General features: G+C 72.5%; 52 protein-coding genes (1 of these 52 only partly in view). 24 read left to right on the forward strand and 28 right to left on the reverse strand.

From position 1 onward, the window contains the following. The first annotated feature begins 117 nt into the window (after window positions 1-117). From ABZY13_RS24985 to ABZY13_RS24995, 3 genes are all read left to right on the forward strand, one after another. Window positions 118-1,527, forward strand: a complete 1,410-nt coding sequence (locus ABZY13_RS24985; RefSeq protein WP_356634411.1) for a class II fumarate hydratase — start codon at window positions 118-120, stop codon at window positions 1,525-1,527. Window positions 1,528-1,620: 93 nt separating this feature from the next. Then, a complete protein-coding gene (locus tag ABZY13_RS24990) occupies window positions 1,621-2,316 on the forward strand; it encodes a DUF402 domain-containing protein (protein WP_356634413.1) in 696 nt (231 codons plus the stop codon). Between the two features lie 295 nt (window positions 2,317-2,611). Continuing rightward, on the forward strand, window positions 2,612-4,690 hold the full coding sequence (locus ABZY13_RS24995; protein WP_356634415.1) for an ATP-binding SpoIIE family protein phosphatase: 2,079 nt from the start codon (window positions 2,612-2,614) through the stop codon (window positions 4,688-4,690). A 128-nt stretch (window positions 4,691-4,818) separates the two neighbouring features. Here the strand turns inward: ABZY13_RS24995 and ABZY13_RS25000 are convergent, their stop codons facing one another. Further along, window positions 4,819-7,134, reverse strand: coding sequence for a transglycosylase domain-containing protein (locus ABZY13_RS25000; RefSeq protein ID WP_356634417.1), 2,316 nt, complete (start codon window positions 7,132-7,134; stop codon window positions 4,819-4,821). A 301-nt stretch (window positions 7,135-7,435) separates the two neighbouring features. Here ABZY13_RS25000 and ABZY13_RS25005 point away from each other — a divergent pair, with 301 nt between their 5' ends. From ABZY13_RS25005 to ABZY13_RS25030, 6 genes are all read left to right on the forward strand, one after another. Beyond that, on the forward strand, window positions 7,436-8,386 hold the full coding sequence (locus ABZY13_RS25005; RefSeq protein WP_356634419.1) for an SPFH domain-containing protein: 951 nt from the start codon (window positions 7,436-7,438) through the stop codon (window positions 8,384-8,386). Continuing rightward, window positions 8,383-8,640 (forward strand): hypothetical protein, encoded by a 258-nt coding sequence (locus ABZY13_RS25010; RefSeq protein ID WP_356634421.1) that lies wholly within the window; start codon window positions 8,383-8,385, stop codon window positions 8,638-8,640. The genes ABZY13_RS25005 and ABZY13_RS25010 overlap by 4 nt, the downstream gene beginning before the upstream one ends. Window positions 8,641-8,732: 92 nt before the next feature. Further along, window positions 8,733-9,257, forward strand: a complete 525-nt coding sequence (locus ABZY13_RS25015) for a PadR family transcriptional regulator (protein ID WP_356634423.1) — start codon at window positions 8,733-8,735, stop codon at window positions 9,255-9,257. Continuing rightward, window positions 9,254-9,940, forward strand: coding sequence for an ABC transporter ATP-binding protein (locus tag ABZY13_RS25020; protein ID WP_356634425.1), 687 nt, complete (start codon window positions 9,254-9,256; stop codon window positions 9,938-9,940). The genes ABZY13_RS25015 and ABZY13_RS25020 overlap by 4 nt, the downstream gene beginning before the upstream one ends. Further along, window positions 9,937-12,264, forward strand: a complete 2,328-nt coding sequence (locus tag ABZY13_RS25025) for an FtsX-like permease family protein (RefSeq protein WP_356634427.1) — start codon at window positions 9,937-9,939, stop codon at window positions 12,262-12,264. Before ABZY13_RS25020 ends, ABZY13_RS25025 begins: the two co-directional genes overlap by 4 nt. A gap of 83 nt (window positions 12,265-12,347) precedes the next feature. Continuing rightward, window positions 12,348-12,896 (forward strand): carboxymuconolactone decarboxylase family protein, encoded by a 549-nt coding sequence (locus tag ABZY13_RS25030; protein WP_356634429.1) that lies wholly within the window; start codon window positions 12,348-12,350, stop codon window positions 12,894-12,896. Here ABZY13_RS25030 and ABZY13_RS25035 read toward each other — a convergent pair whose 3' ends face one another. The 6 genes from ABZY13_RS25035 to ABZY13_RS25060 all read right to left on the reverse strand — a co-directional run bounded on the left by ABZY13_RS25035 (window position 12,897) and on the right by ABZY13_RS25060 (window position 20,282). Further along, the gene (locus ABZY13_RS25035; RefSeq protein WP_356634431.1) at window positions 12,897-14,174 is read right to left on the reverse strand and encodes an AI-2E family transporter; all 1,278 of its coding nucleotides are present in this window, start codon (window positions 14,172-14,174) and stop codon (window positions 12,897-12,899) included. Between the two features lie 160 nt (window positions 14,175-14,334). After that, window positions 14,335-15,039 carry a transglycosylase SLT domain-containing protein gene (locus ABZY13_RS25040; RefSeq protein WP_356634433.1) on the reverse strand — a complete coding sequence of 235 codons (705 nt, stop codon included), beginning with the start codon at window positions 15,037-15,039 and terminating at the stop codon, window positions 14,335-14,337. A 391-nt stretch (window positions 15,040-15,430) separates the two neighbouring features. Then, a complete protein-coding gene (locus ABZY13_RS25045) occupies window positions 15,431-16,756 on the reverse strand; it encodes a PhoH family protein (RefSeq protein WP_356634435.1) in 1,326 nt (441 codons plus the stop codon). 388 nt (window positions 16,757-17,144) lie between these two features. Then, entirely contained in the window at window positions 17,145-17,918 is a 774-nt protein-coding gene (locus tag ABZY13_RS25050) for an isoprenyl transferase (protein WP_356634437.1), read from the reverse strand. A 643-nt stretch (window positions 17,919-18,561) separates the two neighbouring features. Next, window positions 18,562-19,338, reverse strand: coding sequence for a methyltransferase domain-containing protein (locus ABZY13_RS25055; protein WP_356634439.1), 777 nt, complete (start codon window positions 19,336-19,338; stop codon window positions 18,562-18,564). Between the two features lie 68 nt (window positions 19,339-19,406). Continuing rightward, on the reverse strand, window positions 19,407-20,282 hold the full coding sequence (locus ABZY13_RS25060; RefSeq protein WP_356634441.1) for an LLM class flavin-dependent oxidoreductase: 876 nt from the start codon (window positions 20,280-20,282) through the stop codon (window positions 19,407-19,409). A gap of 72 nt (window positions 20,283-20,354) precedes the next feature. On the opposite strand from ABZY13_RS25060, the gene ABZY13_RS25065 reads away from it, so the two are divergent. Continuing rightward, a complete protein-coding gene (locus ABZY13_RS25065) occupies window positions 20,355-20,765 on the forward strand; it encodes a DUF192 domain-containing protein (protein WP_356634443.1) in 411 nt (136 codons plus the stop codon). A 14-nt stretch (window positions 20,766-20,779) separates the two neighbouring features. Here ABZY13_RS25065 and ABZY13_RS25070 read toward each other — a convergent pair whose 3' ends face one another. The 14 genes from ABZY13_RS25070 to ABZY13_RS25135 all read right to left on the reverse strand — a co-directional run bounded on the left by ABZY13_RS25070 (window position 20,780) and on the right by ABZY13_RS25135 (window position 32,001). Beyond that, entirely contained in the window at window positions 20,780-21,421 is a 642-nt protein-coding gene (locus tag ABZY13_RS25070) for an OmpA family protein (protein WP_356634445.1), read from the reverse strand. Window positions 21,422-21,426: 5 nt separating this feature from the next. Continuing rightward, window positions 21,427-22,011 carry a hypothetical protein gene (locus ABZY13_RS25075; RefSeq protein ID WP_356634447.1) on the reverse strand — a complete coding sequence of 195 codons (585 nt, stop codon included), beginning with the start codon at window positions 22,009-22,011 and terminating at the stop codon, window positions 21,427-21,429. Between the two features lie 33 nt (window positions 22,012-22,044). Then, the gene (locus tag ABZY13_RS25080) at window positions 22,045-22,584 is read right to left on the reverse strand and encodes a pilus assembly protein TadG-related protein (protein ID WP_356634449.1); all 540 of its coding nucleotides are present in this window, start codon (window positions 22,582-22,584) and stop codon (window positions 22,045-22,047) included. Window positions 22,585-22,640: 56 nt separating this feature from the next. Then, window positions 22,641-22,838: a hypothetical protein gene (locus tag ABZY13_RS25085; RefSeq protein WP_356634451.1), complete on the reverse strand. Its 198-nt coding sequence runs from the start codon at window positions 22,836-22,838 to the stop codon at window positions 22,641-22,643. 132 nt (window positions 22,839-22,970) lie between these two features. After that, window positions 22,971-23,654: a response regulator transcription factor gene (locus ABZY13_RS25090; protein WP_356634453.1), complete on the reverse strand. Its 684-nt coding sequence runs from the start codon at window positions 23,652-23,654 to the stop codon at window positions 22,971-22,973. Next, window positions 23,651-24,943 (reverse strand): histidine kinase, encoded by a 1,293-nt coding sequence (locus ABZY13_RS25095; RefSeq protein ID WP_356634455.1) that lies wholly within the window; start codon window positions 24,941-24,943, stop codon window positions 23,651-23,653. The genes ABZY13_RS25090 and ABZY13_RS25095 overlap by 4 nt, the downstream gene beginning before the upstream one ends. A gap of 17 nt (window positions 24,944-24,960) precedes the next feature. Further along, window positions 24,961-25,851 carry a DUF5936 domain-containing protein gene (locus tag ABZY13_RS25100; protein ID WP_356634457.1) on the reverse strand — a complete coding sequence of 297 codons (891 nt, stop codon included), beginning with the start codon at window positions 25,849-25,851 and terminating at the stop codon, window positions 24,961-24,963. A 37-nt stretch (window positions 25,852-25,888) separates the two neighbouring features. Then, window positions 25,889-26,833, reverse strand: a complete 945-nt coding sequence (locus ABZY13_RS25105; RefSeq protein WP_356634459.1) for a type II secretion system F family protein — start codon at window positions 26,831-26,833, stop codon at window positions 25,889-25,891. Window positions 26,834-26,843: 10 nt separating this feature from the next. Then, entirely contained in the window at window positions 26,844-28,181 is a 1,338-nt protein-coding gene (locus ABZY13_RS25110; protein ID WP_356634461.1) for a CpaF family protein, read from the reverse strand. A 90-nt stretch (window positions 28,182-28,271) separates the two neighbouring features. After that, window positions 28,272-28,646, reverse strand: a complete 375-nt coding sequence (locus tag ABZY13_RS25115; protein WP_356634463.1) for a TadE/TadG family type IV pilus assembly protein — start codon at window positions 28,644-28,646, stop codon at window positions 28,272-28,274. 1 nt (window position 28,647) lies between these two features. Continuing rightward, a complete protein-coding gene (locus ABZY13_RS25120; protein ID WP_356634465.1) occupies window positions 28,648-29,034 on the reverse strand; it encodes a TadE family protein in 387 nt (128 codons plus the stop codon). A 115-nt stretch (window positions 29,035-29,149) separates the two neighbouring features. Further along, window positions 29,150-30,406 (reverse strand): AAA family ATPase, encoded by a 1,257-nt coding sequence (locus tag ABZY13_RS25125; RefSeq protein WP_356634467.1) that lies wholly within the window; start codon window positions 30,404-30,406, stop codon window positions 29,150-29,152. Between the two features lie 7 nt (window positions 30,407-30,413). After that, window positions 30,414-31,121 (reverse strand): Flp pilus assembly protein CpaB, encoded by a 708-nt coding sequence (cpaB, locus tag ABZY13_RS25130; protein WP_356634469.1) that lies wholly within the window; start codon window positions 31,119-31,121, stop codon window positions 30,414-30,416. A 70-nt stretch (window positions 31,122-31,191) separates the two neighbouring features. Further along, window positions 31,192-32,001: a hypothetical protein gene (locus ABZY13_RS25135; RefSeq protein ID WP_356634553.1), complete on the reverse strand. Its 810-nt coding sequence runs from the start codon at window positions 31,999-32,001 to the stop codon at window positions 31,192-31,194. Window positions 32,002-32,345: 344 nt separating this feature from the next. Between ABZY13_RS25135 and ABZY13_RS25140 the strand changes: the two genes are divergently transcribed. The 3 genes from ABZY13_RS25140 to ABZY13_RS25150 all read left to right on the forward strand — a co-directional run bounded on the left by ABZY13_RS25140 (window position 32,346) and on the right by ABZY13_RS25150 (window position 36,162). Continuing rightward, a complete protein-coding gene (locus ABZY13_RS25140) occupies window positions 32,346-34,058 on the forward strand; it encodes a glycoside hydrolase family 18 protein (RefSeq protein WP_356634555.1) in 1,713 nt (570 codons plus the stop codon). 161 nt (window positions 34,059-34,219) lie between these two features. Beyond that, the gene (locus ABZY13_RS25145; RefSeq protein ID WP_356634471.1) at window positions 34,220-34,729 is read left to right on the forward strand and encodes a SigE family RNA polymerase sigma factor; all 510 of its coding nucleotides are present in this window, start codon (window positions 34,220-34,222) and stop codon (window positions 34,727-34,729) included. An 86-nt stretch (window positions 34,730-34,815) separates the two neighbouring features. After that, window positions 34,816-36,162, forward strand: coding sequence for a hypothetical protein (locus ABZY13_RS25150; protein ID WP_356634473.1), 1,347 nt, complete (start codon window positions 34,816-34,818; stop codon window positions 36,160-36,162). Between the two features lie 13 nt (window positions 36,163-36,175). Here ABZY13_RS25150 and ABZY13_RS25155 read toward each other — a convergent pair whose 3' ends face one another. Then, window positions 36,176-37,462 carry an Nramp family divalent metal transporter gene (locus tag ABZY13_RS25155; RefSeq protein WP_356634475.1) on the reverse strand — a complete coding sequence of 429 codons (1,287 nt, stop codon included), beginning with the start codon at window positions 37,460-37,462 and terminating at the stop codon, window positions 36,176-36,178. A gap of 187 nt (window positions 37,463-37,649) precedes the next feature. Here ABZY13_RS25155 and ABZY13_RS25160 point away from each other — a divergent pair, with 187 nt between their 5' ends. Further along, window positions 37,650-39,002, forward strand: a complete 1,353-nt coding sequence (locus tag ABZY13_RS25160; RefSeq protein WP_356634477.1) for a M14 family metallopeptidase — start codon at window positions 37,650-37,652, stop codon at window positions 39,000-39,002. A 1-nt stretch (window position 39,003) separates the two neighbouring features. Here the strand turns inward: ABZY13_RS25160 and ABZY13_RS25165 are convergent, their stop codons facing one another. The 4 genes from ABZY13_RS25165 to ABZY13_RS25180 form a co-directional block, all read right to left on the reverse strand. Then, a complete protein-coding gene (locus tag ABZY13_RS25165) occupies window positions 39,004-39,564 on the reverse strand; it encodes a hypothetical protein (protein WP_356634479.1) in 561 nt (186 codons plus the stop codon). Window positions 39,565-39,681: 117 nt separating this feature from the next. After that, the gene (locus ABZY13_RS25170; RefSeq protein WP_356634481.1) at window positions 39,682-40,092 is read right to left on the reverse strand and encodes a RidA family protein; all 411 of its coding nucleotides are present in this window, start codon (window positions 40,090-40,092) and stop codon (window positions 39,682-39,684) included. Next, on the reverse strand, window positions 40,089-40,895 hold the full coding sequence (locus ABZY13_RS25175; RefSeq protein WP_356634483.1) for an IclR family transcriptional regulator: 807 nt from the start codon (window positions 40,893-40,895) through the stop codon (window positions 40,089-40,091). The genes ABZY13_RS25170 and ABZY13_RS25175 overlap by 4 nt, the downstream gene beginning before the upstream one ends. After that, window positions 40,892-42,031 (reverse strand): sugar kinase, encoded by a 1,140-nt coding sequence (locus ABZY13_RS25180; protein ID WP_356634485.1) that lies wholly within the window; start codon window positions 42,029-42,031, stop codon window positions 40,892-40,894. Before ABZY13_RS25180 ends, ABZY13_RS25175 begins: the two co-directional genes overlap by 4 nt. Window positions 42,032-42,179: 148 nt before the next feature. Between ABZY13_RS25180 and ABZY13_RS25185 the strand changes: the two genes are divergently transcribed. Both ABZY13_RS25185 and ABZY13_RS25190 read left to right on the forward strand, forming a co-directional pair. After that, on the forward strand, window positions 42,180-43,460 hold the full coding sequence (locus tag ABZY13_RS25185) for an amino acid deaminase (RefSeq protein ID WP_356634487.1): 1,281 nt from the start codon (window positions 42,180-42,182) through the stop codon (window positions 43,458-43,460). Between the two features lie 8 nt (window positions 43,461-43,468). Beyond that, a complete protein-coding gene (locus ABZY13_RS25190; RefSeq protein ID WP_356634489.1) occupies window positions 43,469-45,082 on the forward strand; it encodes a D-aminoacylase in 1,614 nt (537 codons plus the stop codon). 376 nt (window positions 45,083-45,458) lie between these two features. Here the strand turns inward: ABZY13_RS25190 and ABZY13_RS25195 are convergent, their stop codons facing one another. Beyond that, complete coding sequence (locus ABZY13_RS25195; RefSeq protein ID WP_356634491.1) at window positions 45,459-46,106, reverse strand: hypothetical protein; 648 nt, start codon at window positions 46,104-46,106, stop codon at window positions 45,459-45,461. A gap of 127 nt (window positions 46,107-46,233) precedes the next feature. Here ABZY13_RS25195 and ABZY13_RS25200 point away from each other — a divergent pair, with 127 nt between their 5' ends. The 6 genes from ABZY13_RS25200 to ABZY13_RS25225 all read left to right on the forward strand — a co-directional run bounded on the left by ABZY13_RS25200 (window position 46,234) and on the right by ABZY13_RS25225 (window position 52,573). Beyond that, entirely contained in the window at window positions 46,234-47,445 is a 1,212-nt protein-coding gene (locus ABZY13_RS25200; protein WP_356634493.1) for a pyridoxal phosphate-dependent aminotransferase, read from the forward strand. 87 nt (window positions 47,446-47,532) lie between these two features. Continuing rightward, window positions 47,533-47,961 carry a hypothetical protein gene (locus tag ABZY13_RS25205; RefSeq protein ID WP_356634495.1) on the forward strand — a complete coding sequence of 143 codons (429 nt, stop codon included), beginning with the start codon at window positions 47,533-47,535 and terminating at the stop codon, window positions 47,959-47,961. 157 nt (window positions 47,962-48,118) lie between these two features. Further along, a complete protein-coding gene (locus tag ABZY13_RS25210; protein WP_356634497.1) occupies window positions 48,119-49,192 on the forward strand; it encodes a substrate-binding domain-containing protein in 1,074 nt (357 codons plus the stop codon). A gap of 12 nt (window positions 49,193-49,204) precedes the next feature. Further along, window positions 49,205-50,410: a toxic anion resistance protein gene (locus ABZY13_RS25215; protein WP_356634499.1), complete on the forward strand. Its 1,206-nt coding sequence runs from the start codon at window positions 49,205-49,207 to the stop codon at window positions 50,408-50,410. Continuing rightward, window positions 50,407-51,966, forward strand: coding sequence for a substrate-binding and VWA domain-containing protein (locus ABZY13_RS25220; RefSeq protein WP_356634501.1), 1,560 nt, complete (start codon window positions 50,407-50,409; stop codon window positions 51,964-51,966). The genes ABZY13_RS25215 and ABZY13_RS25220 overlap by 4 nt, the downstream gene beginning before the upstream one ends. Then, a complete protein-coding gene (locus ABZY13_RS25225) occupies window positions 51,953-52,573 on the forward strand; it encodes a hypothetical protein (RefSeq protein WP_356634503.1) in 621 nt (206 codons plus the stop codon). The genes ABZY13_RS25220 and ABZY13_RS25225 overlap by 14 nt, the downstream gene beginning before the upstream one ends. 84 nt (window positions 52,574-52,657) lie before the next feature. Here ABZY13_RS25225 and ABZY13_RS25230 read toward each other — a convergent pair whose 3' ends face one another. Further along, window positions 52,658-54,484 (reverse strand): phosphoenolpyruvate carboxykinase (GTP), encoded by a 1,827-nt coding sequence (locus ABZY13_RS25230; RefSeq protein ID WP_356634505.1) that lies wholly within the window; start codon window positions 54,482-54,484, stop codon window positions 52,658-52,660. Window positions 54,485-54,819: 335 nt separating this feature from the next. Between ABZY13_RS25230 and ABZY13_RS25235 the strand changes: the two genes are divergently transcribed. Both ABZY13_RS25235 and ABZY13_RS25240 read left to right on the forward strand, forming a co-directional pair. After that, window positions 54,820-55,533 (forward strand): hemolysin III family protein, encoded by a 714-nt coding sequence (locus ABZY13_RS25235; protein ID WP_356634507.1) that lies wholly within the window; start codon window positions 54,820-54,822, stop codon window positions 55,531-55,533. Window positions 55,534-55,625: 92 nt separating this feature from the next. Then, window positions 55,626-55,989 carry the start of a Mut7-C RNAse domain-containing protein gene (locus ABZY13_RS25240; RefSeq protein ID WP_356634509.1) on the forward strand. It continues 365 nt past the right edge of the window, so only the first 364 of its 729 coding nucleotides appear in the window; the start codon lies at window positions 55,626-55,628; its stop codon lies off the right edge, out of view.

Consider the following 55,989-nt stretch of genomic DNA (forward strand, 5'->3'; position numbering starts at 1 on the left):
TGCGGGCGTACCCCTCCAGGTACTCCTCGGGCACGTCGCGCCCCGCCATGTGCGCCCCCCGTCGTGCGACCCGCGTGACCGTCACGGCGGCCTTTCTCCTTTCGGAGGTACGACGACATGACCACGACCGCAGGCGCCGGCGACCCGAAGTACCGCATCGAGCACGACTCCATGGGCGAGGTCCGCGTCCCCGCCGACGCCAAGTGGCGGGCGCAGACACAGCGGGCCGTGGAGAACTTCCCCGTCTCCGGGCAGCGCCTGGAACGGGCGCACATCGAGGCGCTCGCGCGGATCAAGGGCGCGGCGGCGAAGGTGAACGCCCGGCTGGGCGTGCTCGACGCGGAGGTCGCCGGGGCGATCGAGGCCGCCGCCGGCGAGGTCGCCGAGGGCCGCTGGGACGCGCACTTCCCGGTCGACGTGTTCCAGACCGGCTCGGGCACCTCGTCCAACATGAACGCCAACGAGGTCATCGCCACCCTCGCGAGCGAGCGGCTGGGCCGTCCCGTGCACCCCAACGACCACGTGAACGCCTCCCAGTCGTCCAACGACGTCTTCCCGTCCTCGATCCACATCGCCGCCACCGCCGCCGTCACGCGCGATCTGATCCCCGCCCTCGGCCACCTCGCCGCCTCCCTGTCCCGCAAGTCGGAGGAGTTCGCCGACGTGGTGAAGTCCGGGCGGACGCACCTGATGGACGCGACCCCCGTGACGCTCGGCCAGGAGTTCGGCGGATACGCCGCCCAGGTGCGCTACGGCGTCGAGCGGCTGGAGGCATCCCTGCCCCGGCTGGCCGAACTCCCCCTCGGCGGCACGGCCGTCGGCACCGGCATCAACACACCGCCCGGCTTCTCGGCCGCCGTCATCGAGGAGGTGGCCCGCGCCACCGGGCTGCCGCTGACGGAGGCGCGCGACCACTTCGAGGCGCAGGGCGCGCGGGACGGCATCGTGGAGACCAGCGGGCAGCTGCGCACGATCGCGGTCGGCCTGACGAAGATCGCCAACGACCTGCGCTGGATGGCGTCCGGGCCGCGCACCGGGCTCGCCGAGATCACCCTGCCCGACCTCCAGCCCGGTTCCTCGATCATGCCCGGCAAGGTCAACCCGGTCGTCCCCGAGGCCGTCCTCATGGTGTGCGCGCAGGTCGTCGGCAACGACGCGACGGTCGCCACGGCGGGCGCGGCCGGCAACTTCGAGCTGAACGTGATGCTGCCGGTCATCGCCAAGAACGTGCTGGAGTCGGTCCGGCTGCTCGCCAACGTCTCCCGGCTGCTCGCCGACCGGACCGTCGACGGGATCACCGCGAACCGCGAACGCGCCCGCGAGTACGCCGAGTCCTCGCCGTCCGTGGTCACCCCGCTCAACAAGTACATCGGCTACGAGGAGGCCGCCAAGGTCGCCAAGAAGTCGCTGGCGGAGCGCAAGACGATCCGCCAGGTCGTGCTGGAGGGCGGTTACGTCGAGCGCGGCGACCTCACGGTCGAGCAGCTCGACGAGGCGCTGGATGTCCTGCGCATGACGCATCCGTAACGGCGCGTTCCGGGTGTCGACGGCCGCGTGAACGGTTGCCCGAACCCCGGCGGAGGCCGCCGCGCGCGTGCCGGGGACACCTAATATCTGTCCATGGCAGACGACGCGGCGGTGCGAGATGCGGAAGCGGGCGGCACGACCACGGCCTTCTGGGCGCCCGGGACCCGGATCCTGTGGCGGTACCGGGAGAACGGCGGCACCCGTTTCCACATCGCGCGCCCCGTCACCGTGGTGCGCGACGACCCCGAACTGCTCGCCGTGTGGCTGGCGCCCGGCACCGAGTGCGTGAAGCCGGCCCTCGCCGACGGCACCCCCGTGCACGAGGAGCCGCTGCGCACCCGCTACACCAAGCCGCGGACCGTGCGGCGCGGCCGTTGGTTCGGCACGGGCGTGCTGAAGCTGGCGCGGCCCGGGGAGCCCTGGTCGGTGTGGCTGTTCTGGGAGCCGGGCTGGCGGTTCAAGAACTGGTACGTGAACCTGGAGGAGCCGTTGCGGCGCTGGGCCGGCGGCGTGGACTCCGAGGACCACTTTTTGGACATCTCCGTGCACCCGGACCGCAGCTGGCACTGGCGGGACGAGGACGAGTTCGCGCAGGCCCAGCGGGACGGGCTGGTGGACCCGGCGCTCGCCGAGCGGGTGCGGGCCGCGGGCGGCTCGGCGGTCGAGGCGATCCGCGCCTGGGGGCCGCCGTTCTCGGATGGCTGGCAGAACTGGCGACCGGATCCCTCCTGGGCCGTACCCTCACTGCCGGAGGACTGGGATCGTACGCCCGCGCGCATGTCCTCATGAGACCCTTGATGCGCCCCCGGGCGAGAAACGTAGGATCGTCCTCCGCAAGGGCGCACGGAGGCAACTACCGGAGCGCGCACAGCGCTTGACCACATGTCACCGAGGGGCGGCAGGACGTGAGCGAGGGGTACGAGGGCAACACCCGCGCGGACCGCGGCCGGTCCGCCGGTGGACCAGCAGCAGCCTCTGACCACGCGGGGATTCCGTTCCTGGGGCACGTATTCCGGGTATCGGAATTCCTGCGGGACGAACTGCGCGCGCGGCGCGCAGCCCCGGACGGACGGATTCGACACGCGTGACGGAGCAGCCGACCTACGAACGCCCCCAGCCGGGCGCCGACCCCGCCGAAAGCCGCGGGGCGCTCGTGCGCACCCCGGCCACGGCGGCCTCGCCCGCCCCCGCTTTACCGGCCGTCGCCGCCCAGACCCGCGGCGCCGGCGAGACCACCTCGGGCACGTCCGTGACGCCGGGCGGCGGCAGCGGGCCCGAGCACTCCCAGCCGGCCGTCGCCGAGCCGGACACTCACCGCCCGCGTCCGACGGCGGAGGTCATACCGGTGCAGCACGGTGCCGAGGAGACGCGTTCCGGCCAGATTCCCGGCGGCCCCGGGCCGGGCGGCCAGGAGCGCCGTACCGGTCAGGCGGTGCCGCCGGGCCGGCCCACGCCCATGCGCAGGGACGGCGACCGGCTGCGCTTCGTCGGCGCCGCCACCCGCCGGATCGCCCGCGGCATAGACCTGGACGAGATCGTGATGGGGCTGTGCCGGGCCACCGTGCCGACCTTCTCCGACTCAATCCTCGTCTATCTGCGCGATCCGCTGCCGGTGGGCGACGAGCGGCCCACCGGCCCCGTCGTGCTGCGGCTGCGCCGCACCGACCGGATCCCCGAGGAGCGCGACGGCGAGGGCGGCCTCCTGCCCGTGCTCCAGCCGGAGCCCACCGAGCTGTCCGCGGTCACCGCCGAGCTGTGCGAGGTGCGGCCCGGCGGGGCGCTCGCCGAGGTGCTGCGCGGGGTGCGCCCGGTCTTCGCCGACGCGCCCGCCGCCCGCGCCGCGCTGCCCGAACTCCTCGGCGACGACGGCCAGCCGCTCATCCCGGCCGGCCAGCGCGCCATCCTCGCCCCGCTGCGGGGCCGGCGCCGGGTGATCGGAGCTGCGGTGTTCCTGCGCCGCCCGGAGCGCATCCCCTTCGAGGCCGACGACCTCCTGGTGGCCGCCCAGCTCGCCACCCACAGCGCGCTCGGCATCGACAAGGCGGTGCTCTACGGCCGTGAGGCGTACATCGCCGACGAGCTGCAGCGCACCATGCTCCCGGAGACGCTGCCCCAGCCGACCGGTGTGCGGCTCGCCTCGCGCTATCTGCCGGCCGCCGAGACCGCGCGGGTCGGCGGCGACTGGTACGACGCCATCCCGCTGCCCGGCAGCCGGGTCGCGCTCGTCGTCGGCGACGTGATGGGCCACTCCATGACCTCCGCCGCGATCATGGGCCAGCTGCGCACCACCGCGCAGACCCTGGCCGGGCTCGACCTGCCGCCGCAGGAGGTCCTGCACCACCTCGACGAGCAGGCCCAGCGGCTCGGCACCGACCGCATGGCGACCTGCCTCTACGCGGTCTACGACCCGGTCGCGCACCGCATCACCGTCGCCAACGCCGGCCACCCGCCGCCCGTGCTGCTGCACCTGGGCGGCCGGGCCGAGGTGCTGCGGGTGCCCGCGGGCGCGCCGATCGGCGTCGGCGGCGTCGACTTCGAGGCCGTCGAGCTGGACGCGCCCGCCGGCGGCACCCTGCTGCTCTACACGGACGGGCTGGTGGAGTCGCGGCTGCGGGACGTGTGGACCGGCATCGAGCAGCTGCGCGAGAAGCTCGCCGCGACCGCGCAGCTGACCGGTCCCGACCATCCGCCGCCCCTGGAAGCGCTGTGCGACGAGGTGCTGGACATGCTCGGCCCGGGCGACCGGGACGACGACATCGCGCTGCTCGCCGCCCGCTTCGACGGGATCGCGCCGAGCGACGTGGCGTACTGGTTCCTGGACCCGGAGGACGCCGCCCCCGGCAAGGCCCGCCGGCTGGCCCGGCGCGCGCTGGAGCGCTGGGGCCTGGAGGAGCTGACCGACTCGGTGGAGCTGCTGGTCAGCGAGGTCGTCACCAACGCGGTCCGCTACGCCACCCGGCCGGTGACGCTGCGGCTGCTGCGCACGGACGTGCTGCGCTGCGAGGTCGGGGACGACGTGCCGCAGCTGCCCCGGCTGCGGCAGGCGCGCGCCACGGACGAGGGCGGGCGCGGGCTGTATCTGGTGAACCGTTTGGCCCGGCGGTGGGGGGCGACGCGGCTGAGCACCGGGAAGGTGGTCTGGTTCGAGCTGAACCGGCTCTGACCGGCTCGCGCGCTGGACGGGAGAGGCGCCCGGCACGGGGATCGTGCCGGGCGCCCTCGTGTCCCGCGCGGGCCCGGGCGCCCTCGTGCTGTCCGTGCCGGCCCGGGCGCCCTCGTGTCCCGTGCCGGCTACTCCTCCTCGCCCGGCTGCACCGGCTCCAGCGGGATGTCCCCGTCGTCGTCGCCGTCGCCCTCGCCGTCGTCCGGGGGCGTCGCCGTCGCCGTGTCGGTCGGCGTCTCGCTGGGTGTCGCCGTCGCCGTGTCGGTCGGCGTCTCGGAGGGCGTCGCCGACTCCGTCTCGGTCGGCGCCTGCGAGGTGGGCGCCTGACTCGACGGCTCCTCGGACGGGGACGCGCTCGCCGTCTCGCTCGGGGTGACGGTCGGCCGGACGGCCGCGCCCTGGTCGGTCTCCAGGTCGAACGGGGTGACCTCGCCCATCGCCGCGAAGGTGTAGTCGGCCCAGATCAGCGCCGGGAAGCCGCCGCCGTTGACGCGCTCGCGGCCGCCGTTGACGGCGCCGTAGAGCGGGACGTGGTCATTGGTCTTGGGGTCCTCGCCGAACACGCCGACCGAGGTGACCAGGTCGGGGGTGTAGCCGGTGAACCAGGCGGACTTGTTCTTGTCGGAGGTGCCGGTCTTGCCCGCGACCTGCTGGCCGCCGCGGGCCGGGTTCTCGCGCACGGAGAAGCGGGCCGTGCCGTCGTCGACCACGCCGGTGAGCACCGAGGTGACGGTGTCGGCGGCCTCGCGGCTGATGACCCGCTCGCCGACCGGGTCGGGCAGTTCGACCACGGTGTCCTTGTGCTCGGCCTCGGCGAGGATCGCCGGGGTGACCTTCTTGCCGTGGTTGTCGAGCGTGGCGTAGACGGCGGCCATCTCCAGCGGGCTCGCTCCCATGGAGCCGAGGGTCTGGGCGGGCACGGCCTCCACGTCGGAGACGTCCATGCCCAGCTCGCCGGCGACCTCGATCACCTTGTCCATGCCGACGTCGATGCCCATCTGCGCGAAGACGGAGTTGATCGACTTGTTCATCGCGGTCTGCACGGTGACGTCTCCGTAGTCCACCTCGTCCTCGTTGGGCGGGGCGAAGCCGACCTTGCGCCCGCCGTCCACGACCGGACGCCGGCTGTCGCCGTCGTAGACCGTGTTGGCGGTGATCGGGGTGCCGTCCTGGGTCTCGGCGCCCTCCTCGACGGCCGCGGCGAGGATCACCGGCTTGAAGGTGGAGGCGGGCTGGAAGTCGCCGCGGGTGGCGTTGTTCGTGAAGTGCTTGACGTAGTCCACACCGCCGTACATCGCGAGGACCTTGCCGGTCTTCGGGTCGACGGAGACCGCGCCGGCCTGGACGTCCTCGTCGACCTTGCGCTCGTCCGGGTCCAGCTTGCTGGTCAGCTGCTCCTTGACGGACTGTTCGAGGAGCTTCTGCTTCTTCTTGTCGATGTTGACGGTGATGGTCCAGCCGCCGCGGTCGATCATCGCCAGGGCGTCGTCGGTGGTCTCGGCCGAGCCCTGGGCCACGAGGTGACGGGCCAGCTCCTGGTTGGCCGCCTGCACGATGTAGCCGGTCTGGCCCTCCATGCCCTTGGCGGCCTGCGGGTCCTTGGGCTTCGGGAAGGTCATGCCGGTGCGCTCGGAGGCGTCCAGCCAGCCCTCCTCGACCATGTTGTCCAGAACGTAGTTCCAGCGCTGCTGGACCAGCTTCCTGCCGGTGTCGGAGGCGGCCGCCCAGTCGTACTGGCTGGGCGCCTGCAGCAGCGCGGCCAGGTAGGCGCCCTGCTCGACGGTGAGGCGGTCGGCGTCGACACGGTAGTAGGCCTGGGCGGCGGCCTGGATGCCGTAGGCGCCGCGGCCGTAGTAGCTGGTGTTGATGTAGCCCGCGAGGATGTCGTCCTTGGACAGCCGGCGGTCCACCTTCAGGGAGATCACCAGCTCCTTGAGCTTGCGGGAGACCGTCTGCTCCTGCGTGAGGTAGTAGTTCTTCACGTACTGCTGGGTGATCGTGGAACCGCCCTGCATCCCCTTGCCGGACAGGGTGTTGACCAGTCCGCGCGCGGTGCCCTTCAGATCCACGCCGGAGTCGCTGTAGAAGGTCTTGTTCTCGGCGGCGACGAAGGTCCGCTGGACGCCCTTGGGGATCTGGCTCAGGTCGACGACCTCGCGGTTGACCTCGCCGTCACGGGTGAGGGTGGTGCCGTCGCCCAGCTTGTAGACGTTGCTCTGCTCCTGCGCGAGGGCGTTGCCCTTGGGGATGTCGATGAGCAGGTAGAGCAGGACGAAGGCGCCGATGCCCAGCAGGCACAGGCCCAGGAAGGTGCCGAGGAGCCGCTTCCAGGTGAGGAAGCGGCGTATGCCCGTCCGCCCGTTCGCTCCCAGGGAACGGCGGCTCCGGTGCGCCGCGCGGTGTCCGCCGCGCTGTCGCGCTCGTCTGTCTTCCGCACGTCCCATGAGTCCGCTCGCTCCGCTTCGTTCTCGTCCGTCACCCGTGTGTCGTGGCTCAGGTCAGCTCAGAAAGCTAACACCGCTCTCTATGACAAAGTCCGCTCGATCCGGCCTTTACGGGCGTGACAATCAGCACCCGCTCTACCGGTACCGACCGCCGAGAGGGGGCGGAGGTTGCCGCGGTGGGGTAAAGTGATATCACTTAGCTAGGTCAGTGACATCAGTCGGCAGCCTGAATCAGCCGACTCCGGTGACATCGGCCGGACGGCGGGATCAGCGCCGACCGCACAGAAACGGGGGACCACCCATGCCCGCACGCACCGCACCCGCCGCGTCCGCCCCGGACGCGCCCGACGTACCCGAGATGCCCGAGCCTCGCGTCCGCGAGTTTGCCGCGCACAGCATCGGCGGTGGGCTCGCCCTCCTGCTGGGTCTGCTCGGACTGCTCGGCGGCGTCGCCATGGTGGTCGCCGGGGCGACCGTGTCGGCGGCCGGCGCCAAGGCCGCGCTGATCATCCTGGGGATCCTGGTGGCCCTCGCGGCCTTCTTCGCCATGTGCGGGCTCAACATGGTGGCGCCGGGCGAGGCCCGCGTCGTGCAGCTGTTCGGGCGCTACCGGGGGACGATCCGGCAGGACGGGCTGCGCTGGGTGAACCCGCTCACCTCCCGCACCAAGATCTCCACCCGAGTCCGCAACCACGAGACCGCCGTGCTGAAGGTCAACGACGCCTACGGCAACCCGATCGAGCTGGCCGCGGTTGTGGTCTGGCGGGTCGAGGACACCGCGCAGGCCACCTTCGAGGTGGACGACTACATCGAGTTCGTGTCCACGCAGACCGAGGCTGCGGTGCGGCACATCGCCATCGAGTACCCCTACGACTCCCACGAGGAGGACGGGCTCTCGCTGCGCGGCAACGCCGAGGAGATCACCGAGAAGCTGGCGGTCGAGCTGCACGCGCGCGTGGAGGCGGCCGGCGTGCAGATCATCGAGTCGCGCTTCACCCACCTCGCCTACGCTCCCGAGATCGCCTCGGCGATGCTCCAGCGGCAGCAGGCCGGCGCGGTGGTGGCGGCGCGGCGGCAGATCGTGGACGGCGCGGTGGGCATGGTGGAGGCGGCGCTGGACCGGCTCACCGAGCGGGACATCGTGGAACTGGACTCGGAACGGAAGGCGGCGATGGTCTCCAACCTGATGGTGGTGCTGTGCGGGGACCGCTCGGCGCAGCCGGTCCTGAACACGGGGACGCTCTACCAGTGACGGAGTCCTCCGGGGGTACGGCCCCTGAGCGCCGGCCGCAGCAGCGCAAGCAGGTGCTGCTGCGGCTGGACCCGTCGGTGTACGAGGCGCTCGCGCGATGGGCGTCGGACGAGCTGCGGTCGGCGAACGCGCAGATCGAGTTCCTGCTGCGGCGGGCGCTGGCCGAGGCCGGGCGCCTGCCCCATGAGGCCGGCCCCCTCCCCCGGCGCGGTCGCCCCCCGGGAGGCCCCGAGCCCTCCCCTCCCCCCTCCTGACTCACCCGAGCCCACCGCTCGGACCTGCCGAAGCCGCCTCTGCGCACCCCGCGTATGCACATCGCGTATACATGGTGTGTAGAGTGCTCGGCATGTCCATCGGTCACACGCTCCTCGGCCTGCTCGAGTCCGGCCCCCGCCACGGCTACGACCTCAAGCGCGCCTTCGATCAGAAGTTCGGTCAGGACCGGCCCCTGCACTACGGCCAGGTCTATTCGACGATGTCCCGCCTCCTGAAGAACGGCCTCGTGGAGGTCGACGGCATCGAGCCCGGCGGCGGCCCCGAGCGCAAGCGGTACGCGATCACCGATGCCGGCGTCACCGACGTCGAGCGGTGGCTCGCCACGCCGGAGAAACCGGAGCCGTATCTGCAGTCGACCCTCTACACCAAGGTGGTCCTCGCGCTGCTCACCCGCCGCGACGCCGCCCAGATCCTCGACGGCCAGCGCGCGGAGCACCTGCGCCTGATGCGCGTCCTCACCGACCGCAAGCGCCAGGGCGACCTCGCGGACCAGCTGATCTGCGACCACGCCCTGTTCCATCTGGAGGCCGACCTGCGATGGCTGGAACTGACCGCCGCGCGTCTCGACAAGCTGGCCCGGGCGGTGTCGGCATGACTCCTTCCGGTTCCCTGCTCGTGGCCGAGGGGCTGCGCAAGACGTACGGCCCGACCACGGCCCTGGACGGCGCGGACTTCTCCATCCACCCCGGCGAGATCGTCGCCGTCATGGGCCCCTCGGGGTCGGGCAAGTCGACGCTGCTGCACTGCCTCGCCGGGATCGTCACGCCCGACGCCGGCTCGATCCGTTACGGCGGCCGGGAGATGGCCACGATGAACGACGCCGGGCGCAGCGCGCTGCGGCGCTCGGAGTTCGGGTTCGTCTTCCAGTTCGGCCAGTTGGTGCCGGAGCTGACCTGCGTCGAGAACGTCGCCCTCCCGCTGCGGCTGAACGGCGCCCCCCGCAGGGCCGCCGAACGCACGGCGCTGTCCTGGCTGGAGCGCCTGGAGGTCGAGGGCATCGCCGGCCAGCGGCCCGGTGAGGTCTCCGGTGGGCAGGGGCAGCGGGTCGCGGTGGCGCGGGCGCTGGTGACGGGCCCGCGGGTGCTGTTCGCGGACGAGCCGACCGGCGCGCTCGACTCCCTCAACGGCGAGCGGGTCATGGAGCTGCTCACGGACGCGGCCAGGTCGACCAACGCGGCCGTCGTGCTGGTGACCCACGAGGCCCGGGTCGCCGCCTACTCCGACCGCGAGGTCGTCGTGCGCGACGGCCGGGCTCGGGACATGGAGCGGGCGATATGAGCGTCCGTCAGTGGTCCCGCGACCTGGCGATGGGCGCCGGCTTCGCCTTCACGGGGCGAGGTGGCCGGATCCGGACGCTGCTCACCGCGATCGGCGTGGGGCTCGGGGTGGCGGTGCTGCTGCTCACCACCGCGCTGCCCGCCGCCCTGGAGTCGCGCTCCGCGCGGGGGGACGCCCGCGCGGACTGGCCGATGAGCGCCGAACCGGTCCCGGCGTCGGACCGCACGCTCCTCGTCGCCGATGTCGGCACCACGTTCGGCGAGCGGGACGTGCACGGCCGTGAGCTGGAGCCGGAGGGGCCGCACGCCCCGCTGCCGCCGGGCGTGCGGGAGTTCCCGGCGGCCGGCGAGCTGGTGGTCTCCCCGGCCCTGCACGAGCTGCTGCTGTCGCCGGAGGGCGAGCTGCTGAGCGAGCGGCTGCCGGGGCGGGTCGTCGGCGTCATCGGCGAGGCCGGTCTGGTCGGCCCCGCCGAACTCGCCTTCTACCGCGGCGGCGAGGACCTCGCCCGCTACGTGGACGACGGCCGGGTCCATCGCATCGACCGGTTCGGCGGCATCCACCAGACGTCCGAGCCGTGGGACCCCGTCCTGCTCCTGCTCGTCCTCGTCGTCATCGTGGTGCTGCTGATGCCGGTGGGCGTCTTCGTCGCCGCGGCCGTCCGGTTCGGCGGCGAAGGGCGCGACCGGCGGCTGGCCGCGCTGCGCCTGGTGGGCTCCGACAGCCGGATGACCCGCCGGGTCGCGGCCGGCGAGGCGCTCGCCGGGTCGGCTCTCGGGCTGGTCTTCGGGCTGGGGTTCTTCCTGATCGGCCGGCAGCTCGCGAGCGACCTGGTGCTGTTCGACATCAGCGTCTTCCCGGGCGACCTCGCCCCCTCCCCCGCGCTGGCCCTGCTGGTCGCCCTCGCGGTGCCGGCGGCGGCCGTGGTGGTGACGCTGCTGGCGCTGCGCGGCGTGGTGATCGAACCGCTCGGCGTGGTCCGCGCGGCACGGCCGAGCCGGCGCCGGCTGTGGTGGCGGCTGCTGCTGCCGGTGGCGGGTCTGGCGATGCTGTACCCGATGCTCGGGCAGGGCAGCGACGAGGGCGACTTCAACCAGTTCCTGGTCACCGGCGGTGTCATGCTGCTGCTGATCGGCGTGACCGCGCTGCTGCCGTGGATCGTCGAGGCGGCCGTCGCCCGGCTGGGCTCCGGCTCGGTCTCCTGGCAGCTGGCGGTGCGCCGGCTGCAGCTGAGCAGCGGCACGGCCGCCCGTACGGTCAACGGCATCGCGGTGGCGGTGGCCGGGGCGATCGCGCTGCAGATGCTGTTCAGCGGCGTGGAGAGCGACTTCACCACGGAGACGGACGTCGACTTCTCCCGCGCCCAGATGCAGGTGACCCTGCCCAGCGGCGCGGCGCTCGCCCCCGCGGTCGCCGGCTTCGAACGCACCGAGGGAGTCCGCCGCGTGCGCGCCTTCGCCGATGCGTACGTGGGCGAGCGGCCCCTGGACGCGGAGCACGGGGCGCCGCTCACGGTGGCCGACTGCGCGGCCCTGCGGGAGATCGCCGACCTGCCCTCCTGCCGCGACGGCGACGTGTTCGCCGTCCGCGGCGCGGAGTACGACACCGGCACCCCGGTCCTGGCCGAGCGCCGCACCCTCTATCTGAACCCCGGCTACCGGGACGGCCGGCGGACCCCGGAGCGCGCCTGGACCCTGCCGGCGAAGGTGAAGGAGGCCGGCACCCGCACCCACCTGACGGGCGGTGAGACCAGCGGCTTCCTGGCCACGCCGGCCGCGCTCCCCGACGCGCTGACCCCGGCGCTGCGCGGGCAGCTCTATCTGGCCCTGGACCGTTCGACCCCGCAGGTCCACGACCTCGTGCGGAACACCGCGGCGGCCGTGCATCCGCTCGCCGAGCCCATGACCTGGACCACGCAGCAGCGCGCGGACCGCTACGAGAACATCCGCACCGGCCTGTTCGTCGGCGCGGCCTGCGTGCTGGCGCTGATCGGGGCGAGCCTGCTGGTGTCGCAGCTGGAGCAGTTGCGTGAACGCCGCAGGCTGCTGTCGGCCCTGGTCGCCTTCGGCACCCGGCGCCGCACGCTGAGCCTGTCGGTGTTCTGGCAGACGGCGGTCCCGATCACCCTGGGCCTCGCGCTGGCCTGCGTGGTGGGGCTGACCCTGGGCGTCGTCCTGCTGCGGATGACGGACACGGCGGTGAGCGTGGACTGGTCGAGCGTGCTGGCGATGACGGGGTTCGGCGCGGGGGTGGCCCTGGTGGTGACCCTGCTCAGCCTGCCGCCGCTGCTGCGGCTGATGCGCCCGGAGGGGCTGCGCACGGAGTGAGGCCCGGGGTGCGGGCGGGGCGGGAGCCGTGTGCGATCGTGGTGACCGTCCAGCCCGGCCCGCCCGAAGGGGAGTGATCCGCGATGTCCCTCGACTCCCTCGCGTCCCGGCTGCCCGACTACGCACGGGACCTGCGGCGCAACCTGGACGCCGTCGTCGGCGCCTCGCGCCTGTCGCCCCAGCGGCTGTGGGGGACGCTCCTGGTCACCGCGATCGCGTCCCGCTCGGCGATCGTGCTGCGCGAGCTGGCCCCCGAGGCCCGGGCGCACCTGTCGGAGCGGGCCTGGACCGCCGCCCGCTCGGCCGCCGCGACGATGGCGGTGAACAACGTCTTCCACCGCACCCGCCATCTGCTCTCCGACCCGGCCTACGGCGACCTGCGCGCGGGACTGCGGACGAACCCGCTCGGCGACCCGGGCGTGGAGCGCACCGACTACGAGCTGTGGGCGCTGGCGGTCTCGGCCGTCAACGCCTGCGGCGCCTGTCTGGACCATCACGAGCGGATCCTGCGCGCGGCCGGCGTCGACCGGGAGACCGTCCAGGAGGCCTTCAGGATCGCGGCCGTCGTCCAGGCGGTCGCGGTGACGCTGGACGCGGAGGCGGTGCTGGCGGAGGCGGTGCGTGGCCGGTAGTCAGCCGGTGCCGTCGGTCGGCTGCGGGGGCGGCGCGGCCGGCCGGGCGGAGTAGGCGCGCAGATAGCCGACGACCGTGTTGGTCACCGCCACCAGCGGCACCGCGACGACCGCGCCGCCGATGCCCGCGACCATGCCGCCGGCCGCCACCGACAGCACCACCGCCAGCGGGTGCACCCGCACCGCCCGGCCCAGGATGAACGGCTGGAGGATGTGGCCCTCGATCTGCTGCACGGCCAGGACCACCACCAGCACCATCACGGCCGTGAACACGCCCTGCGTCACCAGCGCCACCACCACGGCGAGCGCGCCCGAGACGACCGCGCCGACCAGCGGGATGAACGCGAACAGGAAGATGAACACCGCGAGCGGCACGGCCATCGGGACGTCCAGGAAGTAGATGCCGAGGCCGATGAAGATGGCGTCGATGAGCGCCACTATCACCGTGCCGCGCACATACGCCGTCAGTGTCCGCCAGGCGCGCGGACCGGCGCCCGCCACCCCGGGCCGGGCCGCCGCCGGCACCAGCTTCAGCGTCCACTCCCAGATCCGCCGGCCGTCGTAGAGCAGGAACAGCGTGCAGAAGACGGCCAGCAGGATGCCGGTGAGCGTCTCGACGACGACCGTGACGCCTTCCAGCCCGGCGGAGGTGATCTGGTCGGTGTTGGCGCCGATCGCCTCGCGCAGGTTCTCGGCGATGTCGTTGATCTGTTTGTCCGTCACGTGGAACGGGCTGTCCAGCAGCCAGCGCCGCAGTTCGTCGATGCCGTCCTGGACCTGGTCGGAGAGGTTGTCGAGGTTCTCCATGACCTGCCAGGTCACGAACCACCCGATCAGCCCGATGACCACGAACCCGAGGATCGCCGTGAGCGCGGTCGCCGGTCCGCGCGGGACGCCGTGGCGCCGCAGCCGCGCGACCGTCGGCTGGAGCAGCGCGGTGATGAGCAGCGCTGCCGAGAAGGACAGGACGAGCAGTTGCACCGCGCTGATGATCCGCATCAGCACCCACAGGGTGCCCGCGAGCACCAGCAGCCGCCACCCGGCCTCGGCGGCCACCCGGACGCCCCACGGCACGGCCTGCGCCGGGTCGGGCCGGACGACGGCCGGGACGACGACGCCGTTCTCGGCGCGGAGCGCGTCCGGGGCGGACGGCTGCGGCGCCGGGGCGTCCTCGGCGGCCTGTTCCCGCTCCGCCCGTGCCCGCCGTTCCTGCCACCGGCGGCCCGTTTCGGCCATGCGGGCTCCGAGCCCGTCGGCCCATTTCGGCACTCGCGACATGCTCCGTCCCTTTCCCCCGTCTCGCCCCGGCACTCCCGCCGCCCCCACCGCAGGGGTCCGCGGGAGCCGTCGGGTCAGACCGTACAGGGCCGCAGCCCCTCACCGAAGACGGCGAGGGGCTGCGTGAGGTCGAGCGGGGTCCGGATCGGGACCGGTGGGCTCAGTACCAGTGGTTGGCCTGCCAGAACGACCAGGCGCCGCAGGGGCTGCCGTAGCGCTCGTTCATGTAGCTGAGGCCCCACTTGATCTGGGTGGCCGGGTTGGTCTGCCAGTCGGCGCCGGCGGAGGACATCTTGGAACCGGGCAGCGCCTGGAAGAGGCCGTAGGCGCCGGAGGAGGGGTTGACCGCCTTGTAGTTCCAGTCGGACTCGTGGTCCACGATGTTGCTGAAGCACTGCCACTGGCCGCTCGGCACCATCTGCTGGGCCATCGCCTGGATCTGCGCGATGGAGTAGGAGCTCTGGACGGCGAACGTGGTGGCTTCCCGGGCGGCGTCGCGGCTGGCGGCCTTCTCGGCCTCGGCGCGCTCCTTGGCCTCCTGCTCCGCCTTGGCCGCCTTCTCGGCGGCCTCCTTCTTCGCGATCGCGGTCTCGGCCGCGGCCTTGCGCGCGGCTTCCTCGGCGTCCTTCTTGGCGCTGACGTCCGCGGCGAGGGCCTGCACGTCGGCCTGCTGCGTCAGGGACGCGGTCTGCACCTGGGCCTGCTGGCCCGCGGGGATGTCCGCGAGGAGCGTCAGGTCGGTTGCCGCCGCCTCGGCGTCGTTGTTCTGGGCGGTGCTGCCCGAGGCAACGCCGACGACGCTTCCGACTGCGGTGACCGCGGTGGCCGAGACCACTGCGAATCCCCGGACCGAAATCCGGCTCACACGGTTTCCTTCCAGCATCGCCCGCTTCGGTGACCCTGGCGGACGCAATCGTGCCCCTGGCACTGGCCTCCCCAACTGCGGGGTCACGGGAGGCGCGGGCCCGGTGGGCAACTCCCCCGCGGGGAGCGCCGCTTGGTGCTCGGGCGGCATACGACGGCGTTATGGAGTTGGTCTGGTGCGTGTGGGGTGCCGTAGTGCTGGTGGCACACCTGTGTCGTATGCGGGGCCTGACAGGATGGAGACTCTGCCGTAACACGGTGCCGAGTGGCAATTCTGCGTTGCGTGTGAAAGCTCACATGTCGTCCGCCCCGGGGGATTTCCTGGTTCGGACACATGCGAAGGCGCCGCCCGGCTAGGCTCACTGCCTTTGCCGGACGGCGCCGACGGTATGTCAGACCTGTCCGTCCTCGAGCATTTCGGTCACCAGTGCGGCGATCTGGGACCTTTCGGACCGGGTCAGCGTGACATGCGCGAAGAGCGGATGCCCCTTCAGCTTCTCCACGACGGCGACCACGCCGTCGTAGCGCCCGACCCGCAGGTTGTCCCGCTGGGCCACGTCGTGGGTGAGCACGACCCGCGAATTGGCGCCGATCCGGGACAGAACGGTCAGCAGGACGTTCCGTTCGAGGGACTGGGCCTCGTCCACGATCACGAAGGCGTCGTGCAGCGAACGGCCGCGGATGTGGGTGAGCGGGAGCACCTCCAGCATCCCGCGCGCGGTGACCTCCTCGATGACCTCGCGGGAGGTGACCGCCGACAGCGTGTCGAAGACCGCCTGGGCCCAGGGGCTCATCTTCTCGGCCTCGGTGCCGGGCAGATAGCCCAGTTCCTGCCCGCCCACCGCGTACAGCGGCCGGAAGACCATGATCTTCTCGTGCTGACGGCGCTCCAGCACCGCCTCCAGGCCCGCGCACAGCGCCAGCGCCGACTTGCCGGTGCCGGCCCGGCCGCCCATCGAGACGATCCCGATGTCCGGGTCGAGCAGCAGGTCGAGCGCGATGCGCTGCTCGGCGCTGCGGCCCTTGACGCCGAACGCCTCGCGGTCGCCGCGCACCAGCCGGACGCTGCCCTCGGGGCTGACCCGGCCGAGCGCCTTGCCGCGCTCGGACTGGATCGTCAGTCCGGTGTGGACGGGCAGGTCGGCGGCCTCGGGGACAAAGACGTGGCCCTCCTCGAAGAGGATGTCCACCTGTTCGGCGGGCAGGGTCAGTTCGGACATCCCGGTCCAGCCGGAGGCGTCCGTGATGGCCAGCTCCGCGCGGTACTCCTCGGCGAGCAGCCCGACCGACGACGCCTTGATCCGCAGCGGGAGGTCCTTCGACACGACGGTGACGTCGTACCCCTCGGCCTGGAGGTTCCGGGCGACCGCGAGGATGCGGGAGTCGTTGTCCCCCAGGCGGTAGCCGGTGGGCAGGACGCTGGGGTCCGAGTGGTTGAGCTCGACACGGATCGTTCCGCCGAGGTCCCCGATCGGGATGGGGGCGTCGAGACGGCCGTACCGGACCCGGTGGTCGTCGAGCAGGCGCAGCGCCTGCCGGGCGAAGTATCCGAGTTCGGGGTGGTTCCGCTTGGCCTCCAGCTCCGTGACCACGACGATGGGGAGCACGACCTCGTGCTCGTCGAAGCGGTTCATGGCGTGCGGGTCGGCCAGCAGGACGCTGGTGTCGAGAACGTAGGTGCGCCGGTCTGGCTTGTGGCGCTTTGTGCTGGTCACCACGGAAGGACGTACCCCCTCGGAAGAGGTCGGGGAGCGACGGAGTGAAGGCTGGTCCGGGAGGGTGGGAATGTCGCGACCGGCAGGGTGGGAATCGCGGCCGGTCGTCGGCTGCCCTGCACGGGCCGAAAACCGGCCCTCCGCTGCGTCCGTGCGACCGCACGGTCGGGCTGGTGCAATGGGCCTCCCGGGCGGACGGCCCCGAGCCGCCCACTGAGATCCGACACCCGTGGTTCGGGTGTCGACCTGGAGGGGTTATGCCCTCGAACACCCCGCGCCATGCCACGGCATATGACGGCGCGCCGGTGAACTCCTTGTGACGTCCGAGGTGGAGGGGTCGGGACGGGTATGTCCACCGGCCGGCCGCGAGCCCGGCGGGCCGTCGGCGCGCTCAGCCGCCGAAGCGCCGGTGGCGGGCCGCGTAGTCGCGCAGGGCGCGCAGGAAGTCGACCTTGCGGAAGGCGGGCCAGAAGACTTCGCAGAAGTAGTACTCGGAATGGGCGGTCTGCCACAGCATGAATCCGGACAGCCGCTGTTCGCCGCTGGTGCGGATCACGAGGTCGGGGTCGGGCTGTTCGCCGGTGTAGAGGTGGCGGCCGATCATCTCGACGTCGACGGTCTCGGCGACCTCTTCGAGGGTGCGGCCGCGGTCGGCGGCCTCCAGCAGCATCGAGCGGACCGCGTCGGCGATCTCCTGTCGGCCGCCGTAGCCGATGGCGACGTTGACCACTATGCCGCGGACGTCCCGGGTGGCCTCCTCGGCCTCCTTGAGCGTGGTCTGCATCCCCGGCGGCAGCAGGTCCATGGTGCCGACGTGGTGCACCCGCCAGCGGCCGTCCTCGGCGAGGGTGCGCACGACGTCCTCGATGATGCCGAGGAGCGGGACCAGCTCCTCCTCGGGGCGGTCGAAGTTGTCCGTCGACAGCAGCCAGAGGGTGACGACCTCGACGTCCGTCTCGCTGCACCAGCCGAGGAACTCCTCGATCTTCACCGCGCCGGCCCGGTGTCCCTGCGCGGTGGTGGAGCCGGCGGCCTTCGCCCAGCGCCGGTTGCCGTCCATGATGACGCCGATGTGCTTGGGCACCTGAGCGTGGTCCAGGTGGCCTTCCACCCGGCGTGCGTACAGCCTGACCAGCAGGCCGCGCAGCTTGTCGCGCAGGTTCACGTGATCGTCAGCCCTTCCGTACGGATCGGACAGGGGGCGGGCGCGGGCCCGGCGCGCGCGGTCGCCGCGCGGCCGGTCGCCGGTCGATGCGGAACGCCCCTGTCCGTATGGAGCTCCCCGGGGGCGAAGCCTACCCCTCCCGCCGCGAGCTCCTCGGCGGGGCGGCGGCCACCGCGAGGGCAGAAAAAACGGGCCGGTCCGTGGGGGGGAGACGGACCGGCCCGAGGGGGGGCTTCCACCATAACCCTTCGTGAGGGATGCTGCGTGCATCGGCGCAGGACAACTACTCTCCGAAATCGCCCGGCGACGCCCCGGCGACGGCTCGGCGACGGCCCGGTGGCCCCTGAACAGCGGTGAAATGACGGCGACATGGCCGTACAGCGGCGGCGACGCGGCCGCGGAACCCGGGCTGCCCCGGGCTCGGCGACGGCACGCCGATATCCCTCGGACGGGTTAACGGGGCCGGATTCGCGTTGACGAAGGCAGGGCACCGCGCAGCCCCCTCCACTGCGCGGTACCGCCCGCGCAGCTTTGCTCACGCGAATTACCTTGGTCTGAACTTACGCGAGCCGGGGCCCGGGAGGCGAGACGATGCCGATAACGATGTGGAAAACCTGTAAAGCCCACCATCCGGCAAACGCGGCTATTCGGGTGCTTTACGGGCGTCGATGAGGTGCCGTGTGCTGTGCGCCACGAAGGGCCCCTCCGTCTCGATGCGCTCGTGCAGGGCGCGCAGCCCGGGCTCGTACGCCTCGACGGTGAAACCCGGGACCATCCACACGACCTTGCGCAGGAAGTGCACGACGGCCCCGATGTCGTGGAACTCCATGCGCAGCCGCTCCGCCCGCAGGTCGACCACCTCCAGGCCGGCCGCCTCGGCGTCGGCGCGCTCGCGGTCGGGGTGGCGCCCCCGGCGCGCCTCGTCCGGCTGGGGGCCGAGGAAGAACTCGACCAGTTCGAAGGCGCTGGCCGGGCCGACGTGCTGCGCGAAGTACGCCCCGCCGGGCGCAAGCACCCGGGCGATCTCCGTCCAGTGCGGCCGCACGGGGTGCCGGCCGGCGACGAGGTCGAAGGCGCCGTCGGCGAAGGGCAGCGGCGCGTCCCCGGGGACGGCGACCACGGCGACGCCGTGCGGGCGGAGCAGGGCGGTGGCCTTGTCGACGTTGGGCGGCCAGCCCTCGGTGGCGACGGTGAGCACGGGCCGCCGCTCGGCCCGGCCGAGGGCGAAGTCCAGCACCTCTCCGCCGCCGGTCTGCACGTCGAGCGCGGCGGTGGCCCGGGCGAGCCGGCCGGCCAGCGACTCGGCGTACCGCCAGGACGGCCGGGCCTCGGTGGCCCGGCCCTCGAACCAGGAGAAGTCCCAGCCGTCGGTGGGCACGGCGGCGGCTTCGGCGACGAGGCTTTCGTAGCTGCGGTCCATGGCGCCGATCGTCGCAGGGCGTTGCCGGTGGACGCCGTCGATTTTCGCAGGACCCGCCCCGACCCCCGCTACGGGACCAGCGGCCGTACCTCCTCGGCGGTGAAGCGGACGAAGCCCTCGGGGTCGGGTTCGTCGGCGGTCGGTTCGAGGATCACGGTGTCCGCTCCCGCGTCGGCGAGCCGCCTCACGGCCTCGGCGACCGCGCCGGCGTCTCCCGCGACACCGAGGCCGGGGACGTCGGCGAGGCCCTTGGCGGCCAGTTCGGCGCCCAGCCGCGCGGCGGCGTCGGGTCCGGTGGCGGTGAGGAGGTAGGCGACGACCCGGTGCGGCGCGCCGCGGCCCGCCGCCGTACGCCCTTCCTCGATGAGCCGGCACCCCTCCCGGACGCCCTCGGGCGGGGTGACCTCACTGAAGATCGTCCCGTCGGCGACCTCGCCGGACAGCCGCACCGTGCGCGGCCCGACCGCGCCGACCAGCACCTCGGCGCCGGGCTCGGCGGGCGGCCAGCCGAGTCCGACGCCGTCCAGGCGGACGTAGCGGCCCTCGGTGGTGACGGTCTCGCCGCGCAGCAGGGCGCGCAGGGCGGTCACGTACTCCCGCAGCAGCGTGACGGGCGACTCGACGCGGGCGCCGACCTGTCCCATCCACTCCTGCACCCCGTGCCCGACGCCGACGACGGCACGGCCGGGGAACATGCGGTGCAGGGTGGCCGTCTCCATGGCGGTGAGGGCGACGTTGCGCAGCGGGACGGGCAGCAGGCCGACGCCGACGCGGACGCGCTCGGTCCAGGCGAGGGCGGCGGCGGCCGTGGAGATGCCGCCTTCGAGGAAGCAGTCCTCCCACAGCCACAGTTCGTCGAGCCCCGTGTCGTCCGCGAGCCGGGCGAGGGCGCGCAGGCGTTCGGGGGGCAGTTGGGGGCGGAAGACGGCGCCGAGTCGGGTCATGGTGTCTTCCTATCCGGGGGGTGCCGGTGGGACAACTTGTTTCTGGGGGAAGGGGAGGCGGACGTGGGCTCGATGGGACGACGTCGACGGGACGGCCGGGGACGTCTGCTCGTGCACGGAGGCGGGGACGAGGGCCGGGGCGAAGGCCTGAACACGGGCCGGGTGGTGGTGCCGCTGGAGATCGCGGCGTCCCGTCGGGCCCGTACGAGGGGGTTGCTGGGCCGCGACGCCCTGGAGGGCGCGATCCTGCTGACCCCGGCGAGCGGCATCCACACGTTCGGCATGCGGATGCCCATCGACGTGGCCTACCTCGACCGCGACCTGGTCGTCCTCGCCGTGCGCACGATGCGGCCGGGGCGGTTGGGGATGCCCCGGCTGCGGGCGCGGCACGTGCTGGAGGCACAGGCGGGGGTCATGGCGGGCTGGGGGGTAAGGGCGGGGGCGCGGGTGTCGGTGGAGGCCGCCGGCTGGGGCGGGGCCTGACCAGCCGTGCCCGGTCAGCCTTCGGTGCGCGGGAAGGAGACCTCCACTCGGCGGTTCTTCTTGCGGCCGGCCTCCGTGGAGTTGTCGGCGATGGGGTAATCCTCGCCGTAGCCGCGCACCTCGAAGGTGATGGCGGGGTCGTTCAGCTGGGCGGCGAGCACGTCGTGCACGGCGTTGGCGCGGCGCCGGGACAGGACGTCGCCGTGGGCGGAGGAACCGAGGTCGTCGGTGAAGCCGAAGACACGGACCTTCGTGCCGTTCTGTGCCTTGATCTCCTCGGCGATCGCCCGGATACGGGCCTTGGCCTCGGCGCCGAGCCTGGCGCTGTCCCTGCCGAACAGCACCTCGGCCTGGAGGGCGAACTTCACGTCGGCGTTGGTGTCCTCACGCCGCTCGTCACCGCTCTGGTCCTCGACGACCAGCTTGATGTCCAGCACCTTCGGCTCCGCGAGCGTGGCGCCCTCGGGGATCTTCAGGTCCGGGTCGTTGGCATCCACCTCGACGGGAGCGGAGGCGGTGGCCTCGGTGCCGGGGGGGACGCTGGGCGTCTCGTCGGCCCGGGCGGTGGCGGCGGTGGCGGTGAGGTGGGTGGCGAGCAGGAGGGTGGCGGTGGTGAGGATGAGGGGGAGGCGTGGGGGTGTACGGGTGATGGTCATCGGCGTCACCCGGAGATCTTGATGCTGCCGGCGGCGAACATCGGCAACTGGAAGGTCACCTCGGAGGTGCCCTCGGGGGGTGAGGGGAACTGCATGAAGACGGGGAGGGACTCTCCGGACTTCAGAGCCGGGAAGTTGGTCGTGGCGAGCGGACGACCGTCCGTGTCCCGCAAAACGTAGTAGCGCTTTTTCCCCTGGGAATCGACCAGGGTGGCTCCACCCAGAGACCGGCCGTTGCGGATGATCTCCGTCTCGTTGCCGCTCAGCTGCGCCGGCACGTTCGTGGTTTCGCTGCCGTCATTCTTCAGCGTGCCGCTCACCGTCACGAACCCGCCTGCGTCCCGGACTGCCGAGGTGACCTGCAGCAGCAGTCCGTCCGGCCCCTTCAACTCGGCCAAGGGAGCGGCTGCCTGCCCCTCCTGAGCACTCGGCTGGGATCCCTCGTCGTGAGAAGCAGGGGCAGAGCTCGACGGCTTCTCGTCTCCGCCGTCATCGCCGCCCCCGCAGCCGGCCACGCCGAGGGTCAATCCGGCCGCAACGGTCAACGCGGCCATCCCTCTGCGTGCCTTCGTAGTGAACCGAATGCTCATGACTCCGCTTCCTTCATCCTCGTCGTTCACTTGTCAGTCGGCCAGATGGACATCGAAGAGGTCCTCGGGCTCGGGGAGATCGACGAGGTCCTCGGGATCCAGTTGCCAGTCCCCGTCTTCGCATTGGAGTTCCGGCAGCACATCGTCTCCGGCTTCCTCGGCCGGAAGCCTGAACGTGCACTTGGGTTCGATGACGGCTGTGGCGGACGCCTGGGCCCGTATGTCCTCGGTGCCGGGCACGATGGTGTCGCCCACGGGCTCGTTCGTCTCCACTTCCACCGTGTAGCCGAGGAAGCCGTCCGGCGAGCAAGCCAGTACGTGCGCGTCGTTCTGCGCGGCGAGTTGATCCGCCCGCCCGCAAGAAGAGTCCGGACCCTCCACGTTGCCGTGGAAAATGTCCTCCCACCGCTTCGGGTCCAGGACGTCCTCCCGCCACGCCCCCGCGAGCAGGTCCCGCCGGGCCTGGGCTGCCGCCAGTGCCGCGGCGTCGGCCGCGGTCTGGGCCTCGTTCCTGGTGGCACCCGCCTGGCCGACCGCCAGATACGCGAGCGCGAGAAAGAGCAGGCCCGCCACCACGGTGATGTAGATGGGGAAAGCCTGCCCTGCGTCGCCGTACCCGGAATGGGAAATCAGCCGCCGGTGACCTCTGTGATCTTGTCGGTGATCGCGTTGTAGATCGTCTGCCCGATATCCGTCCCCGTGATCGCCAACACAATCGCCACCACCACGGCGATGATCCCCAGATACTCCACCGCCGTCTGCCCTCTGTCGTCCCTGGCGGCGCGGTTCCTCAGGTACGTGACGGTGGTGTTGATCCAGTTGGACATGGTGTACCCCTCCGGTATCGGCGGTGCCGCTGTCGACCTCTGGAATGTACGGCGGTACCCCCGCCGCTGCCGAGGGCCCCTGGACCCATTTGCGGGCTTGATCGTGGAGTTGGGAAGGGCTGCTCATCGGTGTCACCCCAGTCCCAGCCACTTGGCGGTGGCCTCGGTGCGGGTGGTGCTGTGGAGTTTGGCGAAGATTCGGTTGATGTGATTCTTCACCGTCTTCTCGCTGATGAAGCAAGTGGCGGCGATCTGCTGGTTGTTCATGCCCGACGCGATGAGGTCCATGATCTCCGCCTCCCTTGCGCTCAGCCGGAACCGTTCCCTGCCCGAAGACTGTGCCACAAACCGTTGCACCTGCGAAAGGTTTTCCGAAGAAATGGGCCTCGGCGGCACCGTGGACTTTGCAATCGCATCCTCCGCCGACCGCGTGAACCGCTCCCGCCCCCGCGTCACGTCCCGCACCGCGCTCACCAGCTCCTCCGCCGTGAACTCCCCGTGGACCAGATACCCAACCGCTCCCCGCCGCAGCGCTTCCCGCACCGTCCCCGGCTCGCGGCTGTACGTCAGCATCAGCACCGGTGCCAGTTCGGCCAGTTGCGGCAGCGCCGTCAGGCCGTCGACGCCGGGCATGCGGGCGTCCAGGAGGATGACGTCGGGGCGGTGTGCCAGTGCCGCTTCCTGGGCCTCGCGGCCGTCCGTCGCCTCCGCCACGACCGTGATGTCCTCGCGGCCGGTCAGCAGCGCGGTCAGGCCGGCCCGGACCACGGGGTTGTCGTCGGCGACGAGCACGCGCAGTTGCGGGCGGCGGCTCATGGTCCCGCCGGTTCCGGGCTCGGGAGCGGCAGCTCCAGGCACACCTGCGTGCCGCCGGTGCGCTCCCCGCGGCCGATGCGGATGCGGGCTCCCGCGCAGGCGGCGCGTTCGACCATGCCGAGGAGGCCGAAGTGGCCGGTACGGCGCAGGTGTTCGAGGGTGGTGCCGGGCGGCAGGCCGGGGCCGTCGTCGTGGACGCTGATGCGCAGCAGTCCGTCGTGGACGCCGCCCTCGACGCCGACGTGGGTGGGGGCGGCGTGGCGGTGGGCGTTCTCCATGGCCTCCTCCGCGATGCCGAGGAGCTGACGGGCGACCGCCGGGGGGACCGGCGGGAGGGCGGCCTGGCCGGTGCGCCGGTAGGTGGCCCGCACGCCGGTGCGGGTGGCGAACGCGCGGGTGCGGGCGGCCAGTTCCGTGAAGACGTCGGTGACGGGCTCGCCGCGCAGGTCCGTGAGGAGGGTGCGGGACTCCCCCGCCGCCCGGCGGGCGCAGCGGGCGATGAGTTCGGCCTGCTCCCGCACCCGCGCGGGGTCCGCGGTGCCGGCCGTGGCCGCGAGGCCATCCGCGGCCAGGGCGACGCCGTGCAGGGTCTTGGCGACCGAGTCGTGCAGTTCGCGGGCCAGCCGGGCGCGTTCCGCCGCCACCGCCTCGGAGACCGCGAGGCGGGCCTGCACGGCCGTGAGGGCCTTGGTGGCCTCGCCGAAGCGGAGCAGCAGGCCCCGCAGGGTGGAGCCGGCCGCGCCGGTGACCACGCACAGGCCGGGCAGCAGCAGGGTCTCGGCGAGGCCGGCGTGCCGGCTGTCGGGGTGGGTGGCGTGGACGAGCAGGAGGATCAGGGACTGGAGGGAGGCGAAGCAGGCCGCGCCGCGCCAGCCGTAGACGACGCCGGCGAGCAGGGGCGTGCAGAGGCCGACGTAGGCGAGCGTGGTGTCCGGGCCCGCGGAGATCAGGGGCAGCGAACCGAGGAGGGTGTCCAGGGCCAGCAGGCCGGGGTGGCGCAGCAGAAGAGGGCCGAAGCGCTCCCAGTCGCGGAACAGGACGTACGACGTCATGAACGTGACGACGACCGCCGCGCCGACGAGCCGGACGCCCATGCCGGGCGAGGCCCCGAGGAGCGCGGCGGGGGCGGCCAGCGCGATCATCGCCAGGCGGAAGCCGAAGACCTGGCGGCACATGGCCTGCAGCGCGTTGATCTGGATGGGGAGGGCGGGCGGCGGGGCGGAGCGGGACGGAACGTCCGTAGCCCTGCCCCCTAATCGCAGCCTCGCCGCCGCCTGTGTCGTCGCCATCGTCAGGTCACCCGTCCCTACTCGCCCGTGATGGTGCCGAAGTCGGTGCCCGAGCCGAGCAGCAGGCCCGCGCCGAGGAGCAGCATCGTGGCCGGGACCATGAACGTCGTGATCATCATGGTGGCCTTGGGCACGGCCCGCGCGGCCTTGCGGCGGGCGTTCTGCGCGTCGGTTCGGCGCATGTCCTTGGCCAGGGCCACCAGCGTGTCGACGATCGGCGCGCCGAGTTCCTCGCCCTGCTGGAGCGCCGTGACGAACATGGCGACCTGCTCTGAGTCGTTACGGCGGCGCAGCTCGGCGAAGGCCTGGCGGCGGCTCATGCCGAGGTCCATCTGGCGCAGGGTGATGCGGATCTCGTCGGCCCAGGGTCCCTCGTACTGGGCCGCCACCCGGTCCAGCGCCTGCCGGAAGCCGAGTCCGGCGCTGACCACGACGGCGAGGACGTCGAGGAAGTCGGGCAGGGTCCGTTCGATCACGTCCCGGCGGATGCGGATCGCCGACCAGATGCCGACCTCGGTCCAGAACGCGCCGAAGGCGAACAGCAGCAGCGCCATCAGCACGTTGCCCTGGAGGAGGAAGATCAGGCCGCCGACGCCGCCCAGGAAGCCGTAGACGGCCCGGCGGGCGGCGTAGCGGTCGATGGTGAGGCCGCCGGGGTTGCCCGCCAGGTCGATCCTGCGGCGGTACTTGGCGACCTGCTTGGGGCCCATCAGGCGCAGCACGGCCGGTGCGTGGCGCATGCCCATCCGGTCGACCAGCGAGTCCACCGCGCCGGTGCGGGTGGCCCCGACCTCCAGGGCGAGCGCCAGGTCGTCGGGCAGCCTGGCCTCGGCCCGGTACATGCGGATGCCCGCGAAGACGCCCCAGACGCTCAGGCCCGCCAGCAGTGCGAGCAGCAGTGCTGTCATGTGTTCTCCGTCCCTCCCCTCAACGGCTGTGCGGTCGTCAGACGTCGATCCTCGACATCCGCCGGATCAGGATGAACCCGACGGCGTACAGCGCGAAAGCGATGATCACGCAGGCCTGCCCGACGGGCGAGCCGGTCATGCGGTCCAGGGCCCCGTCCTTGACGCCGTTCATCAGGAAGAGGGAGCCGATGCCCATCACCGGGACGGCGTACGACGTCATGGTGACCTGGGACAGCTGGGTGCGGATCTCGCGGCGGGTCTCCTTGCGCTCCTCCAGCGTCTCGGTGAGGTTGCGCAGGGCGCTGACGACCTGGCCGCCGGCCCGGTTGGACAGGACCAGGGTGGTGACGAGGACGACGAGTTCGCGGGACGGGAGGCGTTCGGCCAGTTCGCCGAGGGCGTCGTCCATGGCGGCTCCGACGGCCAGCTGGTCGGCGACCTTGGCCAGTTCCTCGCCCGCGGGGGCCTCCAGTTCTTCGGCGGCCATGCCGATGGCGGTGCGCAGGGCGAGTCCGGCCTGGGTGGCGTTGGCGAGGATGCGGGCGAGTTCGGGGAGCTGGTTGATGAAGCGCTCGATGCGTTTTTGCCGCTGCCAGTTGAGGAACTGCAGCGCCGCCCACACGCCGAGCAGTCCGGCGATGGGGCCGAAGAAGGGCGCGAGGGCGGCCTGGCCGATCAGCCAGAGGCCGGCCACGGTGGCGAGCATCGCGGCGACGAACTCGCCCGGCGTCACGTCCAGTCCCGTCGCCGCGAGCCGCAGTTCCAGTTTGCGGCCGAGCCGGGTGCGGCGCACCCTGCGGTCCAGGCCGGGGAAGTGGCGGCGCCGGCCGGTGGGCGGGAGCCGGCCGGCGGACGACAGGCGGTCGACCAGGGCCTGCCGCTGGGCCCGGCCGGCGGCGTAGGCGTGCACGCCGGTCAAGGCGAGGACGCAGGCCAGCAGGGCGACGCCGGTGGTCAGCGTGGCGAGCGAGTGCAGTTCCATGGGTCGGGTCCTACCTGGCTTCTCGGGTGGCGAGCTGGTCCGTCGACTGGGCGACGCCGAAGGCCTGGGGTATCGGCTGGCCCGCCATGTAGAGGCGGTCGGCGGTGCGGCGGGTGAGCGGGAAGTACCGGAACGCGCCGTGCACGCGGCCGTCGGGGGTCATGGGCTGCGCGTCGAAGCGGGCGACGGTGGTGAGGCGGTACGGCTCTCCGCCGTGGCTGTCGAGGAGGGCGACCTCGGTGATCCGGCGGGCCCCGTCGGCGAAGCGGGTGAGCTGGATGATGACGTCGACGGCGCTGTTGATCTGGTCGTGCAGGGCGGCGAAGGGCACCTCGACGTCGGACATGGACGCGAGGGTCTGCAGCCGCATCAGGGCGTCCTCGGCGCTGTTGGCGTGCACGGTGGCGAGCGAGCCGTCGTGGCCGGTCGACATCGCCTGGAGCATGTCCAGGGACTCGCCGCCGCGGACCTCGCCGACGACGATGCGGTCGGGGCGCATGCGCAGCGAGTTGCGCACCAGGTCGCGGATGGTGACCTGGCCCTTGCCCTCGACGTTGGGCGGGCGGGACTCCAGGCGGATGACATGGCTCTGCTGGAGCTGGAGTTCGGCCGAGTCCTCGATGGTGATGATGCGGTCGCCCTCGGGGATCAGCCCCGACAGGGCGTTGAGCAGCGTGGTCTTGCCGGTGCCGGTGGCGCCCGAGACGATGATGTTGAACCGCGCCTGCACCAGCCCGGCCAGCAGATAGAGCATCGGCTCGTCCAGGGAGCCGAAGGCGATCAGCTCGTGCAGGGTGAACGAGCGCGGGAAGCGGCGGATGGTGAGGGTGGGGCCGGTGAGGGCCAGCGGCGGGATGATGACGTTGACGCGCTCGCCGGAGGGTAGCCGGGCGTCGACCATCGGATTGGACTCGTCGACGCGGCGGTTGACGGTGGAGACGATGCGCTCGATGGTCTGCATCAGCTGGTCGGCGGAGGCGAAGCGCAGCGGCAGCTGCTCCACCCGGCCGCCGCGCTCCACGAAGATCTGGTCGGGGCCGTTGACCATGATCTCGGTGATGGAGGCGTCCTCCAGCAGGGGTTCGAGGATGCCGAGGCCGAGGGCCTCGTCCACGACCCGGCGGATCAGCTGGGCGCGTTCGACGGTCGACAGCACCGGGCCCTCGCGGCTGATGATGTGGCCGAGCACCCGCTCCAGCCGCGCCCTGCGCTCGGCCGCGGCGAGGGAGCTCATCTCCGCGAGGTCGATCTCCTCCAGCAGCTTGGCGCGGTAGGAGGCGACCAGGTGGCCGTCCTCGCCCCGGCCGGTGTTCTCCTCGGGGGAGTTGATGCGTGCGCGCAGGCTCATGACTGCTCCGGTGCTGCTGGGTGACGGGTCGCGGCGGTGGGACGGGCCGGCGCGGCCGGTGGGGACGGGGCGGTCGCACGGTTCATGGCGTCAGTGGTCCATCGGCATCGTCGCGGACTTGGTGGCGTCGCCGAAGTCCCAGCCGGGGACGACGGACGGGATGTCGACGGTGGCCGTCACCCGCACCTCGTCGCCGAGGCCGGCCGCCGCGCAGCTGGTCCCGTCGGCGAGCCAGCCGCTGACGGCGGACCGGCAGTCGGCCGCGTACGGCCCGTCGAGGGAGGCGCTGCGCGCCCCGGCGCGGGCGGCGGTCCCGGCCTGCTGGGCGGTGTAGGCGATCAGCCCGACCTGCACGGCGGCGAGCGCGACGAGGACCAGGACCGGGATGAACCCGAGGTACTCGAGGGCGACCTGGCCGCGGTCGCGGTCGCGGCGGCTTCGCAGGCGGGGACGGTCGTACGGCATCTCAGTCCTTCTCCTCCTCGACGGCCCCCGCGTGGCCGTCGACCTCGAAGGGGAAGGCGACCGTGCCGGGGAAGAGGACGGGCACCCGCAGGCGGACGTCCGCGGTGACGTAGCCGCCGCCTCCGCCGCAGGTCACCTGTGCGCCCCCCGTCCACGCGTCCGGCAGCTTGTCCAGGCCCGCCGCCTCGCAGGCCGCCTGGCGCTCCCCCGGCGGTGCGGCCGTGGCCGCGCGCACCGCCTCGTCGGCGGCGTTGCCCGCGAGGGTGAAGGTGTATCCCAGCAGCACGAACTGCCACAGGAGCACCAGCGTCGCCAGGATCAGCGGGGTCATGCCGAGGAACTCGACGGTGACCTGGCCGCGGTCGCCGGACCGCCGGACGGCGCGCATCCCCCTCACCGGGCCCTCACCGTCCGCACGGCCCGCGACGCCGGGCGAACCCTCACGGCGGCCGTGGCGCCCACGGCACTGCCCGCGCCTGCCTCCCTCACCGCCGTCAACGCCGTCACCCCCCGTCCTTGCGGCGCCGGAAGCCCGACGCGTTCCGGTCGCCGCGCAGCCGGCCGGCCCTGCGGTGGTCGGCGCCCTCGGGAGCCCTGACGAGGCCGAGTTCGGCGGCGAGGCCCCACAGGGCCTGGCGGACCGTGCTCCTGCCGTCGAGTTCGTGCAGGCGCCCGGCGTCGACGGCCGGCTGGAGTTCCTTGAAGTGGGCGGGGACGGTCGTGGCGGCGACGGCGGTGCCGGTGATCCGACGGATGAGGGGCGGCTGGATCTCGGCGCCGCGGGTGTGCCGGTTGACGACGACGGTGGTCTCCTCGGCCTTGCGGATCTGCAGCCGGTCCCACATCCGCACCGTGCGCTTGGCGCCCCGGACGGCGACCACGTCGGGGGTGGTGACCAGCAGGGCGGTGTCGGCCATCTCGACGGCCGCGGCGCCGGCGCCGCTGAGCTGGGCGCCGCAGTCGATGACGACGGTCTCGTAGCGGGAGCGCAGGGCGCTGACGATCTGCCGGGCGGCGCGGTCGGTGACCTCCTCGCCGCGTTCGCCGTCGCCGGGGGCGAGCAGCAGGGCGAGGCCGGTGTCGTGCCGGAAGACGGCGTCGGCCAGGACGCGGGGGGAGATGTCGGTGATGCCGGCCAGGTCGGCGACCGAGCGCCGGAACTGCACGTCGAGGTAGGAGGCGACGTCGCCGGTCTGCAGGTCCATGTCGACCAGGGCGGTGGCCCGGCCGGAGGCCTGGCTGGCGAGGGCGAGCTGGATGGCGGCGAGGGTGGCGCCGACGCCGCCCTTGGCGCCGCTGACGGTGACGACGGTGCCGCCGGCGCCGGGGACGACGTCGCCGCCGTGGCCGAGGTGGCGCCGTACGCCCACCGACCACTGGGTGACGGCCTGGACGCGGGTGGCGAGTTCCTCGTAGCCCAGCGGCAGGGAGACCAGGCCGCGGGCGCCGGAGTCCATGGCGGCCTGGAAGAGGCCGGGGCTCGCGTCGGAGGTGACGAGGATGACGCCGACGGCGGGGAAGCGCAACGCGACCTCGCGGATCAGCTCCAGGGCGGGGACGGGGCCGATCCGCTCGTGCACGACGACGACCTCGGGCAGTTCGTCGACGGACTCGGCGGCGAGCCGGGCGAGGGTGTCGACCAGCTGGGTGGAGTCGGTGACCGGGACCAGCGGCTCGGCGTCCGGGAGCTGGCTGAGCAGGGTGGTCACCGAGCGGACCGCGTCCGCGTCGCCGACCGCCGGCAGGATCCTCGTGGGCATGCGGCTCTCACTTGTCCTTCGCGAGTTCGTACGTCCGGTCCGCGTCCGGGACGGTGGTGTCGCCGCCGGGCGCGACCAGGGCGAGCCGGACGCGCGTGGCGAACGACTCGGCGTACGTGAGGCGCTGGGCGTCGAGGGTGGACAGCGCGAAGGTGATCGGCACCGCGTCGGTGGGCCGCCGGCCGTTGTCGCTCTCGTCGGGGTTCAGCGGGGTGAGGTCGCCGACGTCGATCACTTTGGCATTGGTTACGATGATCTTGGACTGGGCGGGATCACCCTCCCGCTCGCCCTCGAAGGTGGCGTACACGTTGACCGTGGAGCCCGGCGTGATCTTGCCGGCCACACCGGTCGCCGCATCGATCATGATGGCGACCTCCTGCTGCCCGGGCTGCAGAGCGGGCTGATCGACGATCATGTCGCTCTGCAGCAGGGAGCCCTCCTTGAGCGTCGTCACCGCGATCTTGCCCCGGACGTCGGCGAGGTCCGTGACCGCGTTGGCGGACAGCCACCGCTCGGGCATCTCGATCTTCTCGAACTGGGCCTCGGTGAGAGGCGTGTACGGCTCCACCTTCGTCTTCAGCCGGTACGCCGTGACCTCGGGTCCGACCTTGGACTCCACGTCGTCGATGACGGAGAGCACGCCCGCGAAGGCGCCGAGGGCGCACAGGACGGACAGGAGCAGGAGTATCACGCCGCGGCGCTGACGGGAGTTCATGAACCGTGCAACCTCATCGGGGGGGTTGGGTCGTGCGGACGGGGGCTTTCCGGGGGGCTTCCTGGGCGGATCACCCCGCGGGTAGGGGGTGGTCGTACGTCGGCGCGGTGGCGGAGCAGAAGACGCAGCGGTCGCCGATGACGTCGATGCCGCACCAGTGGCAGCTGCCCTGCCGTACCGAGCCGACCAGTTGGTAGAGGACGGGCAGGTCGGGCAGGAAGGCGCAGAACTCGATCAGTTTGCCGGTGCCCCACCAGGTCGTGGACTCGGCGGGCGGCGGCGCCTCGCGCAGCCCCTGCACCTGCCAGGAGGGGGCGAGGGCGGAGGTGACCCAGTCGGACTGGAGCTGGCCCCTGGCCACCAAGAGGGAGGTGGTGAACTCCGGCCCGGTGAGGGCGGCGTCGGGGCCGATGCGGACCAGCTGCGGGGTGGGGTGGGCGAGCACCGCGAACTGGCTGCCGGGCATCCACGACTTGGCGTGCGAGGTGAGGCCGACGGGGACCCGGTCGAGGCGGGCGACGGAGCCGAGGAGCGCGCCGGCGTGCAGGTAGTGGGTGAGCAGCCGGCCCGCGGAGGCGAGGACGCCGGGGCTGAGGTCGCAGGAGGCCAGCTGGCGCAGCTGGCGGGCCAGGACGGCCAGGGCGAGCGGCGGCAGGTCGGGCCGGAACAGGGCGATGCGGTCGCTCTCCAGCAGCGAGCGGACGGTGTGCAGCCGGCGTTCGACCCCGGCGGGGACGGCGCGCGAGAGGACGACGATCAGATGGCCGTGCACGTCGAGCAGGGTCTGCGTCTCGGCGAGGACCTCCTCCAGGGGACGCCGGTCGAGGTCGCCGAGGACGACGGCGGGCAGGGTGCGTTCGTCCTGTGGTGGCAGCGCCATGTCGGCGCTGGTCACGGCAATGGCTGTGGGCACGCGCAGCTCCCCGTTTTCCCGCCCGGTCGGTCCTCCGGAGCTGACTGCGGCGGACCGAGGTGACTTCACTGCGTGACTACGTCAGCACTGTATCCACGCCGCGATGACGGGTGAACAGCGTTTCCGTTGCCGGTGGACAACTGCCTCGGCACAACTGCCGTCAAACCCGCACAGCCTGTGCAACCGGTCGAACACCCCGCGCGCACCGCACCCCTTGACAACCGAATTGGTCTGGACCAACTTGTACCTCCGGCGGTGGCCACCGTCCCCATCCCACTCCCCCACCGGAGGCCCCAGTGGACCGCGCAACAGTGGACCGCGAAACAGGCACGCCCCGACGGAGACGGACCCGCCTCTGGGCGGGCGCCGTGACCGCCGCTCTCGCCCTCGGCGTGGCCGGCATCGCCCCGGCGTCGGCGGCGGACGTCAACAACGCGAAGAACGCCGGGTTCGAGGCGGGTCTGGGCAACTGGACGTGTTCCGCGAACAGCGGCACGACCGTCTCCTCCCCGGTGCACGCCGGCAGCGCCGCGCTCAAGGCCACCCCGGCCGGGCACGACAACGCCCGCTGCACCCAGACGGTCGCCGTCCGCCCCAACTCGACGTACAAGCTGAGCGCCTGGGTCCAGGGCGGGTACGCCTACCTGGGCGCGACCGGCACCGGCACGACCGACGTGTCGACCTGGACGCCCGACTCCGGCGCCTGGAAGCAGCTGTCGACCACCTTCACCACCGGCGCCAACACCACTTCGGTGACGGTCTACACGCACGGCTGGTACGGCCAGGCCGCCTACTTCGTGGACGACGTCTCGGTGTTCGGCCCCGACGGCGGCGGAGGCGGCGACGGCCCGGGCGGCCCGACGATCCCCGGCGCCCCGGCCGGGCTGACGGTGTCCGGCGCCACGTCCTCCTCCGTCTCCCTGGCCTGGAACACGGTCTCCGGCGCGACGGGGTACAACGTCTACCGCAACGGCACCAAGATCACCGCCGTCACCGGCACCTCGGCCACCGTGACCGGCCTCGCCGCCTCCACCTCGTACAGCTTCCAGGTGACGGCGACCAACGCGGCCGGCGAGTCGCCCAAGTCGGCGACCGTGACCGGCACGACGACGCCGACCGGCGGGGGCGGCGGCGGTTCCGTGCCCAAGCACGCGGTCACCGGCTACTGGCAGAACTTCAACAACGGCGCCACCGTGCAGAAGCTGTCGGACGTCCCGGCCCACTACGACATCATCGCCGTGTCCTTCGCGGACGCCACCTCCACGCCGGGCGCGGTCACCTTCAACCTGGACTCGGCCGGGCTCGGCGGCTACACCGTCGACCAGTTCAAGGCCGACCTGCGCGCCAAGCAGGCCGCCGGCAAGAAGGTGATCATCTCGGTCGGCGGTGAGCTGGGGCGGGTCGCGGTCAACGACGCGGCCTCCGCGACCAACTTCGCCAACTCCGTGTACTCCCTGATGCAGACGTACGGCTTCGACGGCGTCGACATCGACCTGGAGAACGGCCTCAACGCCACCTACATGACGCAGGCGCTGCGCGCGCTGTCCGCGAAGGCCGGCCCGTCGCTGGTCATCACGATGGCCCCGCAGACCATCGACATGCAGTCCACGTCCAACGCGTACTTCCAGACGGCCCTGAACATCAAGGACATCCTCACCGTCGTCAACATGCAGTACTACAACAGCGGTTCGATGCTGGGCTGCGACGGCAAGGTCTACAGCCAGGGCACGGTGGACTTCCTGACCGCCCTCGCCTGCATCCAGCTGGAGAACGGCCTCGCCCCGTCCCAGGTGGGCCTCGGCGTGCCGGCGTCCACCCGTGCGGCGGGCGGCGGCTACGTCGCCCCGTCGGTGGTGAACAACGCCCTCGACTGCCTGACCCGCGGCACCAACTGCGGCACCTTCAAGCCCGCCCGGACCTACCCCGACCTGCGCGGCGCGATGACCTGGTCGACCAACTGGGACGCGACGGCCGGCAACGTCTGGTCCAACACGGTGGGCCCGCACGTCGACGCCCTGCCGTAGCCGGTCCTTCCACCCCTCGATCCTTCCCCAAGGTCCGCGCCTTCGCCCGCAGTTCGGGTGGGGGCGCGGACCTTTTCCGTGCGCGCCGTGAAACATTTCCCGGGGCCCACCGCATCAATGAGGTGAAGCAGCACCGACACGGCAGGGACCAGGGGGAACGCATGAGACAGAGTCTCGCGGACGGGTACGCGGAGTTCGCGGGGGCACGGGCGGGTCATCTGTACCGCTCCGCGTGCCTGCTCACCGCCGGCGACAGCCATCTCGCCGAGGATCTGGTGCAGGAGACCCTCGGGCGGCTGTACGTCCGCTGGGGGCGGGTCTCCCGGGCCCAGAACCCCGCCGGGTACGCGCAGGTCGTCCTCACCCGTACGTTCCTCGCCCATCGGCGCCGGCGCAGCAGCAGCGAGCGCTCGACGGACGTGTTCCCGGACCTGGCCGGCTCCGGCGACGGCGACACGCCGCTGCGGCTGACGCTGCTGGAGGCGCTGTCCCGGCTGCCTCCGAAGGACCGGGCCGTGATCGTCCTGCGCTACTGGGAGGACCGCTCCATCGAGCAGACCGCCGAGGCGCTGGGCGCCAGCTCGGCCGCCGTGCGCACGCGCTGCGTCCGCGCGCTGGGCAGGCTGCGGGAACTGCTGGGCGAGGACCTCGCCGAGTACGCCAGGACCTGACCGGGTTTCCGCCCCTCCCCGCGCCTCCTCTTCTCCTCTCACCTCCTCTCTCTCATCTCGCTCACCTCTGGAAACGGTGGTTTGTCATGCGCGTCGAACAGCACAACGATCCCTTCGAGGAGCACCTCGCGGGCGCCCTGCACCAGGCCGGCGACACGTTCGGCGCCGATCCGGCCGCGCTCGTCGCCGGTGGCGCGGCCCGTGGCCGGCGGGCCCGGCTGCGCCGCCGGGCGGCCCTCGTGGGCGGCGTGGCCGGCGTCGCCGCGATCGCGGTGGGCGGCAGTCTGCTGCTCCCGAACGGCGGCTCCGCGGAGCGGACCAACGTCGCCGCGACCCGGTCGGCCGAGCCCGTCGAGACCGCCGACGACGGCGACGGCGGCAACTCCGTCGGCGCCACCGGGTCCGCCAGGCCCACGAAGAAGCCCGGAACCGGGTCCGGCTCCGGGTCCGGCTCGATCTCCGGTTCCGTCTCCGCCGACGAGATGGTCCGGATGCTCACCAGGCTGCTCCCGAAGGGCGAGGTGACCCCGGGGACGGCGCGCGGCACGGGCGAGGACCTGCCGCCGGTCGCCCGGGTCGTGTTCGACGACGGCAAGGGCGCGGCCGCGGTCTCGGTGCTCGTCGAGCGGCTTCGGGTCCCGCAGGGCGAGGTCTTCGAGCCGATGAACCACGTCATGCCCTGCCCCGAGACGGACCTGCCGCACATGGACAGGTGCACGATCGAGACGCTGCCCGACGGATCCGTGCTCGGCCTCGTCCAGGGGTACACGTACCCGGACCGGCGCGAGGACACCAAGATGTGGAGCGCCGAACTGGTCACCCCGGCCGGGCAGCAGGTGAGCGTGCACGAGTGGAACGCCCGCGCCGAGAAGGGTGAGCCGGTCACCCGCCCGGAACCGCCGCTGTCCATGAAGCAGCTGAAGCGGGTGGCCACGGCCAAGCAGTGGCGCGACGTCGCCGAGCTCCTCCCCGAGCCGCCCGCGACGGAAGTCCCCGAGGCGCCCTCCGGGGACGGGGGCAAGGCCCTCCTGGGCGCCCTCACCGATGCGCTGCCCGACCGGGTGGAGGTCGTCGGCAGCGACCACCAGGACGGGTTCGCGTACGTCGTCGTGGACGACGGCAAGGGCAGGAGCTATGTCCAGATCAACCTGCAGTCCGACATGCGCGACGTCGCGGACGAGCTGTACGGCCCCGACGCCGAGACCCTCCCCGACGGCACCCGTGTGGCGACGTACCAAGGGCCGGGCGAGAAGGGCGGCGAAGGGGTCGTGGAGTGGAAGGTCGACACGATGCGCGAGGACGGCAGGCGCGTGGTGATCAGCGCCTTCAACGCCGCCGCCCAGCGGGGCCCGCAGACGCGACCGGAACCGGCGCTCACCATGGACGAGCTGCGGGAGATCGCGCTCGACCCGAAGTGGAACGCCCTCGGCTGACCTCGGCCGCCGCTCAGAAGAACTCCGACCACGGCTGGTCCCAGATCTGCTTCACGCACAGCACCAGGAACAGCAGCCCGGCCAGGGCCAGCGTCCCGTTGCTCAGCCGGCCGTTGCGCCACTCGGCGGGCGTGCGGGAGGAGTTGAGCAGCCAGATCAGCGTGAGGGCGAGGAAGGGCATGAAGGCCGCGCCCAGCACGCCGTAGAGGATGACCAGGCGGAAGGGCTGGCCTTCGAAGAGCAGGACCATGGGCGGGAAGGTCAGCCACAGCAGGTAGGCGCGGAACGGCCAGGACCGTTCGCGCTCGCCGGAGGCGACCTCCTCGCCCGTGGTCCGTCGGCGTTCCCGGTAGCGGGCGGCGAAGTCGGCGAACATCAGGCTCACTCCGTGCCAGACGCCGATCAGCGAGGTGAAGGAGGTGGCGAAGAAGCCGATCAGGAAGAACTTGGCCGTGGCCGTGCCGTACTCGTCCTCCAGGATGTCGCCGAGCTGGACGAGCCCCTTGTCGCCGCCCGCGATCGAGACGTTCGCGGAGTGCAGCAGCTCGGCGCCGACGAAGAGCATCGCGACGACGAAGACGCCGGTCGTCAGGTAGGCGACGCGGTTGTCCAGCCGCATGATCCGCATCCAGCCGGGGCCGGTCCAGCCCTTGGCGTTGACCCAGTAGCCGTACGCGGCCAGGGTGATGGTGCCGCCGACGCCGCCGATCAGGCCGAGGGTGTTGAGGACGGAGTCCTTCTCGTCGGGCAGGACCGGCAGCAGCCCGGCGAGGGCGTCGGGAAGGTTGGGCGTGACGCGGATCGCGAGGTAGACGGTCACCACGAACATGACGCCGACCAGGACCGTCATGACCTTCTCGAAGACCGCGTACTTGTTGAACCAGACGAACACCAGCCCGGCCAGTCCGCAGGCGATGGCCCACCACTTCAGGTCCATCACGTCCGGGAACAGGGCCTGCAGCGGAAGCCCGCTGGACGACATCGCCGCCGCGCCGTAGACGAAGCCCCAGACCACGACATACACGGCGAAGAAGACGGTGGTCCACGGGCCCAGACTGGCCCAGCCGTCGAAGAGGGTGCGGCCGGTGGACAGGTGCCAGCGGCCGGCCGCCTCCGCGAGGGAGATCTTCACCAGGCAGCCCACGACCGCCGCCCACAGCAACGTGTAGCCGAAGTTGCTGCCCGCGATGAGCGTGGCGACGAGGTCGCCGGCGCCGACGCCGGTCGCCGCCACCACGATGCCGGGGCCGATGTGCTTCCACACGCTCTTGGTGCTCGCCGCGCTCTTGCTGTTCGCCATGGAGGCCAAGAAAGCCCAAAGCGGTCCGGGGGACAAGAGGGCCTGCGCTCTTGACCTGGTCATGCCATACGCCCACGATGGGCGCCACACCCGCACAGCACGACGTACGTCGCACGAAAGCACCACCCCCCGCTCCACTCCCCGTTTCCGGAAGACCCCGGAACTCCTGGAGAACCAAGGAGACTTCATGCGACTTCGCATCCGCGGCTCGGGCGTTCGCGGCGGCAGGCGCACCGCCGCCGTCGCCGCCCTGCTGGCCCTCACCCTCGCGGCCCCCCTCTCGGCGACGGCCACCGACGCCACCGCCGACAGCGCCGAACGGGCCACGGCCTCGGCGGACGACGTCCGCCAGTACGAGGTCCACCTGCACTCCACCGCGGAGGACCGCACGGCCCTCCAGCGGGCCGGCGTCACCGTCGACGAGGTGCACGGCCACGGCGTCGTGGTCTCCGGCCGCGCCGACCAGATCAGGAAGCTGCGCGCGCTCGGCTACGACGTCACCGCCCTCGGCGCCGTCCCCGACCGCTCCGCCGGCGAGGACGACATCCGCCTCTACGACTTCCCGTCCGCCGACTCGCGTTACCACAACTACGCGGAGATGACGACGGCGATCAACTCGATCGTCTCGGCGAACCCGTCCATCGCCAGCCAGCGGGTCATCGGCACCTCCTACCAGGGCCGCAACATCGTCGCCGTGAAGATCAGCGACAACGTCGGCAGCGACGAGGCCGAGCCCGAGGTGCTGTTCACCCACCACCAGCACGCCCGCGAGCACCTCACCGTCGAGATGGCGCTCTACCTGCTGCGCGAGCTGACCTCCGACTACGGCACCGACTCCCGGGTCACCAGCATGGTGAACAACCGCGAGATCTGGATCATCCCGGACCTCAACCCGGACGGCGGCGAGTACGACATCGCCAGCGGCTCCTACCGCTCCTGGCGCAAGAACCGGCAGCCCAACTCCGGTTCGACCTACGTCGGCACCGACCTGAACCGCAACTGGAACTACCGCTGGGGCTGCTGCGGCGGCTCCTCCGGCTCACCGTCCTCCGACACCTACCGGGGCAGCGCCCCCGAGTCGGCCAAGGAGGTCAAGGTCGTGTCCGACTTCGTGCGCAGCCGGGTCGTCGGCGGCACGCAGCAGATCAAGGCGGGCATCGACTTCCACACGTACAGCGAGCTGGTGCTGTGGCCGTTCGGCTACACCTACTCGGACACCACGACCGGGATGACGGCGGACGACCGCAACGCCTTCGCCGCGGTCGGGCAGAAGATGGGCGCCAGCAACGGCTACACCGCGGAGCAGTCCAGCGACCTCTACATCACCGACGGGTCGATCGACGACTACCTCTGGGGCGTGCACAAGATCTTCGGATACACCTTCGAGATGTACCCGGCGTCCAGTTCCGGGGGCGGTTTCTACCCGCCCGACGAGGTGATCGAGCGGGAGACCTCCCGGAACCGGGACGCGGTCCTGCAACTGCTGGAGAACGCGGACTGCATGTACCGCTCCATCGGCAAGCAGGCGCAGTACTGCTGAATCAGTCGTCGCTCTCCCGGTCCTTCGCGGCGTCGCCGTCGCGGTCCTCGGCGCCTTCCTCGAAGTAGGCGTCGAGGACCTCGTCCAGGCGCTCGTCCCACTCCTTGTGCTGGGAGCGGGACCTGGCCAGGATCTCGATCGGGTACCAGCGGCGTTCGTGCGTGTGGACGGTGACGGTGTACCGCTTGCCGAAGCGGGCCGTCTCCGTCTCCACCGCGCCGATCTCGTCCCAGCGGAACTCGCACCGCTCCTCGTCGAGGCTCAGGCGCACGCCCCTGCGGTCGGCGACGATGCGGGCCCGGAAGTCGGCGGCCTCGAAGACGGGGCCGTCGACGACCGCCTCGTCCTCCGCCTCGTCGTCCGGCTCCGCCTCTGCCGGTTCCCCCTCGGACGCCGCGACGTCACCGGTCTCCTCGGAGCCGGCGCCCGACGCCTCGGGCGTCTCCTCGGTCGCGTCCTCCGGTTCGCCGGCGGCGGGCGAGGTGAGCCCGGGGATGAAGGCCGGGTCGAAACCGGCGCCCTCCAGGGGCTGGCTGCTCGTACCTATACGCTGCTGCTCCACAGCGGAGCAGTATGGTCGACAAACCTGTGCCGGAGACAGTCGACACCGACTTCGTTATCAGACCCCTACACGAAACGGCCGCACGCAGCCCTGCGGGGCCCCGCAGAACGGCGCGGATCAGCCCAGCACGGCGAGGGCGTCGATCTCGATCAGCAGGCCCGGCGGCAGGCCGACGTAGACGGTCGTACGGGCGGCGGGCGGCTGGGTGAGCCCCTGCTCCTCGAAGTAGGCGTCGTAGAGGGCGTTCATCTCGGCGAAGTGGTCCACGTCCGTCAGATAGACGCGGATCATCATCACGTCGTCCCAGGTCGCTCCGCCCTCCTCCAGGATCGCCTTGACGTTGGCGAGCGTCTGCAGGGTCTGCTCGCGCAGGGTCGGGCCGGCCGGCGTCGGGGGCCGGCCCTCCTCGGCGGGCAGGAAGCCGACCTGCCCGGCGACCTGGAGGATGTTGCCCTTGCGCACGCCGTGCGAGAACTTCGCGGGCGGCGCGGTGTGGGTGCCGGGCGTGAGGGCGATCTTGTCGGTCATGGGGTTCCTTGGGTTCCGTCGGTTCCGTCGGTTTCTTGCCGGGGGCCGGGGCCGGGTCCGGGGGTCCTCCCGGAGTACTCCGCGCTGATCGCGTCCGCCGTACGGCGCACCAGCGGGAGCAGCGCGAGGAGTTCGTCGCCGGTGACGACCACGTTGGGGGCGGACACCGACATCGCGGCGGCGACCCGGCCGTCGGCCCCGCGCACCGGCGCGGCGACGCAGTTGATGGACTCCTCGTGGCCGCCCATGTCGGTGGCCCAGCCCTGTTCGCGCACCTTCTCCAGCTCCCGCAGGAAGGCGGCGGGGCCCGGCGTCGAACGGGCGGTGTACATCGGGTAGTCGAGCTTCTCCGCGAGGGCGCGGCGCTCGGGCTCGGGGAGGTCGGCGAGGAGCAGCTTGGCGACGGCGGCGACGGTGATGGCGACGGGGCGGCCGATGCGCGAGTACATCCGGACGGGGTAACGGCTGTCGACCTTGTCGATGTAGAGCACCTCGCCGTCCTCGTACACCGCGAGGTGCACGGTGTGTCCGCAGCTCTCGCCGAGGCGGACGAGGTGGGGGTGGGCGATCTCGCGGACGTCGAGGTTCTCCATGGCCTCCTGCGCGAGCGCGAACAGCCGGGCGCCGAGGCGGTAGCGCTGGTCGGACTGGCGGTAGACGAGGCCGTGTTCGTGCAGGGTGCGCAGGAGGCGCAGGGCGGTGGACTTGTGCACGCCGAGCCGGTCGGCGACCTCGCCGAGACCGGCGGGGCCCTCGGCGAGCAGGGGCAGGATGCTCAGCGCGCGGTCGACGGTCTGGCTCATGGCGTACGCCTCTCCTCCTCGGCCCGGTGCGCGGCCCGGCCGGTGCGGTCCGCCACGGCCGGGTGCGGCGCCCGGCCGGTGCCGTCCTTCCCGCGCCCGTCCGCCGTCCGGCCGGTCCAGCCGGGGCCGAGTCGCAGTCTCCCCCACGCCGCGTCGTCCAGTGCGGCCAGCCGGTCGGCGTGGTCGCGGGCGGGCGGCGGGGCGAGGTCGCCGGGGACGGTGAGGGCGGCGGCGGCCATGAGGTGGCCGTGGCGCAGCCGGTCGCGGACGGGCAGCCCGCGCAGGGTGGCGGAGAGGTACCCGGCGGCGAAGGCGTCGCCCGCGCCGACCTCGGCGACGACGTCGACGCGGAGGGCGGGGGCGAAGGTGACGCCGCCCTCCCGGTCGAGGACGGTCGCGCCGCCGCGCCCCTGCTTGACGACGAGCGCGGCCGGTTCGGGAAGGGCGTCGCGCAGGGCCTCGGGCCCGTCCAGTCCCCAGGCCTCGCGGGCCTCGTCCTCGCCGACGAAGACGAGGTCGGCGCCGCGGGCGAGGTCGAGCAGCAGCCGCGGGCCGTCGGCGCCCCGGCGCCCCCGCCACAGCGAGGGCCGGTGGTTGACGTCGAAGGAGACCAGCGGGCGGCCGGGGCGGGGCGCGGTCAGCTCGCGCAGCAGGTCGAGGCAGTCGCCGGAGAGCGCGGCGGTGATCCCGGACAGGTGCAGCACGCGTCCCGCGCGGACGGCGGCGAGGTCGACGGTGCCGACGCCCATCGCGGAGGCCGCCGACCCGGCGCGGTAGTAGGCCACCTCGTGGCCCGCGCCGGCCCGGTCCCCGCCCGTGCGGAAGTAGACGCCGGTCGGCCGGTCGGGGTCCCGGCGCACGGCGCAGACGTCGACGCCGTACGCCGCGATCGCGCCGACCAGATGGTCGCCGAAGCCGTCGGCGCCGACCCGGCCGACCCAGCGGGCGGTGTGCCCGGCGGCGGCCAGCGCGCAGGCGACGTTGGACTCGGCGCCGCCGATCGCCCGGTCGAAGGAGGGCACGTCGGCGAGGCGGCCGGGCCGGGCGGGCAGGAAGGCGACCATGGACTCGCCGAGCGCGACGACGTCCACGAGCGCGGGGGCGTCGGGGGTGGCGAGGGCACCGTTGGAGGACACGACGGCGGGGCTCCTCGGTCGGCGGCGGGACGCGGGAGACACCGTTGACCCGCGCTCGGCCGAGATGTTAGACAGCGGGGAGCAACATACGCAATGCGCGTTGCACTGTCTGCAACGCGACCGGCAGCAGTCTCGTCTGGAGGGTTGCATGGCCCGCAACACCGGTACCGACGCCCTCGCCCGCCTCGCCGAGGAACGCGTCGACCACCGCTTCAAGGGTCTGCCCCCGGACGCCGACGGACTGACCGTCGGCGAGCTGGCCGCCCAGCGCCGCAACCTGTTCACCGGCGGCTTCACCACCCCCGTCCTCGCCCTGTCCGCCGAGCACCTGGAGCACAACCTGCGGCTGATGGCCGGGTACGCCGCCCGGCACGGCCTCGCCTTCGCCCCGCACGGCAAGACCTCCATGGCCCCGCAGCTGTTCCACCGTCAGATCGAGTACGGCGCCTGGGGCATCACGCTCGCCGTGCCGCACCAGGTGCGCGTGGCACGGGCGTTCGGCGTCGGGCGGGTCTTTCTCGCCAATCAGCTGGTCGACCCGGCGGCGCTGCGCTGGGTCGCCGCCGAACTGGCCGCCGACCCGGACTTCCGGTTCGTCTGTTACGTCGACTCGGTGCGCGGCGTCGAGCTGATGTCCGCCGCCCTGGAGGGTACGGCGGCCCGCCCGGTGGACGTGGTGGTCGAGCTGGCCGCCGGTGAGGGGGCCCGCACCGGTGTGCGCACGGAGGCGGAGTGCGCCGAGGTGGCGGACGCGGTGGCCGCCGCCCCCGGCCTGCGGCTGACCGGCGTCGCGGGCTACGAGGGCGAGGTGCCGCGGGCCGACCCGCAGCGGGTGGCGGCGTGGCTGCGCCGGCTGGTCGCGCTCGCGGCGGACTTCGACCGCGCCGGGCGGTTCGCAAAGGCGGAGGAGATCGTCGTCAGCGCGGGCGGCAGCGCCTGGTTCGACGCGGTCGCCGAGGCGTTCGCCGGCGTCCCGGACATGTCGCGGCCGGTGCTGAGGCTGCTGCGCTCGGGCGCGTACGTCTCCCACGACGACGGCCACTACCGCAGGCTCACCCCCTTCGCCCGCGTCCCCGAGGAGGGCGCCCTCGAACCCGCGTTCCGGCTCTGGACGCAGGTCGTCTCCCGGCCCTCCCCCGGCCAGGCGTTCCTCAACGCGGGCAAGCGGGACGCGGCGTACGACCTCGATCTGCCGGTCCCGCAGGCCGTGCGCCGGGGCGGCACCGAGCGCCCGGCCGCCGGGATCGAGGTGACCGCCCTGTCCGACCAGCACACCTGGCTGCGCACCGGCCCGGACGCGGACCTGGAGGTCGGCGACTGGGTCGGCCTCGGCCTGTCCCACCCGTGCACGTCCTTCGACAAGTGGCAACTGATCCCGGTGGCGGAGGCGGACGGCACGGTGGTCGACTGCGTCCGCACGTTCTTCTAGGGGGCACGGTGGAGGAGCTGGTCGTCCGGGACGCGGACGTCGTCGACGGCACCGGGGCGGACTCCTACCGCGCCGACGTCGTGATCGGCGGCGGCCGGATCGTCTCGATCGTCAAGGAGGCGGCGGCCGCCGGCTGCCAGCGCCCCCGGGCCCGGCGCGAGCTGGACGCCGAGGGCCTCGTCCTCGCCCCCGGCTTCATCGACATGCACGCGCACAGCGACCTCGCCCTGCTGCGCGACCCCGACCACAGCGCCAAGGCCGCGCAGGGCGTGACGCTGGAGGTGCTCGGCCAGGACGGGCTGTCGTACGCGCCGGTCGACGACCGCACGCTCGCCGAGGTGCGCCGGGCGATCGCCGGGTGGAACGGCCCCGGCGACGACGTCGACTTCGACTGGCGGACGGTCGGCGAGTACCTGGACCGCCTCGACCGCGGCATCGCGGTGAACGCCGCCTACCTCGTCCCGCAGGGCACCGTCCGGGCGCTGGTCGTCGGCTGGGAGGACCGGGCGGCGACGCCGGAGGAGCTGGAGCGGATGCGGCGGCTGGTCGCCGAGGGCCTGGAACAGGGCGCGGTCGGCCTGTCCTCCGGGCTCACCTACACGCCCGGCATGTACGCCGACGCGGCCGAGCTGACCGAGCTGTGCCGGGTCGTCGCCCGCTACGGCGGCTACTACTGCCCGCACCACCGCTCCTACGGCGCCGGCGCGCTGGAGGCGTACGGCGAGATGCTGGCCGTGGCCCGGGAGGCGGGCTGCGCCCTGCACCTGGCCCACGCCACGATGAACTTCGGCGTGAACGCGGGCCGCGCCCCCGAGCTGGGGGCGCTCCTCGACGCGGCGCTCGACGCCGGCGCCGACGTCACCCTCGACAGCTATCCGTACACCGCCGGCTGCACCACCCTCGCCGCGCTGCTGCCGGGCTGGGCGGGCGCGGGCGGCCCCCAGGCGCTGCTGGCCCGGCTGGCGGACCCGGCGACGGCCGCGCGGATCCGGCACGAGCTGGAGGTCACCGGCTCGGACGGCTGTCACGGGGTGCCGGTGGAGTGGGACACGGTCGAGATCTCCGGCGTGACCGATCCGGCGTTCGGCGCGTACGTCGGCCGTACGGTGGCGGAGTCGGCGGCGCTGCACGGCGAGGAGCCGTGGACCGTCGCCCACCGGCTGCTGGTCGGCGACCGGCTCGGCCCGACCGTCCTCCAGCACGTCGGCCACGAGGAGAACGTCCGCGCGATCATGCGGCACCGGGCGCACACCGGGGGCTCGGACGGCATCCTCCAGGGCGCGAAGCCCCACCCCCGCGCCTACGGCACGTTCCCGCACTACCTCGGCCGGTACGTGCGGGAGCTGGGCGTGCTGACGCTGGAGGAGTGCGTGGCCCGTCTCACCGGCCGCCCGGCGGCCCGGCTGCGGCTGCCCGACCGGGGCGTGGTCCGCGAGGGCCACCGCGCCGACCTGGTCCTGTTCGATCCGGCCACGGTCGCCGCCGGCGCGGCCTACGACGCCCCGCGCGCCCTGCCGACGGGCATCCCGTACGTCCTGGTCGACGGCCGCTTCGTCATCGAGGACGGCCGGCGCACCGACGTCCTCGCGGGTCGCGCGGTCCGCCGGACCCCCACCGGCTGACCGGCCCGCCCGTGCGGCCGGCCCGGGAGCCGTCGACCCGGCCCGCCGCACCGCCGATTCACCCGCGGAAACCTGCCCGGCGCGCGCCGTCGGTCCCCCGAGCCCTCGCCGTCAGTCCCGCCGAACCGTCGCCGTCGGCCTGCCGAACCTTCGCCCCGCCGGCCTCCACGCCGTAGGCTCCGGCACGTCGTCAGCTCCGGCCGCGTCGGGCCTCGGACGGGAACCGCGACCACGCCCCGACCCGGGCGCGCCCCCTTCCGACCCCCGGCCCGTGGCCGTGGGGCAGGCGCCGCAACGGCCCTCCCCGGCGGCCCCACTGCCGTCGCGTCGAGCAGCACACCCTGCCCATCCACGGGAGCCGCCCCGGACGCCCGCCCTACTTGGGCCCCTTGGTCGCCCCGTGTCCCCGTCCCGGCTTTCCGCCCCCGCCGCCCGGACCCGCGGTCGCCGTGGCCGTCGGCGTCGCGGAAGGGCGCGGGGCGGCGGTGGTCGCGGGCGCGGCGGAGGTCGCCGGCGCGGGGGCCGACGCGGACCCGGGGGCGCCGGACGCGGTGCCGGACGGCGGGGCCGGGACGGACGGCGTTCCGGCATCGGCCGCCGGGGCGGTCGCGGAGGGCGCCGTCCCCTCGGAGGAGGCGGTGGCCCCGGACTCGCCGGCCGTGGGCACGCCCGTGCGGTCGTGCTCGCCGCGCACGTCCTTTGAGGGCGAGGAGCCGGAGAAGGAGAACCCGGCGATCACCGCGGCCAGCGACACCGCGCCCAGCGCGCCGGCCGCCGCCGCGGCCCGGCGGCCCCGCCGGGCGGGCGGCCTGCGCCGGGAGTGGCGCGGCGGACGCGGAGCGCCGTCCGTCACCCTCGGCAGCTCGGCCGTGGCGTCGTAGCCGTTCTCCCAGCCGTGCGCCGCCGCCGGGTCGGCGTACTCCTGGTAGTCGGGGGTCTCCCCCGGCAGCGGGAGGTACACGTTCGGCGGGCCCTGGGGCTCGTCGCCGTACGCGTTGTCACCGGTCGGTCGGTGCTCGGACATGGCCGCGCATTGTAGGGACTGCGAGGGTTCCGGGGACAGCCGCCGGTCATACCATCGCAAACCGCCCTGCCCCCGCAGTGTCGGAAAACACGGCCCGGGGAGCCGTACCGGGTCGTAAGCTCCAGACATGCAGGTGATCCAGTCGACGAAGCTCGCCAACGTCTGTTACGAGATCCGGGGACCGGTGCTCGAGGAGGCGATGCGGCTGGAAGCGGCCGGTCATCGCATCCTGAAGCTCAACACCGGCAACCCCGCGGCGTTCGGTTTCGAGTGCCCCCCGGAGATCCTGGAGGACGTCCTCCGCAACGTCTCCACGGCCCACGGCTACGGCGACGCCAAGGGCCTGCTGGCCGCGCGCCGGGCCGTGGTGATGCACAACCAGACCCTCGGCATCGAGACCGACGTCGAACACGTCTTCATCGGCAACGGCGTCTCCGAGCTGATCACCATGGCGATGCAGGGCCTGCTGGACGACGGCGACGAGGTCCTCGTGCCGGCCCCGGACTACCCGCTGTGGACGGCCGCGGTCGCCCTGTCGGGCGGTACGGCGGTGCACTACCGCTGCGACGAGCAGTCCGACTGGATGCCCGACCTCGCCGACATCGAGCGCAAGGTGACCGACCGCACCAAGGCGATCGTCGTCATCAACCCGAACAACCCGACCGGCGCGGTCTACGACGAGGCGATGCTCAGGGGCCTCACCGACATCGCCCGCCGCCACAACCTGCTGGTGTGCTCCGACGAGATCTACGACAAGATCCTCTACGACGGCGCCCGGCACGTCCCGACCGCCTCGGTCGCCCCCGACCTGCTCACCCTCACCTTCAACGGCATGTCGAAGGCGTACCGGGTGGCCGGCTACCGGGTCGGCTGGATGGCGATCTCCGGCCCCCGCGCGCACGCCGACTCCTACATCGAGGGCCTGACGATACTGGCGAACATGCGCCTGTGCGCCAACATGCCGGGGCAGCACGGCGTGGTCGCCGCCCTGAGCGGACGCCAGTCGATCAACGATCTGGTGCTGCCGGGCGGCCGGCTGCACGAGCAGATGGACGTGGCCTACGACCTGCTGACGCGGATCCCGGGCGTGACGTGCGTGCGGCCGAAGGGCGCGCTGTACCTCTTCCCGCGGCTGGACCCCAAGGTCTTCAAGATCAAGGACGACCGCAGGATGGTGCTGGACCTGCTGCGCCGCGAGAAGATCATGGTGGTGCACGGCACGGGCTTCAACTGGCCCGAGCCGGACCACTTCCGGGTGGTCACCCTGCCGACGGTCGGCGATCTGCGCGACGCGGTGGGCCGGATCGGCAACTTCCTGGACGGCTACAGCCAGCGCTGACCGGGCCGCCGGGCGGACTGCACGATCGAACTCAACTTTAGACAGAATCTAAGCTAGGATGGTTTCCGCCAACAAGGAGGCCATCCCATGTACGAACCGATCCGCGCCAAGTCGGTCCACACGATGGCCGGCGGCACCGCCGACTTCCCCCACCGGTCCCGTGAGGAGGAGCTGGACATCCAGCTCGCCGGCCACCTCGCGGCACTGCTCGCCGTCACCGACGAGCTGCGCGCGACGGCCCCCTCCGAGGACCTGGACGCCGCGGCCGAGCGTCTGACCGCCCAGGTGACCAGGCTGCGGGGCGGCCAGTCGCCGGCCCGCGCGTCGGCCGCCGTCGCCGAGCCGCATCTCACCGAGCCGCACCTCGCCGCCCTGCACCGCCGGGCCCACGCCCTCGCCGGGCGGGCGCTGGTCGTCGCCGCGTCCCGCGCCGACACCGCGGCGGCGATCCTGGCGGCCGAGCGCATGGACGCGCACGCGCGGGCCCTGGAGCCGCGCGTCGCCCTCCAGGCGTAACCGCCCCCCGATCGGCCCCGGTCCGCGTGCACCGACAGCGGCGCGCGGACCGGGCGCCACGCACCGTACGGCGCTCGTTGCGTACCGGGACCGGGGTGTTACCCGCTGTTCATCCGCCACGGTGGGGAACGTCGGGTTCCGGGAGCACGCTCGCCGCGTGAAAAGAATCGCAGGCATCGTCCTCGCGGTCCTGCTGATCGGCGGCGTCGTGGCAGCCGTCGTAGCGGGCCGCAACGAGGACCAGGGCACGGCAACGAAGACCGTGCGGGGGGTCATCGGGTCGGAGAAGGCCGACTTCTTCGGCGACCGAAGGGTGGTGGACGCCCTCGCCGCGAAGGGCTACGCCGTGCAGGTCGAGTCCTCGGGTTCCTGGGCCATGGACAACCTGGACCTGAAGTCGTACGACTTCGCCTTCCCGTCCAGCCAGGCCCCGGCCGACGCGCTCGCCGCCGACGTCGGCGCCAAGAAGCCGCTGCCCCGCCCCTTCCGCTCGCCCCTCGTCGTGATCGCCCACGAGAACGCCGCGCGGGTCCTCGCGGACAACGGGCTGGCGACGCTGGAGACCGAGGGCCGCGGCGTGCTGAGGATGAAGGCCTATCTGAAGGCCGCCGAGGAGGACCGCACCTGGCAGCAGCTCGAGGGCGCGGAGCGGTACGGGGAGCTGACCGGCACCCTCTTCATCGCCACCACCGACCCCCAGACCTCCAACTCCGGCGCCCTTTACCTCGCGGCCACCTCCTACGTCGACAACGGCGAGAAGGTCGTCGCCGACTCCGCGGGGATCGACCGCACCGCGCCGCTGCTGCGCAAGCTGATCACCGTGCAGGGCGCCCAGCAGTCCAGCTCCGAGGGCGCGTTCCTGGACTTCGTCAGCGGCGCCGGCAACCCGCTCGTCCTGGTCTACGAGTCCCAGGTCGCCGCCCACCTCGCCAAGGACGCCACCGTGGACGACCTGGTCGTCCTCTACCCGGACACCACCGCCACCAGCGACCACACCGTCGTGCCGATCACCGAGGAGGGCCGCGCTCTCGGCGAACTCCTCGTCACCGACCCGGCCCTGCGCAAGCTCGCCGTCGAGCACGGGTTCCGCCTGGAGGGCAGCACCAGCGAGTTCACCGCGGCCACGGCCGACCGCACCGACTTCCTCAACCAGACGCTGACCGGCGTACGGCAGGCTCCCGTGCCCACCTTCGAGGTGCTGCGCGACATGGCGAGCCGGACGCGGGGCTAGGGGGATCAGCAGATGACCGAGTACAGCGCCAGCCAGGACACCAGCGCCAGCCGCGACGACACCTTCACGCTCACCCCGCCCGAGCCGGTGTCGGCGGTGCCGCGCGAGCGGGCCGGGGGGCTCGTGCCCGTGGACGAGGCGGTCCGCGCCGAGATGGCCCGCAAGGCCGCCGACTACGTGGCCGGCCTCGCCGCGCTCGACGCCCGCTCACCCGAGTTCGCCGGCCGGGTCGGCGAGATCACCGCCCTCGGCGCCGGGGAGATGCGCACCGCCGCCGCGCAGTCCAACCGGATGCTGGAACGCACCGTGCGCAGCCTGCCCGACAAGGGCGGCGACGCCCAGTCGCAGGTCGCCGGCTCGCTCGTGGAACTGCGCCGCGTGGTGGAGGACCTGGACCCCAGGGACCTGCCGACGGCCAAGGGGCGCAGGTTCCTGTCCCGGCTGCCCGGCGGGAACCGGCTGCGCGACCACGTAGCCAAGTACGCCTCCGCGCAGGGCACCCTCAACAAGATCGTCGGCACGCTCCGCGGCGGCCAGGACGAACTGCGCCGGGACAACGCGGCGCTGCAGACCGAACGGGTCCGCCTGTGGGAGACCATGGGCAAGCTCCAGGAGTACGTCGTCCTCACCGAGGCCCTCGACTCCGCCGTGGAGCGGCACATCGCCGGCGTGGAGCGCGCCGACCCGCAGGCGGCCGACAGTCTCCGCGCCGACGTGCTGTTCCCGGTCCGGCAGAAGCACCAGGACCTGCTCACCCAGCTCGCGGTGTGCGCCCAGGGCTACCTCGCCATGGACGTCGTACGCCGCAACAACGAGGAACTGATCAAGGGCGTCGACCGCGCGGCCACCACCACCGTCTCCGCGCTGCGGATCTCGGTCATGCTGGCCTCCGCGCTGGACAACCAGAAGAAGGTGGTCGACCAGGTGAACGCGCTGCGCGGCACCACCGAGGACCTGATCCGGGGCAACGCCGAGATGCTCGCCACGCAGAGCGGCGAGATCCAGCGGATCGCCGCCGACCCGGCGGTGGGCGCCGAGACCCTGCGCACCGCCTTCCAGCAGATCTACCGCACCCTCGACGCCATCGACACCTACAAGGTGCAGGCCACCGAGGCGATGGCCGCGACCGTGGAGTCGCTGACGGCCGAACTGCAGAACGCCAGTGCCTACTTGGACCGCAGCCGGGCGCAGGGCGCCCTCGAGGGAGGCCTCGCATGAGACGCATGCGCCTGTGGGGACGCCCGCTGGCCCTCGCCGCCGCCGCGCTGGCCGTGCTGACGGCCTGCACCTCCATGGACGAGGAGTCCGAGTTCGACGACGGCGCCAGCTACCAGCCGGGCACCCTGCGCGTGCTGGCCTCCAGCGAACTGGCCGACATGGCGCCGATCCTGGAGAAGGTGCGGGCGAAGACCGGCATCACCGTCCGCCCGACCTACGTCGGCACCCTCGACGCCGTCGACATCCTGGCCCGGGACACGGCGAACGGGCGGTACGACGCGGTGTGGCTGGCCTCCAACGACTATCTGCGGCTGCGCCCCGCCGCCGCCGACCAGGTCCTCTCGGAGACGCCGATCATGTCCAGCCCGGTCGCCATCGGCGTGCGCGAGCCCGTCGCCCGCGCCCACGGCTGGAAGCCGGACGACGTCACCTGGTCGGACATCGAGCGCGCGGTCCGCGAGGACGGCCTCACCTACGGCATGACCGACCCGTCCGCCTCCAACTCCGGCTTCGCCACCCTGGTCTCCGTCGCGTCCGCGCTCTCGGGCGCCCAGTCGGCGCTCACGGACGCGGACGTGGAGAAGGCCACGCCCCGGCTGAAGGAGTTCTTCAAGGGGCAGAAGCTGACCTCGGGTTCGTCGGGCTGGCTGGCCGCCGCCTACCGGGAGCGCCCGAACGTCGACGCGCTGCTCAACTACGAGTCCGTCCTCAGAGGCGTCGCGGGCATGACCGTGATCCGCCCCTCCGACGGCGTCGTCACCGCCGACTACCCGCTCTCCTCCCTCAAGTCCGCCCCCGCCACGGCCCGCGAGGACCTCCGCCGGCTCTCCCAGGCGCTGCGCACCCCGGAGATCCAGCGCGAGATCACCACGCGCACCCACCGCCGCCCGGTCGTCTCCACCGTGGAGCCGGCGCCCGGACTCGACTCCGGCAGACGGCGCGAACTGCCCTTCCCGGGCAGCCGGTCGGTCGCCGACGGGCTGATCGACTCCTACGACAACGAACTGCGCCGCCCGTCGCGGACGGTGTACGTGCTGGACACCTCCGGCTCGATGGAGGGCGACCGGCTCGAAGGGCTGAAGGACGCGCTCGTCGACCTGACCGAGGACTTCCGGGAACGCGAGGAGGTCACCCTCATGCCGTTCGGCTCGACGGTCAAGGACGTGCGCACGCACATCGTGACCCCGCAGAACCCGCGCCGGGGACTGGACGGCATCCGCCGGGACGCCGAGTCGCTCACCGCCGACGGCGAGACCGCGATCTACACCTCGCTCCAGGAGGCGTACGAGCATCTCGCGGCCGACGAGGACACGTTCACGTCGATCGTGCTGATGACGGACGGCGCCAACACCACCGGCGCGACGGCCGAGGACTTCGAGTCCTTCCACCGGGTGCTCGACCCGCGGCAGCGGGAGATCCCGGTCTTCCCGATCTACTTCGGCGACTCCGACCGCTCCGAGCTGGAGCGGATCGCCGATCTGACCGGCGGCCGTCTCTTCGACGCCGAGCAGGGCTCGCTGGACGGCGCCTTCGAGGAGATCCGTGGCTACCAGTAGATTCCTGGGCTATCTGGAGTCCCGCAAGAACATCACGGGCAGCTCCTGCGGGATCGTCGGCCTGGCGCTGACGTTCACCGGGTTGGCGGGGCCGTACTGGCCGGTCGTCGTGGTGGGCCTGTACGGCGCGGGCGCGCTGATCGCCCCGCCGGAGCGGCCCGCGCCGCCCGACTTCGCCGACCCGTCGGCCCCGCTGGAGGAGGTGCGCGCCGACTTCGGCCGGCTGCGCGCCTACCTCGCCGACGTCGACGTGCCCACGGGCCCCGCCGAGCGGCTGAAGGAACTGACCGACGTGCTGGAGGCGCTGCTGGAGCCGGGCTGGGTGGGCGAGATCCTGGCGCAGGACCCGGAGGGCGTGCACGCGCTGTCCCGGACGGTGCGCCAGGACGTCCCGGAGGCCGTCGACGCCTTCGTGCGCACCCGCTGGTGGCACCGGATGACGCCGGGCCAGGAGCCGCCCGAGCGCCATCTGGAGCGCCAGCTGGAGCTGCTGCTCGGGGACGCGCGGCGGCTGGCGGCGGACCTGCGGGACATGGAGGCCCGCCGCCAGGAGTCCCACACCCGCTACCTGGAGGGCCGCGGCGGGGGCGGCGGACTCGGCGCCTGACGAGGAGTCCGCGGCCGGCCGTGACGATGTTTCGGTCAGGGCACAGTCGGTTCGGTCCGGCCGCGGGGTCTTCGGGTACGGGGCTCAGCCCAGGCGCTCCACGAGGGCGCGGTACTCGTCCCACAGCTCCTTGGGCGTGTGGTCGCCGAAGGTGTCGAGGTGCTCGGGGATCAGGGCGGCCTCCTCGCGCCACACGTCCTTGTCGACGGTGAGCAGGAAGTCCAGGTCCTCCTCGGACAGCTCCAGGCCCTCGGTGTCGAGGGCGCCCTTGGCGGGCAGCACGCCGATCGGGGTCTCGACGCCCTCGGCCCGGCCCTCCAGCCGCTCGACGATCCACTTCAGGACGCGGCTGTTCTCGCCGAAGCCGGGCCAGACGAACCGGCCGTCGTCGTTCTTGCGGAACCAGTTGACGTAGTAGATCCGCGGCAGCTTCGCCGGGTCCTTGCCCTTGGCCACGTCGATCCAGTGGCCCATGTAGTCGCCCATGTTGTAGCCGCAGAAGGGCAGCATGGCGAACGGGTCGCGGCGCAGCTCACCGACCTTGCCCTCGGCGGCGGCGGTCTTCTCGGAGGCCACGTTGGCGCCGAGGAAGACCCCGTGGTTCCAGTCGAAGGACTCGGTCACCAGCGGTACGGCGGTGGCGCGCCGGCCGCCGAAGAGGATCGCGGAGATCGGCACGCCCCGGGGGTCCTCCCACTCGGGCGCGATGATCGGGCACTGCGAGGCCGGGACGGTGAAGCGGGCGTTGGGGTGCGCGGCCGGGGTGCCGGAGGCGGGCGTCCAGTCGTTGCCCTTCCAGTCCGTGAGGTGGGCCGGCGGCTCCTCGGTCATGCCCTCCCACCACACGTCGTTGTCGTCGGTGAGGGCGACGTTGGTGAAGACGGCGTTGCCCCACAGCGTCTTCATCGCGTTGGCGTTGGTGTGCTCGCCGGTGCCGGGGGCGACGCCGAAGAAGCCGGCCTCGGGGTTGATCGCGTAGAGGCGGCCGTCCTCGCCGAAGCGCATCCAGGCGATGTCGTCGCCGATGGTCTCCACCGTCCAGCCGGGGACGGTCGGCTCCAGCATGGCGAGGTTGGTCTTGCCGCAGGCGCTCGGGAAGGCGGCGGCGACGTACTTCGACTCCCCTCGCGGCGGGGTCAGCTTCAGGATGAGCATGTGCTCGGCGAGCCAGCCCTCGTCGCGGGCCATGACGGAGGCGATGCGCAGGGCGTAGCACTTCTTGCCGAGCAGGGCGTTGCCGCCGTAGCCGGAGCCGTAGGACCAGATCTCGCGGTCCTCGGGGAAGTGCGAGATGTACTTGGTGGAGTTGCAGGGCCAGGGGACGTCCTCCTGGCCGGGCTCCAGCGGGGCGCCGAGGGTGTGGACGGCCTTGACGAAGTCGCCGTCCTCGCCGAGCTGCTCCAGCACGGCGCTGCCCATCCGGGTCATCGTGCGCATCGAGACGGCGACGTAGGCGGAGTCGGTGATCTCGACGCCGAGCGCGGACAGCGGGGAGCCGAGCGGGCCCATGCAGAAGGGCACGACGTACATGGTGCGGCCGCGCATCGCGCCGCGGAACAGCCCCTGCTCGCCGGTGAAGATCTCCCGCATCTGCGCGGGGTCCTTCCAGTGGTTGGTGGGACCGGCGTCCTCCTCCTTCGCGGAGCAGATGAAGGTCCGGTCCTCGACGCGGGCCACGTCGGTCGGGTCGGAGGCCGCGTAGTAGGAGTGGGGGCGCTTGATCGGGTCGAGCCTGCGGAAGGTGCCCTTGGCCACGAGCTCTTCGCACAGTCGCTCGTATTCGGCCTCTGACCCGTCGCACCAGACCACCTCGTCCGGCTCGGTCAGTCGGGCGATCTCGTCGACCCAGGAGAGGAGTTCCGGGTGCCGGGTGGGGACGGTTTTCGGGGGAGCCGCGATGTCGCGCGCCACGATCGCTCCTAAATGAGGGATTTTCTTACTGTCTGCCCCGTGGGGGCCGCGACCCGGATGCCGCGCCCGTCTCCCTCTGGCGCTCATCCGGTGCCGACCGCACTCAGATGATCCTGCGAGGCGAGTGCCCATTTGTCCAGGGGGCCTCACACCTGAGCGGAGTGACGAACCCCACGCACCTCGGCGTTTCCCTCTGTTTCTTTACGCACACGTTGGGTTCACATGACCGCCTCTTGGGCGACGCGGGCCACGCGGCGACCCGGCCACCGTGAGAGCATGACCACGCCACAAGGCCGCTGATCCGCGACTTACGGTTACGTAGGTACGCTTTGGACATGACTTCGTCCGCTTCCGACGCGCCGAGGGACACGCCGGTCGCCGACCGCGTCTCCGCGGCGCTCTCCCTGCCGCAAGAGATCAAGCCCAAACTCCGCGGCTGGCTGCACCTGGGAATGTTCCCGGCGGTGCTCGTCGCGGGCCTCGTGCTCACCGCCCTGGCCGAGTCGCCCCGCGGGCGGCTGGCGTGCGGGATCTACGCGCTGACCGCCTGCCTGCTGTTCGGCGTGAGCGCGCTGTACCACCGGGGCGACTGGAGCCCGCGCATGGACGGCGTCCTGCGCCGCCTGGACCACTCCAACATCTTCCTGATCATCGCCGGCACCTACACCCCGCTGACCATGCTGCTGCTGCCCGGCGCCAAGGGCCGCTGGCTGCTGTGGGGCATCTGGGCCGCCGCGCTGGCGGGCATCCTGTTCCGGGTGTTCTGGGTCGGCGCGCCGCGCTGGCTCTACACGCCCTGCTACATCGCCATGGGCTGGGCCGCCGTCTTCTACCTGCCGGACTTCCTGCACACCGGCGGCGTCGCCGTGCTGGTCCTGGTGATCGCGGGCGGCATCCTCTACAGCCTGGGCGGCGTGGTCTACGGCATCAAGAAGCCCGACCCGTCACCGCGCTGGTTCGGCTTCCACGAGGTGTTCCACTCCTTCACGCTGGCCGCGTTCGTCGTCCACTACGTGGCGATCTCCCTGGTGGCCTACCGGCACTCCTAGGAGTGCCGCACCCGGGCCCGCGGGTCCGGGTGCACGGCCTGCCGGCCGGAGAACTCCGGGGACCGCGCCGGTCCGCGTGACATCCTGGCCCGGTGAACGGTCCCGAGATCCGCGTCGAGTTCGCCCCCGAACTGCAGCTGTTCGTCCCCGGCGCCCGGCGCGCCGGCGCCACCCCCCTCGCCACCGACGGGATGTCGTCCCTCGGGCACGTCGTCGAGTCCCTCGGTGTGCCGCTCACCGAGGTCGGGGCGCTCGTCGTCGACGGGCGGGAGGTCCCGGCGTCGTACGTGCCGGCCGGCGGGGAGAGCGTCGGCGTGCGGCCCGTGGCGCGCCCGCAGCGGGTCCCGGGCGCTCCCCTGCGTTTCCTCCTCGACGTCCACCTCGGCACCCTCGCCCGCCGGCTGCGGCTGCTCGGCGTGGACACGGCCTACGAGTCGACGGACATCGGCGACCCCG

It is taken from the genome of Streptomyces sp. NPDC006610, assembly GCF_040611575.1.
Lineage (GTDB): Bacteria > Actinomycetota > Actinomycetes > Streptomycetales > Streptomycetaceae > Streptomyces.

Bases quoted from the DNA above. Each gene is read 5' to 3' on its own strand.
- ABZY13_RS25145 (WP_356634471.1), top strand. From the start codon at position 34,220: ATGAGACAGAGTCTCGCGGACGGGTACGCGGAGTTCGCGGGGGCACGG.
- ABZY13_RS25090 (WP_356634453.1), bottom strand. From the start codon at position 23,654: ATGAGCCGCCGCCCGCAACTGCGCGTGCTCGTCGCCGACGACAACCCC.
- ABZY13_RS25035 (WP_356634431.1), bottom strand. From the start codon at position 14,174: ATGTCGCGAGTGCCGAAATGGGCCGACGGGCTCGGAGCCCGCATGGCC.
- ABZY13_RS25185 (WP_356634487.1), top strand. From the start codon at position 42,180: ATGGCCCGCAACACCGGTACCGACGCCCTCGCCCGCCTCGCCGAGGAA.
- ABZY13_RS25235 (WP_356634507.1), top strand. From the start codon at position 54,820: ATGACTTCGTCCGCTTCCGACGCGCCGAGGGACACGCCGGTCGCCGAC.
- ABZY13_RS25135 (WP_356634553.1), bottom strand. From the start codon at position 32,001: ATGGCGCTGCCACCACAGGACGAACGCACCCTGCCCGCCGTCGTCCTC.
- ABZY13_RS25065 (WP_356634443.1), top strand. From the start codon at position 20,355: ATGGGACGACGTCGACGGGACGGCCGGGGACGTCTGCTCGTGCACGGA.
- ABZY13_RS25075 (WP_356634447.1), bottom strand. From the start codon at position 22,011: ATGAGCATTCGGTTCACTACGAAGGCACGCAGAGGGATGGCCGCGTTG.
- ABZY13_RS25060 (WP_356634441.1), bottom strand. From the start codon at position 20,282: ATGACCCGACTCGGCGCCGTCTTCCGCCCCCAACTGCCCCCCGAACGC.
- ABZY13_RS25000 (WP_356634417.1), bottom strand. From the start codon at position 7,134: ATGGGACGTGCGGAAGACAGACGAGCGCGACAGCGCGGCGGACACCGC.
- ABZY13_RS25120 (WP_356634465.1), bottom strand. From the start codon at position 29,034: ATGCGCGCCGTCCGGCGGTCCGGCGACCGCGGCCAGGTCACCGTCGAG.
- ABZY13_RS25015 (WP_356634423.1), top strand. From the start codon at position 8,733: ATGTCCATCGGTCACACGCTCCTCGGCCTGCTCGAGTCCGGCCCCCGC.
- ABZY13_RS25100 (WP_356634457.1), bottom strand. From the start codon at position 25,851: ATGACAGCACTGCTGCTCGCACTGCTGGCGGGCCTGAGCGTCTGGGGC.
- ABZY13_RS24990 (WP_356634413.1), top strand. From the start codon at position 1,621: ATGGCAGACGACGCGGCGGTGCGAGATGCGGAAGCGGGCGGCACGACC.
- ABZY13_RS25115 (WP_356634463.1), bottom strand. From the start codon at position 28,646: ATGCCGTACGACCGTCCCCGCCTGCGAAGCCGCCGCGACCGCGACCGC.
- ABZY13_RS25220 (WP_356634501.1), top strand. From the start codon at position 50,407: ATGAGACGCATGCGCCTGTGGGGACGCCCGCTGGCCCTCGCCGCCGCC.
- ABZY13_RS25170 (WP_356634481.1), bottom strand. From the start codon at position 40,092: ATGACCGACAAGATCGCCCTCACGCCCGGCACCCACACCGCGCCGCCC.
- ABZY13_RS25205 (WP_356634495.1), top strand. From the start codon at position 47,533: ATGTACGAACCGATCCGCGCCAAGTCGGTCCACACGATGGCCGGCGGC.
- ABZY13_RS25160 (WP_356634477.1), top strand. From the start codon at position 37,650: ATGCGACTTCGCATCCGCGGCTCGGGCGTTCGCGGCGGCAGGCGCACC.
- ABZY13_RS25175 (WP_356634483.1), bottom strand. From the start codon at position 40,895: ATGAGCCAGACCGTCGACCGCGCGCTGAGCATCCTGCCCCTGCTCGCC.
- ABZY13_RS25155 (WP_356634475.1), bottom strand. From the start codon at position 37,462: ATGGCGAACAGCAAGAGCGCGGCGAGCACCAAGAGCGTGTGGAAGCAC.
- ABZY13_RS25005 (WP_356634419.1), top strand. From the start codon at position 7,436: ATGCCCGCACGCACCGCACCCGCCGCGTCCGCCCCGGACGCGCCCGAC.
- ABZY13_RS25150 (WP_356634473.1), top strand. From the start codon at position 34,816: ATGCGCGTCGAACAGCACAACGATCCCTTCGAGGAGCACCTCGCGGGC.
- ABZY13_RS25020 (WP_356634425.1), top strand. From the start codon at position 9,254: ATGACTCCTTCCGGTTCCCTGCTCGTGGCCGAGGGGCTGCGCAAGACG.
- ABZY13_RS25110 (WP_356634461.1), bottom strand. From the start codon at position 28,181: ATGAGCCTGCGCGCACGCATCAACTCCCCCGAGGAGAACACCGGCCGG.
- ABZY13_RS25105 (WP_356634459.1), bottom strand. From the start codon at position 26,833: ATGGAACTGCACTCGCTCGCCACGCTGACCACCGGCGTCGCCCTGCTG.
- ABZY13_RS24985 (WP_356634411.1), top strand. From the start codon at position 118: ATGACCACGACCGCAGGCGCCGGCGACCCGAAGTACCGCATCGAGCAC.
- ABZY13_RS25055 (WP_356634439.1), bottom strand. From the start codon at position 19,338: ATGGACCGCAGCTACGAAAGCCTCGTCGCCGAAGCCGCCGCCGTGCCC.
- ABZY13_RS25070 (WP_356634445.1), bottom strand. From the start codon at position 21,421: ATGACCATCACCCGTACACCCCCACGCCTCCCCCTCATCCTCACCACC.
- ABZY13_RS25195 (WP_356634491.1), bottom strand. From the start codon at position 46,106: ATGTCCGAGCACCGACCGACCGGTGACAACGCGTACGGCGACGAGCCC.
- ABZY13_RS25030 (WP_356634429.1), top strand. From the start codon at position 12,348: ATGTCCCTCGACTCCCTCGCGTCCCGGCTGCCCGACTACGCACGGGAC.
- cpaB (WP_356634469.1), bottom strand. From the start codon at position 31,121: ATGAACTCCCGTCAGCGCCGCGGCGTGATACTCCTGCTCCTGTCCGTC.
- ABZY13_RS25215 (WP_356634499.1), top strand. From the start codon at position 49,205: ATGACCGAGTACAGCGCCAGCCAGGACACCAGCGCCAGCCGCGACGAC.
- ABZY13_RS25025 (WP_356634427.1), top strand. From the start codon at position 9,937: ATGAGCGTCCGTCAGTGGTCCCGCGACCTGGCGATGGGCGCCGGCTTC.
- ABZY13_RS25085 (WP_356634451.1), bottom strand. From the start codon at position 22,838: ATGTCCAACTGGATCAACACCACCGTCACGTACCTGAGGAACCGCGCC.
- ABZY13_RS25125 (WP_356634467.1), bottom strand. From the start codon at position 30,406: ATGCCCACGAGGATCCTGCCGGCGGTCGGCGACGCGGACGCGGTCCGC.
- ABZY13_RS25095 (WP_356634455.1), bottom strand. From the start codon at position 24,943: ATGGCGACGACACAGGCGGCGGCGAGGCTGCGATTAGGGGGCAGGGCT.
- ABZY13_RS25200 (WP_356634493.1), top strand. From the start codon at position 46,234: ATGCAGGTGATCCAGTCGACGAAGCTCGCCAACGTCTGTTACGAGATC.